Below are 54993 nucleotides of genomic sequence, written 5' to 3' on the forward strand. Positions count from 1 at the left end.
ATCGGCAATCGGCGGCTCGGGCGCGGATGCAGCAGCCAATGCCTGGAGCAAGCTGGGCGGCGGCTGGCGCTAAAGCCCTCGTTTTTCGATGTAAAGAGGCGGCGCCCGGTCCGTTATTCGTCGACCTGGCTCCGCCTCGCCGCAAAACCATAAAAATTCAAACCGTTTCAAGGGATCGCCCTTTGCGTCGCGTTCCCCTTCCTTCCGGAGAAGCATCATGACCAAGACCACATTGCAACTCGCATGCGCCGTACTGTTTTGCATCGGACATGCCGCGCACGCGGATACTACTGCCAACTCGTCGTCGGGATCGACGTCCGGCTCTTCGTCGGTCGGTATCGGCCAGGGCGGCGGATCGAGCCTGAACAACATCGGGACCTCGGCCAACTCGTCGGCGAGCACGAATTCGGCTTCGTCTTCGGTGGGCGGCATCGGTAGCGCCAACGCACAGGGCGGATCGTCGAACGTGAACGTCTCCGTGACGATGCCCGCGATGACCGCTTCGAACGGCACCTCGGGTTCGGGCACGGGTACCACGGGTTCGACGGGAAGCACGCCCGACGCCACTACGAAGGCCACCACGCCGGGATCGAGCCCCTACGATACGCGCGCCACCGTCGACTACAACCAGAGCTCGTACTCGGTGCGCACGACGCCGTCGATCGCGGCGCCCTCGCTCACGACGACGCTGTCCGACACCTGCATGGGCTCGGCGAGCTTCGGCATTTCGGTGACGGGTTTCGGCGCGACCGGCGGCACGACGATGGTCGATCAGGCTTGCGTACGCCGCCTCGATGCACGCGAATTCCGCGCGATGGGCCTGACCGACGTAGCGCTCGCCCTCCTGTGCCAGAGCGATTCGAATCGACGCGCCGTGGAGGCGACCGGCCACCTGTGCCCGGGAACGACGGCACCGCTCGCGAAGACGGGCGATGGCGCAACGCTCTCGGATGACGAAAAATATCGTGATCCGATCGTGCGCGCGCGCCTCGGCCTGCCGGTGACGGCGGCGAACGATCCGGCGGTGCAGATGAAGTCGCAGCGCGCGCCTGAAGTGAAGAAGGACCAGGCTCCGGCACGCCCGCTGCAAAGCGAAGTGGCCGAAGTGAAGACGATCCCGGTCGAAGACCGCAAGATCGAAGTCTCGCTCGTCAAGTAAGACGTGAGACGCTTGTCAGGCGCAATGACAACATGCGTCGCGGAGATGAGGCGCCGTATTAGAGCTTCTCTCCAATTTTAGGGTTGGTCGTTGTTGCTGGACCGGAAAGCCAACCCTCGTTTTCAAATCGAGGCATCCGTATGAAGAGTCGTCCGATGCTCATGCTGCTTGCGCTGATGGCTGCGGCGGGCGTGAATGCACAGACCGCGCCGACAGGTCCGGTCTTGTGGGCGGCGAGCCCCGCAGGCCAGCAGCCGATGCCGGGTGCGCCGCCGCTCACGCTGCTGCCGTCTTCGAGCGGAGCAGTCCCGCTCAGAACCGGCGATGGCGGCAAGTGCCTGCTCGTCTCGCGGCGTGGCACGCAGATCGTCGCGGTGGAATTGTCGCCGGTCGTGAACGGGCCGAAGCTCGTCGGCTGGGCGCCGAAGCAGATCGACATGAACACGCTGACTTCGAAGTGGGGCTATCAGCCGCCGCAGGCTAGTAGCGCTGTCAGCGCGTTTGGTAATCCGGTAACGAAGTCCATTGCGGAGACGTCGAGTTCGAGCGCGGAATCGTCGGCGACGGTGACCGTCAACGGCAAGACGTATCGACGTTTCACGCAGTTCAAGGACACAGCCGCGGATGAGTTTTTCTGCGAGTAAGGCCTAGCCGACCGATCGTTGACGCATGTCGCCACCGATCGTCGCGGCCTGTGCAGGAGAAGCCGGCGGCGCGGCCGTCCTTTGTTCGTTGCCGTAACGCGCCACCGAAAAAGCGAACGTGTTGACGCCCTGCGCGCTGCTCGCCGACACCGTTCCGCGATGCATTTCCGCGACCGCCTTCACGATCGCGAGCCCGAGCCCGTGATTCTCGCGGCTGTTGGTGCGCGAACTTTCCGCGCGATAGAAACGGTCGAACAGATGATCGAGCATCGCGGGCTGGATCGGTTCGCCGGGATTGGCCACCGCGATGCTGATGCGCCCGCGTTCGCGCCCGATCGATACCGATATCGTCGCGCCGCGCGCGCAATGCTGGATTGCGTTCATCACGAGATTGATGAGCGCGCGTCCGAAGAGCGACGTGTTCACGAATGCGCGCGCATCGCCGGTCGATACCGCGTGCACCTGCGCCTCTTCCAGCGGTATCTCCAGGAACTCCAGCGTGCGCGTCACTTCCGCCGCCAGCGACACTTCGACGAGACCCGTCGCGCGCTCGCCCTGATCGGCGCGCGCGAGGAACAGCATGTCGTTGATGATCGCACGCACGCGCTCGAACTCTTCGAGATTCGATTGCAGCGTGTGGCGCAATTCGTCGATCGAGCGGTCGCGGGTCAAGGCCACTTCCGTCTGTCCGATGAGGATGGTCACCGGCGTGCGCAACTCGTGCGCGACATCAGCGTTGAACGATTCGAGCCGCGCGTAGGCACTATCGAGCCGTTCGAGCGCGCCATTGAACGACTTTGCAAGGTCCTCCAGCTCATACGGCAACGAGCGCGTGCTCAGGCGCTGCGAGCGGTTGTTGGGACTGACGTTCGATGCATCCTTCGTCAGCCGTGTAAGCGGCGCGAGTCCGATCTTCGCGACCGAATAGCTCAGCAGCAGCACGGTGATCGTGCCGAGCGCGGTCAAAGCCGCGAGCGCGAAGCCGAAGACGCGCATCGTGCGCACGTTCGGCGAGCAGTCGATCGCGACCTGAAGCTGCAACGGCGGACGCTCGCCGTTCGCGGGGATAGTGACCGCGGTCATCAGCATGTCGTACGCGCGGCCGTTCGGGCGCAACCGCACGTAGCCGCCCGGCACGCGTTTCTCGATGCTGCCCGCGAGCAGCGTGCCGTAGGTGAAGCGCGCATCGTCGCTCGATGCGGCGAAGAGGGTCGAGCCGTCGCGTGGCGTGATGTCCGCGAGCTTCTCCTTCGCCATCTTCCACTTGTCCGGTGTGGACGCGTGCAGCACGATCAGCCGCGCAATCTCGGCGCGCGTATCGAGCGATTCCCGCAAATGATTCTCCAGTTGCGCGCGCAGTACGAGAAAGAGCCCCGTGCCCACCATCGTGAACACGAACAGCGCCACGACTGCGAACATCGCGGCGAGGCGCCGTGAGATGGAATGCTTCACCATGCCCTCGGCTCTTCACGCATCTCGCGCGTTTCGCGCACTTCGAGCACGTAGCCCATGCCGCGCACGGTGTGCAGCAGCTTGGTGCGAAACGGGCCGTCGAGCTTGGCGCGCAGCCGCTTGATCGCGGTCTCGACGACGTTCGTATGGCTTTCGAAATCGACTTCCCAGACGAGTTCGGTGATCGCGGTCTTCGAGAGGATGTCGCCGTGGCGGCGCGCGAGCACGCTCAGCAACTGGAATTCCTTCGCGGTCAGGTCGAGCCGCGATCCGTCGCGCGTGGCGCGCCGGCCGATCAGGTCGACATAGAGATCGCCGACGGAGATCAGCGTCGATTCCTGAGCGCGCGTACGGCGTGCCAAAGCATGCAGGCGCTCGACGAGTTCAAGGAAGGAGAAAGGCTTCGTGAGATAGTCGTCGGCGCCTTCGCGCAGGCCGCGCACGCGATCGTTGATGTGGTCGCGTGCGGTAAGCATGATGACAGGTGTCGATTTTTGCGCGCGCAGCGCCTTGAGCACGGCGAAGCCGTCGCGCTTGGGCAGCATGACGTCGAGCACGATCACGTCGTAGTCGTACTCGGTAGCGAGATGCGTGCCTTCTTCGCCATCAAGCGCGATATCGACGACCCAGCCCTGCTCGGTTAAACCCGAGCGCAGGTAATCGACCACCTTGTGTTCGTCTTCGACGATCAGGACTTTCATGCGGGCGCCTCGTTGCGTGCTGTCCGTAATAACTATACGAGCGTTGCGGCTCGCGTGCTCGCAAGGGACGCGTCTAAAGGATCGCGCTTGAAAGGGAACGGTCGTTCGAGATTGTGCGTGACCCGTGACGCGGGCAAACCAGACTGCATGGTAGAGGGTCGGCACCAACGGCTTGATGGCGCGAAAATGGCGGGACGGTCAGTTTTCAGGTGCGGCCTTGGAGGCCGCCCTGAAGCTCCATTGCCTTACTGCGATACACCCTGAGCAGCCGGCCCCGCACCCGATGTACCTTCCACCGACGGCCCATAACTCATCGCGCCCGGCTTCACCGTTTCGCCAGCCTGGACCTTCGCTTCGGCCGCCTGCAGGTTGTTTGGATAGTACGGGTCACGTTCCGACGGGTCGTACCCGGCTTGTTCGAGCTTGACCAGTTCCCCGCGGACCTGCGCGCGCGTCACGGGTTCGTTGGACTGCGCGAACGAAAGCATCGGTGAGACGGCTAAAGCGATGACTGCAACGCGGATCAATGTCTTCATGATGGACTCCTCGACGGATGGGGAAACGTGCGCGTCGCGCGATGTTTGGAAGTGAGCGCGACTGCGTGGCTTCAGTGTATTTCCTCGACCGTGACGAGATGCTGGCGATGAGATGGCATCGCGGTCATATGAAGTAACTGCATTCAACTTCCTTTCGATTCGGCGAGCCACGCACGCCAGCCGCCGAAGCGCGTGATGTTCGTAGCGCCATCGAGGCCGATGCCTTCGCAAACGAAGCCCGTCTGCCAGCTTCCATCGGCGAGTTGCACTTTGCCGAGCGCGAGCGGCGCGGGGATGCCGGCAAGGAACGATCCAAGCTCGATACTCGGCAGCTCCCACACTTCGACGTCGATCGCAGCGCCATCCTGAGCGACGCGCTCCATGCCCGGGCGAAGGGTCTCGCCCGCATTCGCAGCGAGTGCATGCAAGCGATAATGCGGCGCGCTCGTCGTCTTTTCGACAAGGCTCGCACCGCGCGAGCGCAACTGTCCGTTGAGCGGCAAGCCATCGAGATGCGCGCCGCACACGACGAGCCGCACGCGATCATTGCGTGCGTTTCTGGTCGACGCCTCGGCGACCAGCGTCGCGCCACCGACGAGCGGCAACGCGAACGATCGCTGCAACGTATCGGCGACGCTCAGCAGATATTGATCCGTGAACGCGCGACCGAACACAGTGACGCCCCACGGCAGCCCGTTCTTCATGAACGCGGTTGGCGTCGCAACAGCGGCGTAGTCGAGCAGGTTCATGAAGTTCGTGTAATAGCCGAGCAGCGAATTGGGTCCGATCGGATCGCGTGCGAGTTCATCGAGCGTGACCGGGCGCGGATAGCTCGGTGTCAGGACGAAGTCGAGTCGATCGAGCGTTGCATCGCAGATTTTCTTCAACGCCTGCAAGCGGTACTGCGCGCGAAACGCATCGACGGCGGTGGTCCCCGGTGCCTTTGCCAGCACGTCGCGGATCACGGGCAACACGGCATCCGGGTTCGCCTCCATCAATTCGCCCGCGACGCTGTAGCGCTCGGCGACCCACGGTCCTTCGTAAAGTAGCTTCGCCGCTTCGACGAACGGCGCGAAGTCGATCTCGACGGCGGTCCCGCCCGCCGCTTCGAGTGCCGCGCGCGCTTCTGCAAAAAGCGTGGGACTCTCGCTGCAACCCGCGAATTCGAGCGTCGAAGGCACGCCGAAGCGGAACGGGCTTAGCGTGCCGAACGCGCCTGCATCGTTGAATAGCGGATTTGCGCGGCTATAAGGGTCGCGCGGATCTTCCTTTGCGGTAAGTGCGAACAGCTCGCCCGCTTCGCTCGCGGTCGCGGTGAAGAAGGTGACGCAATCGAGCGTGCGGCATGCGGGCACGACGCCCGCTGTCGAGAGCAGGCCCTTCGTCGCCTTCAGGCCGACGAGGTTGTTCAAACCGGCAGGCACGCGACCGGAGCCGGCGGTATCGGTCCCAAGCGCGAAGCTCGCGACGCCGAGCGCCACGCTCAATGCACTCCCCGCGCTCGATCCGCCCGACGGGTAATCCGGATGCACGCTGTTGCGGCACTTGCCATAGGGCGAGCGCGTGCCGTTCAGGCCCGTCGCGAACTGATCGAGATTGGTTTTGCCGATTGGCACGGCGCCGAGCGCGATCAACTGCGCCACGAGCGTGGCCGATTCGTCGGGCGTATAGGCGAACGCGGGACATGCGGCCGTCGTCGGCACACCGGCGAGATCGATGTTGTCCTTGATGGCGAAGGGCACGCCGTAGAGCGGCAGCGAATCGATGTCGCGTCCTTCGAGCGCGTCGAGGTAGGGTGCAATCTCTGCGTCGTCGAGCAGATGGATGAAGAGATTGAACTCGGGGTTCAGCGCGGCCGCCTTCGCACGCAACTCGCCGATGAGCTTCGCGGGCGTGGTGTCCTTCGCGCGATAGGCGGCGCGCAACGTGGAGAGACGCAGATCGAATGAGGGCATGTATTTTCCTTAGATGCTATCGATGACGGCAACACGCTGTCCCGCCTTGACGGGCGCGCCAGGTACGACATGCACGTCGCTCACGGTGCCCGCGCACGGCGCGCAAACGGATATTTCCATCTTCATCGATTCGATGATGACGAGCACGTCGCCAGCCGCTACGCGTTCGCCCGGCTTCACGCGTACTTGCCACAGATTGCCGGCGATTTCGCTATCGACGGCAGTTTGGCCGTCTTCGAGCGGTGCAAAATCGGTCTCGGCGGCGACGGGCTCCTCGATCTCCACTTGCGCTTGTCCCGCTTCACGCCAGCGTTCGCGCTCCGCCTGAAACGCGGCTTGCTGGCGCGTACGGAACTTATCGATGCCAGCAGCTTCGCGTTCCAGAAACGCTTCGTAATCGGCGAGAGACAGCTCTGTCTCCTCGATCTTCAGCGGATAGCGACCCAGCGGAAAATCCGCGCGGATACGCAGCAATTCATCGGCCGGGACTTCGTAGAAGCGTATCTGGTCAAAGAAGCGCAGGAGGTAGGGACGGCCCGCGAAATCGGCGGTCGCGCGATACCGGTTCCACATCTGCAGCGTGCGACCGACGAACTGGTATCCGCCCGGGCCTTCCATGCCGTACACGCACAGATAAGCCCCGCCGATGCCGACCGAGTTCTCCGCCGTCCACGTGCGTGCCGGGTTGTACTTTGTCGTGACCAGCCGATGGCGCGGATCGAGGGGCGTCGCGACCGGCGCGCCGAGATAAACGTCGCCGAGACCCATCACGAGATAGCTTGCATCGAAGACGATACGCTTCACGGCATCGATCGAATCGAGGTCGTTGATGCGGCGGATGAACTCGAGATTGCTTGGGCACCACGGCGCATCCTTGCGCACGGTCGTCATGTACTTGTCGATCGCGAGACGGCACGCCGGATCGTCCCACGATAGCGGCAGATGCACGATCCGCGACGGCGCGCGCAAGTCCTTTTGCAGCAGCACGCTTTGCCACGCGCGTTCGACGGTATCGAGCAATTGCGAGAGCGGCAGGCGCTCCGGTTGATAGTGCAGTTGCAGCGAACGAATGCCGGGCGTGAGGTCGATCAGGCCAGGCAGTGCAAGCGCTTCGAGCGACTGCATCAGCGCATGGCCGCGAAAGCGCAGCACGAGATCGAGTTCGGCGGGGCCCAGTTCGAGCAGCAGATGCGTATCGCCAGAGAGTCGCGCAACCAGACGATCATGATCCGCGCCGATGTCGAGCACGATCGGCGACGCGAGCGTGCCGCGCTTCGCATGAGTCAACGCGGGCTGCGCTTCGAGCGTATCGATTTCGCGAAGTCGCGCGGCTGCCGCACTGCGTGCTTCATCGATGCGCACCGGAACGAAGCGCACCTTGTCGCCCGCCTTCAGTTGCCCGATTTGCCACAGGTCAGCTTCGATGATCGTCACCGGGCACACGAAGCCACCGAGGCTCGGGCCGTCGGGTCCGAGAATCACCGGCATGTCGCCGGTGAAATCGATCGCGCCGACCGCATACGGGTTGTCGTGAATGTTCGACGGATGCAAGCCCGCTTCGCCGCCGTCCTCGCGTGTCCATTCGGGCTTCGGACCGATCAGGCGCACACCGGTGCGGCTCGAATTGAAGTGAATCTCCCACTCTGTATCCAGGAACCGCTCGATATAGCGCTCGCTGAAATACTCGGGCGCGCCATGCGGGCCGTAGATCACGCGCAGCGTGCGAACGTGTTCGAGCGTGGGCGAGAAGGGCAGCGTCTCGCCTGCTTGCCTATTGTCGAGCGGCGCGAGATGCAGCACGTCGCCTGCGCGCAACGCGCGTCCGCCATGCCCGCCGAACTGGCCGAGCGTGAATGTGCTGCGGCTGCCGAGATACAGTGCGACATCCAACCCGCCTCGCACGCACAGATAGGCGCGTGCGCCCGCGCCGCGAATCGTGCCGAGCGCGAGCGTCGAACCGGCGGCGATGAAAACGGTCGTGTTCATCGGCCGCTCGTTGCCGTCGATCGTAATTGTGAGCGTCGCGCCCGTGATCGCGATCACGGCGTCCGTGTTGAAGCGCAGCGTCGGGCCGCTCATCGTGATTTCGAGCGCGGCGGCGTCGGTGGCGTTGTTCAGCAGGCGATTGCCGAGACGCAACGCGCGGTCGTCCATCGGACCCGAGGGCGGGATACCGACGGCCCAATAGCCGAGCCGGCCCGGATAATCCTGCACCGTGGTTTGCGTGCCGCCGCTCACGATCTCCACCGTATCCGCACGATAGCGCAGGCCTTCGAGGCAACGCGTCCACGGTTCGCCGGAAGCGAACGGCGTGTCGTCGATGATCTGGCGCAGGTATTCGCGATTCGTCTCGACGCCGTAGATGCGCGTCGCCTGCAACGCGCGGTTTAGCGCGTGCCGGGCCTCGTCGCGCGTCGGCGACCACGCAATCACTTTCGCGAGCATCGGGTCGAAGTAGGGCGGCACTTCGCAACCGGCTTCGATCCACGTATCGATGCGCAGCGCGCGACCATCGGCTGCGGGGAACGACACGTCGGTCAGCAAGCCGGGGCTCGGCTTGAAGTCACGGCCCGGGTCTTCGGCGTAGAGGCGCGCCTGTATCGCATGGCCGCGCGGCTTCAGCGTCGCGGCGAGTTCATCGAGCGGCGCGAGCGTGCCGGCCGCAAGCTCGATCATCCAGCGCACGAGATCGACGCCCCAGACCTGCTCGGTCACGCCATGCTCCACCTGAAGCCGCGTGTTCACCTCCAGAAAATAGAACCGCTCCGCGCCGCTGTCATAGACGAATTCAACCGTTCCCGCCGACCGGTAATCGACCGCTCTCGCAAGCCGCAGCGCCGCTTCGCAGAGCGCGTCCGGCATACCGTCGGGCAGCGAGGGTGCAGGCGTCTCTTCGAGCACTTTCTGGTTGCGCCGCTGCACCGAACAGTCGCGCACGCCGAGCGCGATTGCGTTGCCCCGGCCGTCACCGAACACCTGCACTTCGAGATGCCGCGCACGCTCGATGTACTTTTCGATGAAGACACCCGCGTCGCTGAAGTTGTTCTGTCCGAGGCGCTTCACCACGTCGAATTGCGCGGCGAGTTCGTCCGCGTTCCAGCACACGCGCATGCCGATACCGCCGCCGCCCGCTGTGCTTTTGAGCATGACGGGGTAGCCGATCCGCACGGCCGATTGCAACGCGGCATCGACGTCATTGAGCAAGCCGGTGCCTTCGAGCATCGGCACGCCTTGCTCCGCGGCGATCGCGCGGGCCGTGTGCTTCAGGCCGAAGGCGCGCAGTTGCGCGGGGGTCGGCCCGATGAACGCGATGCCGGCCGCTTCGCACGCCTCGCCGAAGTCCGCGTTCTCCGAGAGGAAGCCGTAGCCCGGATGAATCGCCTGCACGTTGTCGCGCCGCGCGATCGCGAGGATCTTCGCGACATCGAGATACGTCGCGGACGCAGGCCCTTCGCCAAGCGAATGCGCAACGGGCGCCTCGCTCACGTGGCGGCTCGCGAGGTCGGCTTCGCTGTACACCGCGATACCCGTGACGTCGAGTTCGCGCAGGGTGCGAAGGATGCGGCACGCAATGGCACCGCGATTGGCAATCAGGACTTTCTCGAACATGAGAGGTGACTGGATGCGTGGGCGGGCCGTCCCGCCACGTGAGGGATGCATGCCGGGGTCGTCCCCGGCAAAATGGCTTCAGTGCTTCTTCAACTCATCGCGCGTGCGTATGAAAAGGCGGCCCGATCGAACGAGCAGCACCTGATAAAGCCATGCGCGCGCCCGTGTCAGTCCCATATCAGCAGTTCGGCGGGCGTCGGGTTGTACGCGTTACACGGATTGTTCAACTGCGGGCAGTTCGAAATCAGGACGATCACGTCCATCTCCGCGCGCAACTCGACATACTTGCCGGGCGCCGAGATGCCGTCTTCGAACGTAAGTCCGCCTTCGGCCGTGACGGGCACGTTCATGAAGAAGTTGATGTTCGGGCTGAGGTCGCGTTTGGCGAGGCGGCCGTCGTGCGCGCACGCTCGCAGGAAGTTGTCGCGGCAGCTATGCATGTAGCGTTTTTCAAGCGCATAGCGCACCGTGTTGCTCTCCTGCGCGCACGCGCCGCCGAGCGTGTCGTGGCGCCCGCACGTATCCGCGACGATCGTCAGCATCGGATTGCCGAGGTTCGAATACAGCACGGTGCCGGTCGTCAGATAGAGGCTCTTCTGGCGACGCAGCGTGCGTTGCGGGTCGAATCGCTCGCGCGGGTTGTCGAGGCTGTAGAAGAGCGTATCGACGGCCTGATTGCCTTCGACATCGCGAATGCGCAGCGTCTGTCCCGCTTTCACTTCCTTGAGCCACGGTTCGCCAGCGGCGAGCGTCTCACGATGAATGGCGTCTTCGGGTTTCCGGTCGCTGGCGGTGAGGAATGTCGTCATGTTCGGGTCTCCGCTCAAAGAAAGAAGCGATCGGTGTTGATGAAGCCGCGCACGTTTTCATCGCATGACGTGCGGCAGATTTCGGCCACGCTGCTGTCGGCTGCATTGACCGCGAGCTTCACGGGCTTCGGCGCGTACTCGGGATTCGGGTCGAGCGGATGCTGGATCGCGGTGAGCACGACGAGCGTATTCATCGGCGCATAGAGCTCGACGTAGTCGCCCGCCTTCGAATTGCCGCTGACGAAAGCGAGTGCGCCTGCATCGGTCACGTCGACGCGGCTGAAGAAATTGAGCGTCATCAGAAGATCGGAAAGGCCGAGATTCCATTTGCCGAGTTCGACGAGCAGGTTGTCCGTGCCATTGCGATGAAACGCGTTGCGCAGTTCCTGATAGCGGCCCGCGCCGTACTTCTCGCTGACCTCATCCGCATTCGAGACCCCGCCGATGCTGTCGTGCCAGCCGCACGTATCCGCGACGATCGCGGCGAGCACGCGCCCCATGTCGGAATAGAGGCAGTGGCCGGCGGTGAGCTTCGCCGTGTGCTGGCACTTGAGCGAGTCGGGCAGGTTCAGGCGTTCGCTTTTTTCCGTCGCGTTGAACAGCATGACGCTGACGTTCGCGCCGCCGTGCACGTCGGTCACGCGCAGCGACTGGCCGCGCTTCACGATCAGCGATGCATGTCCGCCGCCGGGAGCGTTCTCTTCGAATAGCAGTTCCATGTCTTGTCCTCTTTTAAGCCGCGATCACGTCGGCGCGCACGGCACCTTCCACGGCGGCACGCGCCACGTGGATCGACGACGCCGCATCGCGGCTGTGATCGAGCGGAATGTTGTAAGTGATGCGCGCGCCATAGGCGCCGGGCGCCTGCGGGTCGACACGCACTTTGTCGAACACGAGCACGCGGCTGCCGAGCGTGAAGCCTTCTTTCAGATCGTGCGTGACCATGAAGATCGTCAGGCCCGATTCGCGCCAGAGCTTCAGCAGCAGTTCGTGCATGTCCTTCCGGATACCCGGATCGAGTGCGCCGAACGGTTCGTCGAGCAACAGAATGCGCGGCTTCATCATCAGCGCCTGCGCGATCGCGAGACGCTGCTGCATGCCGCCCGACAACTGATGCGGATACTTGTCGAGCGCGGCGGCGAGCCCCACGCGCTCCAGCATCGACACCGCTTCATCCTGCGCGGCGCGACGACGCGAACCGAACAGCCGCCCGGTGAGCTTCGCCTGTGGCAGTTCGAGCCCGAGCATCACGTTGCGCATCACGCTCAAATGCTCGAACACCGAATAACGCTGAAAGACCACACCGCGATGCGCATCCGGTTCGCCCGGCAGCGGCTTGCCGTCGAGCAGGATTTCGCCGCGCGTCACGCGTTCCTGTCCGAGCAACAGCCGCAGAAACGTGGACTTGCCACAACCCGACGCACCGACCATCGAGCAGAATTCGCCTTCGTCTATTGTCAGATTGAGCCGTTCCAGCACGACCTGATCGCTGTATTCCTTCCACACATTGCGAACTTCGATCATCGCGCGCCTCCGCCGTACCAGGGAAAGGCCCACTGCGTGAGGCGGCGCAGGCTTTCGTCGATGAGCCAGGCGAGCAGTGTGATCCACGCGACGTAAGGCAGGATCACGTCCATCGCGAGGTAGCGGCGCACGAGGAAGATGCGATAGCCGAGGCCATCGACCGATGCGATCGCTTCCGCCGCGATGAGAAAGAGCCACGCCGAACAGAGCGCGAGACGCAAGGCGACGAGCAGGCGCGGCATCAACTGCGGCACGATCACGCGCAGCATCAGCGTCCAGCTCGTGGCGCCGAGCGTTTGCGCCTTCACCCACAGTTCGTTCGGGATCTCGCGCGCGCGTTGCTGCAAGTCGCGGATCATCATCGGCGTGATGCCGATCACGATCAGCACGACCTTCGAGAGTTCATCCAGACCGAACACGATGAAGAGAATCGGCAGCACCGCGAGCGGCGGGATCATCGAGACGACCGTGATGAACGGCGAGAACGTCGCGGTGACGAGCGGAATGCTGCCCGTCACGATGCCCGCGACGAGCGCAATGACCGCGCTCACCACGAGTCCGATGCCGAGGCGCTTCAGACTCGCGGCGGTATCGGCCCATAGCAGGTACTGGCCGGTGCGCTTGTCCTCCGTGAAGGCGAACTGGTGGATCGCGTCGCTCATTTGCGTGGCGCTCGGCAGCACCTTGTCGTCGGGGTTGTCCTTCAGACGCAGCGAAGAACTGGTGAAGTACACCGCCACCAGAACGATGAACGGCATCAAAAGCAGCATCAGTGCGCCGCTCTTGCTCGGGTGTCGGTTGATGAGTCGCATCGTGCGGCCTCTCCTCGTGGATCGTGGATCTTGGAGTCAGAGCTTGCCGTCGGCGGCCATGCGCACATAGGTCGGATCGAAGCGCAGCTTGACGTTGCTCTTGCTGCCGATCACGACGCCGTTATCGAAGGCCATGCCGACCGCGTCCGCGCTCGGCGCGCCTTGCCCAAGCAGGCCGTGGTCGAACGAGAACCTGGCGACGCGCGTCATCGTGCGCGGCAGGTTCGGGCTCGTCGCGAAGTCGAGCGCAGCCTTCGGCGTGTTAAAGAGCGCCGTGGTCGAGAGCTGGCCCTTGAAGCCCGCGAGATCGGTGCCCGAGGCCTTCGCCATCGCATTCATCGCGGCCGTGCTGTTCGCGCTCGACGCGTTCATCAGCGCGACCATCTCGAACCATGCGCCGGTCAGTGCCTTGCCGAGTGCGGGGTTATCCTGCAGAGTCTTCGTGTTGACGACCATCATGTCCATGATTTCGCCGGGGATTTTGCTCGAATCGAAGACTTCGGTGACGTTCGGCTGCGCCTTCAGGTCGGCGAGCATCGGGTTCCAGGTGACGGCCTGCTTGACCGTGGGCGTCGCGAACGCGGCGGCGATGTCGGCGTCCGACGTGTTGACCACCTTGAGATCGCGCTCGCTCATGCCTGCCGATTCCAGTGCGCGTGCAAGCAGGTAATGCGACACGGAGAACTGCACGAGGTTGATCTGCTGGCCCTTGAGATCGGCGACTTTCTTGGCTTTACCTTTGATGAGCACGCCGTCGTTGCCGTTGGAGTAGTCGCTGACGATGAGCGCGGTCGAATCGACGCCGCCTGCGGCCGGAATCGTCAGCGCATCCATGTTGGTCATCGCGCAGCCGTCGAACTTGCCGGCGGTGTACTGATTGATCGATTCGATGTAGTCGTTGAGCTGCACGACATCCACGTTGATGCCGTACTTCTTTGCCCACTTGCTGACGATACCCTGTGTTTTCGCTTCGCCCCACGGCATCCAGCCCGCGTAGATGGTCCAGCAGACCTTGAAGTCCTGACGGCCGGCGGCCAAAGCGGAAGAGGAGGATGACGCGAACGCAGCGAGGGAGAGTGCGGCGATGCCGAGAAGGCGGGAGAGCTTGCGCATGAGGTTGACCTCGAAGGGGCGGTTATCGACGGCAGGAGCGGCGCGACACATCGATCGCGTTCTCTCCCGGGCTTTTATCCCGCCGTGTAACCTCGAGCACCTTTGAGGTCGACAACTCTCGGACCAGCATCCGTCGCATTCGACATGCGGCGAACCGGAACCCTAGTCGTCCATTTCCAGATTGTCTTTGCAAACCGGGTGATGCGCCGGCTCCTTGCCCAGCTTCTATAGCGATAAGCGTGCCATGCGCTGCGGCCTTGTATTAGCGGGCTTTAACCGCAGGTTGTGCACGAACTTGATGCATGACGCGCAGCACGCGGCACGATCACGCCCTCTCAGGGTGCAGATTTTTGTGCGTTCCGCGCGGTCAGTTGCTCATAGACATCGTGTGAGACATCGAGCAGAACCTTGCGGTCGATCGCGCCCGATACGGCGTAGCCGAAGTCGCCATCGACCCAATAGAACACATTAACCGAGCCGTCCTGAAAGAGCTTGAACGCCGTGACGTCGCGGCTCACCTTGCGATGCGACACGTTGAGCGTGATGCGCTCGCCGTTTGCATCGTGATACATGAACTGCGCGATGGGGCCATCCTCGCCAGGCAGGAGGCGCCCGCCCATGAGGCTGAAGCCGACGCGTGTGAGGATCGGCGCGTGGACGTCGGTGCCGAGGCGGCTGGAGAGCCACTTCACGAGTTCCTGTTCATGGTCGGCGCCGACTTCCACGGGACGCGTGACCATCGGCGCATACGTGACGTATGCAATCGCCGACTGTCGCGCGAATGATTCTTCCTTGCTAGCGCTCACATGCCGGGCGGGCATATCGCCGGCGCTCGTGAGCAGCATGTCGCGCGCGGGCTGGCTCGTCATCCCGCCCACGCCGATACCGATCCCCACGACGAGCGCCGCCGCGAGCCCCGCGAATTGCGGCCAGTTCGCCGCCGACAGCCAGCTTTTCTTCGCGACCGGCGCGGGCGCAGGTGCAGGCTCCGGCGGCATCAGCCGCTGCGGCACGGGTTCGAGCAGCACGCGGTCGTAGCGGTCGTGCAGCATGTTGTTGAGCGCGAAGTAGTCGCTGATGCGGCTTGCGAGCGCGTTGTCAGTTTCGAGCAGGCGGTCCAGCTCTGCGCGCCGGTGTTCGGCGAGCGCCCCGTCCACGTAGGCGTGGATTTCTTCTTCGCTGATGGGAGTGTGTTGTTCGTTCATCGCACCACCTTCAATTTCGCACCGGGCTGCGTGCCGGCCATCAGCGTGCGCAAGCGTTCGCGTCCGCGCGACAGACGCGACATCACGGTCCCGAGCGGTATGTCGAGCGCGAGCGCCACCTCCGCGTAACTCATTTCTTCCAGACCGACGAGCAGCACGACCTGCCGCTGCTCGACCGGCAGGCGCTGCAACGCATAGTCGAGGTCGCGCACTTCGAGCGACTGCGACTGCGTGCCCGCGACGGCGAATTCGCTCTCCGGCAAGGCGTCGTCGTCGACGGAGACGTGGACGGCCCGCGCCCCTGCGCGGCTCACCTGGTTCGCGAAGACGTTGTGCATGATCGTGAAAAGCCATGCGCGCAGGTCGGTTCCTGACTGGAACTTGTCGGTGTTGCGCAGCGCGCGTTCGAGCGTGTCCTGCACGAGGTCGTCGGCAAGATCGCGGTTGTGGATCAGCGCACGCGCATAACGGCGCAGGCGCGGCGCGTGATCCATGAGCTGGTCCCGGACACTCATCGGCGTTCCTTGCATCGAACACGTTCGGCGGGCAGAGGTGGTCTCCTCGCGGTGTTCATCGATGTGATTGTCTTTCGGTCAGCAGGTCGGCTGCGCGCATCAGGCCGTGCGTCCCCGCATGGCCGCCGACGATCATGCGAACGCCCCCCGCGGACGTCCATTCGAAGAGCCGCGCGCCGCCGATTCTACTCGCGCTCCATTGCGTGCGCACGGCAGCGGCATGACCGCGCATCGACAGCAGCACCAGCCGCTCCTGCCGTGCGTTGCGGTAGGTGATCGCGTCGGCCGTCGAGAAGGCGCCGAGCGTTACCGTGTGCACGCCGACCGCGCGGAAACCCGCTGCGGAAAGATCGGGCGTATCGGCAGGGGCGGGCGTGAACGGCGTGTCGATCATCAGCGCTTCCATCGTCGCGCGTTCCAGCGCTTCGTCGGGCACGCGCACGGTCGCGAAAAGGGTCGCGAGAATCAGCGCGAGGCACGCAATGATCGCGACGGCGAGCGGCACGCGATCGCGCATCGGCGGACGGCGCAGGGTGAACTCGATGCCCGAGGCGTCCGCCGTGTCGAAGATAGACTGCATCTGCACGTTGAGCCGCCCGTAGAACGCGAGGCGCCGCGCCTCGTCGGGCCGCCGCGCCAGATAAGAGCGCACGCGCGCGGCGCGCTCGGGCGCGAGCAGGCCGTCGGCGTAGGCCTGCATGTCCGCTTCGGAAACCTGCGAGGTGGAGTTCACGGTCGTTGATCGAAAAAGGGGCTCAATAGCACTAACAGTGTTACGCCGTCATTTATTCCGCGTGCCTCGACATTTTTTTGAGGCCGGCGGTCACTGTCCGAAGAAAGTCGCGCGCGGGCCGGTTTTATCGGCATCGGCGCGAGTGCCGGACGCCGAGGAACCCGGCGCGGCGGCGCCGTAAGCGCTTTGCCCCGCGTTCGGAGCAGCGGCGATCCGCGCTTCGGCGGCCTGTAATTGCTCGGGATAGTGCGCGTCCTCGCCGCCGACCGAATAACCGGCTTTTTCGAGTTGAGCCAGTTCGGCTTTCACCTGGGCGCGCGTGAGCGGCGCGTCGGTTGGCGTCGCCGCGAATGCCGGCGCGGCGAGGAGGGACACGACTGCTGCTGCGGCTGACAAAAAGGTTTTCATGGCAAGTCTCCGGTCGATGGATGGATGTGACGCGTGGCCGGGTTCAGGAACCCGAGTAGATATTGCAGAAACTCACGGGGCCGACGCATTGCCCCGTCATGCTCCTTTGGGCGCTCATGCTCGAACCCGCGGATGCACCGCCGTATGCGTTGTTGTCGGCGGTCGTGCGGTGCGTTACCTGGTTCTGATAGATCGGGCTGACATCGGGGTACGACGCATCGGTGACGAGACGCGATCCGTTCTGTTCAGCCTTGATCAGTTGCGCACGCACTTCGGCGCGGGTGAGACCTTGCGACGAGCTTTGAGCGAACGCGCCCGACGACACGATCAGCGCGGCGGACAGTGCAACGATTTGAATGGATTTCATCTTCGACTCCTTCGAAATTTAACGGGTTGGTACCTGGGATAACCTGGGACGTGACCGATCTATTCCCGCTGCCGGGAAGATTTTTCGAATGAGTAAATCGATGTGAAATCGATGGAATAAAAGCGCTGCGCGCGATGTTTGCATATTCGGCGATGAGCCCCGGGGCATGGCGTTTGCTGCTGTGATGGCACGCAAACAACCAAGGAGGCACATGCCATGAAGCTTTACTACTCGCCGGGTGCCTGCAGTCTCGCGGACCATATTGCACTGCACGAAGCCGACATTTCTTTCGACCGTGTCCGCGTCGATCTGAAGACGAAGCTCACCGAGGCCGGGCAAAAGTTCGATGAAATCAATCCAAAGAGCTACGTGCCCGTACTGGAACTCGATGACGGTCAGCGTCTGACGGAGAACATCGCGATCCTGTCATGGGTCGCACAGCAGAAGCCCGCGCTCGCGCCATCGGGCGAGCAAGGGTCATTGCATTTGCTGGAAATGCTCGCGTTCATTTCGACCGAGATTCACAAGCAGTTCGGCCGTGTATTCAAGCCGAGCGCCGACGCCGAAGCTACCGCCGCGCGCGAAAAAATTGGTCAGCGCTTCAATCTGATTGCAACGATGATGAAAGGCGATTATCTGTTCGGCGCCGAGGCGAGCGTCGCGGACGCATACCTGTTCACGATGCTGTTGTGGGCGCAAAAGGTCGGCATCGAAATGCCGCAGCGCCTCGCGGACTTCGCGCAGCGCATGCGTGCGCGGCCCGCGGTGCAACTCGCGCTGAAGCACGAAGGGATCGACTGATCGCTCAGTCGCGATCCGGCGCGCCGAGCGGAAAGAACGATCGATACGGCCGTGCGTCGTCCACCACGCGCACGACCGATGGCCGCGCGAGCAGTCGCTGCCGGTAACTGCGCACGTTGCCGTATTCCTCGGCGATGGGATGCGTCCAGTCGGCGTAAAAGAGCGAAGGCGCGGCGGCGCAATCGGCCATGCTGAATGCGTCGCCTGCCGCCCACTCGCGATCGTGCATCGTTTGATCGAGCCAGCGGTACGCTACTTCCAGCATCGACCGCGCATTGGCGACGCCCGTGTCATCGCGATCTTCAGGCGCGCGCATGCGATCGAAGACGATGGTCTGCATCGGCGTCATGATGTAGTTGTCGAAGAAGCGGTCCATCAGGCGCACATCGAGCGCGTCGCGCGAGTCGTCGGGAATCAGCCGCACCGGCCCAGGATGATTCAGCGCCAGATACTCGATGATGATGCTCGATTCCGGCACTGTGCGCCCATCATCGACGAGCAGCGGGAAGCGCTTGAGCGGCCACAGGGCGGCGTGCTCTTCGCGGGTTGCGTCATCCTCGAGGATGCGGTATTCGAACGGCGTATCGTTTTCTCTGAGCGCGATCAGCACTTTCTGGCAGTAGGACGAAAACGGGTGGGCGTAAAGCTTCATGGCTGCTCCTTCGATGTTGGATCGGTGCGCGGCGAGGCACTTCAACATTCGACGTTCGAACGCCTCCGAAATCGACACGAACCTCGAAGAAAATCAGCCCCGCGCGTTTCTCGCCGAAACCTCCTGCAGATCCAGATCGCCTTCCAGCATGCGCAGCACTTCATCGTGAATCAGCCCCGCGCGATGCATGCGCAGCAACTCCGTGCGCCCCGCCTTGATCGCGGCGAGAACGACGTCGTAATGCGCACCCCGCAAGTCCATCGGGTACGAGGTCGCGTTTTCGAATTGCTGCGTGAGCCGCGCGCGATACGTGTATTGCTCAAGCAGCCGTGGATGGATCACGCTGCCGTCGGGGCCGTGCACGAGCGGCTGGATCGCGGCGAGTTGCGCCGCTTCGAGCCGCGCCCACGCCTGCGGCTCGGTGAGTTGCGGCGGGTAGTCGTCGCCGCCGTCGGGCGGATTCACCAGGCGGATCAGCGGCCCGATCGTCGTGCCCTGCAGCAGCACGGTGACGAGGATCACCGCGAACGCCGCGAACAAAATCAGATCGCGTCCGGGCATTTCCTCGGGCAAAGATAGCGCCACCGCCAGCGTCACGACGCCGCGCATGCCCGCCCAGCTCACGATCGTCGCGGAGCGCCAGTCGGCTCTCTTCGCTCCGCGACCGGTCAGGCGCGCATACGTCGCGCGGATGCCTTCCGCGCAGAACGCCCACACGAAGCGCGATAACACGACCGTCACCACCACCGCGATCACGGCAGGCGCGAGCACCGCGAACGCATTCTCGCCGCCGCCCAGCCGCTCGACGATACTGCGCATCGACAAGCCGATCAGCACGAACACGAGCGCCTCCAGCACGAACACGACGACATGCCAGAACGCCTCGCCGCGCGTTCTGACGGCGGCGGAGAACACCTCGTGCTGATGCCAGCCGAGCATCATGCCGCAAGTCACCGTCGCGATCACGCCCGATACGTGGACCATTTCACCGGCTATATACGCGATCCACGCCGACATCACGGAGAGCGTGATGACGAGATAGTCGTCGTCGAGCGCGCGCAACAGGCGCACGACCACGTAGCCCACCACGAGCCCTACCGCGATCCCGCCGAGCGCGAGCCCTACGAAGCTGAGCGCGGCCTGTGGCGCGCTGAACACGCCCGTCAGCGCGGCCGCGACGGCGAAGCGGAACAGTACGAGGCCGGCGGCGTCGTTGAGCAGGCTTTCGCCTTCGAGCACGACCATCAGGCGGCGCGGCAGCGCGACGCGCTCCAGCACGGCCTTCGCGGCGACGGCATCGGGCGGCGAGACCACGGCACCGAGCGCGAAGCACGCGGCCCACGGCAGGCCGGGCGCGACCAGATGCACGACCACGCCGACGACGAACGTCGTGAACGCAACGGCGCCGATCGCGAGCAGCAGGATGCCGCGCAGATGCCGCTTGAAGTCGCCCCAGACGAAGAAGTACGCGCCGTCCATCAGCAACGGCGGCAGGAAGAGGATGAGCACGAGATCGGGATCGAGATCGACGGGCGGCAGGCCGGGCGCGAACGCCATCGCGGCGCCGCCGACCAGAAGCGCGGCGGCTGGCGGGAGCCGCAGGCGCTTCGCCACGAGCTCGAGCGCGATGATGGCGAGGAGCGAGACGAGGACGAGCTTGAATGCCGAAACGGCGGACATGAATACTGCCTCCAGATGGACGGAAACCGAAGTATCCATCATGGAGGCGATGCGGTCATCGACCGCGGACGGGTTTTTGCGCCGGCGTCAGGCCTTGTTCGTGCTCATTGCTTCGCTGAAGCCGACGCCGGCCGTGCGCCCATGCCCGGCAGCCGCTTGATGACGCCCGTCGCGAGCGCGGTGCCGACGAGGATGATCACGCAAGCCTTGACCATCCCGAGCGACACGTGTTCCGACAGGAACATCGCGCCCCAAAGGATGCCGAAGACGGGAATCACGAACGTCACCGTGATCGTGCGCGCCGGACCGATCACCGAGATCAGGTGATAGAACATCATGTACGCGACGCCCGTGCATGCGACACCCAGCGCGATCACCGAGCCCCAGGCATCGAGCGAAACCGGCGCCGCCGGCCAGTAGTAGATCGCGAACGGCAGCAGAAGAACGGTCGCGCAGAGCATCGTGCCGGCGGCGACCGTCAGCGAATCGACGCCCATCAGATGCCGCTTCGTGTAGCTCGCCGCGATCCCGTAGCAGAGCGTCGCGCCGAGTCCGGCCGCGGCGGCGAGCGCCGTCGTCGCGGGCGTCGCGCTTGCGCCGTGCGGTGTCGCGACCTGGTCCCAGACGAGCGCGAGCACGCCTGCGAAGCCGATCGCGAGGCCGGCGACGCGCAGGCCGCTCAGCCGGTCCTTCAGCCACAGGAACGCAACGACCGCGCCCCAGAGCGGCGTGGTCGCGTTGATGACCGAGGTCACGCCCGCCGAGAGCGTCAGTTCAGCATACGCGAAGAGACAAAAGGGCGCCGCCGAGTTCAGCACGCCGACCACGAGCAGCGGCCACACGCGCGCGCGGATCGTGCGCAACGCCTCGCCCGAGGATCGGCGCAGGACGAGCATCGCGAAGAGAAAGAGCGCCCCGATGCCGACGCGCAGCGCCATCAGTGGCGCGACGCCGAAGTCGGTCACACCGATGCGGATGAAGAGAAACGAGCCGCCCCACAGGGCTGCGAGAACGAGCAACTGGACGATGCTGAGCGGATTCATGATGGGCTTCGTGTGCAAGAGAGTCGGGAGACGAAGCCATCGTATCGCCGTCCAGGCGTCAAATGGTTCATGCCGGAATGAAATGACAAGATTCGGGAGCTTCGCTCGACGTTGGGAGCCATCGTAGGCGCGTCGCGTGGCTTCGCCAAGCGAGCGATTTTCACCGGTATGTGAGAAAGATTGCGATCAACGCTGTCGTTCAGAACGACGCGCACGCATGCGACCGGACGCGCAGCACCGCCTCCTGGCTGAAGCGCGCCTTGTAATCGGCGATGAGGGCGCGGACGGCGGCGTCGTTGGGGTGGTCGTCCGGGTGGACGAGCGTCAACACGTACGAATTCTCGCGGATGATCGCCCCATCGGCGGTGCGCCATTGGCCGGACGCCGGCCACACGGTGAGTCCTGCGGGAAAGCGTGGCGTCACCGACGACTGCAGGAACGCCGCCCACTGTGCCGGCGTGACCGCGCCGTTCGCGCTCGACGTGCCGAAGTACAACTGGTCGCTGACCGCGCTCTGTTCACCTCGCGCGCAAGGCGGCGCTTGCACCGAGGCACAACCCGCCGTCACGAGAGCGAGCACGCAGGCCGCCGCATTGCGCTGCAACAGACGCATAGGGAGGCTATTTCACCGTCTGAATGACTTCGAAGCCCTCGAACTCGGGATGCCCGAGATAGAGCGACCGGCTTTCATTGCCTGCGTTTCGATGCGCGGCGCGAAAAGCGTCGGACTTGGTCCAGCCTTCGAATGCGGCGTAGTTCGCCCAGATCGTGTGGCTCGAATAGAGGACGTGGTCGTCGCGTTGCGGACCCTTGAGCAGATGAAATTCGACGAAACCGGGCACTTCCTTCAGATGCGTGTCGCGCGACGTCCAGAGTTCCTCGAACGCGGACTCGGACCCGAGGGCGACCTTGAAGCGATTCATGGCGATATACATGCGGTTGGCTCCTGCGTGCGTGGTGGTGTCTCGATGATAAGCGCAAACACAATGCGAGGAAGGCAGTCTCACCGTACAAACCCCGAGCGACTCGATCCGATGACAGCGCTACCATCCGCGACGATGATAGCGTTACCAACCGGAGACGGACGTGACCTCAGCACGCAAAACCCCTGAACAGTTGCGCAGCTACCGCTGGTACGGCGTGAACGACCTGCGTTCGTTCGGGCATCGCTCGCGCACCGCGCAGATGGGCTATCACTCGTCGGATTACATGGGCAAGCCCGTGATCGCGGTCGTCAATACGTGGAGCGAAATCAACTCGTGCCACACGCACTTCAAGCAGCGCGTGGAGGAAGTGAAACGCGGCATCTGGCAGGCGGGCGGTTTTCCCGTCGAGATGCCGGTAATGACGCTCGCCGAGCCGTTCCAGAAGCCCACCACGATGCTCTATCGCAACTTCCTCGCGATGGAAACCGAGGAACTGCTGCGCTCGTATCCGTTCGACGGCTGTGTGCTGATGGGCGGCTGCGACAAGACCACGCCCGGCCTTCTGATGGGCGCGATCAGCATGGACGTTCCGGCCATTTTCCTGCCCGCCGGTCCGATGCTGCGCGGCGACTGGAACGGCCGCACGCTCGGCAGCGGCTCGGACACCTGGAAATACTGGGCCGAACTGCGCGCGGGCAAGATCACCGAGGAAGAATGGAAGGGCGTCGAAAGCGGCATCGCGCGCTCGCCCGGACATTGCATGACGATGGGCACCGCATCGACGATGACCAGCGCCGCCGAATCGCTGGGCCTCACGCTGCCCGGTTTCTCGTCGATCCCCGCGGTCGATTCGCGCCACGCGCAGTTCGCGTCGCTCACAGGTCAGCGCATCGTCGAGATGGTGTGGACCGACGTGAAGCCGTCGGACATCCTCACCGCGAAGTCGTTCGACAACGCGATCACCACCGTGCTGGCGATGTCCGGCTCGACCAACGCGATCGTGCATCTGGTCGCGGTCGCGCGCCGCGCGGGCGTGCCGCTCACGACGGCCCGTTTCGACGAACTCGCGCGCATCACGCCGGTGATCGCGAACGTGCGCCCCGCCGGCAAGTACCTGATGGAGGACTTCTTCTACGCAGGCGGGTTGCGCGCGCTGCTCGCGGAACTGGGCGAACTGATCGATGGCACGCAGAAAACGGTGAACGGCACGACGCTCGGCGAGAACATCGCGGGCGCGGAGATCTTCAACGACGACGTGATCCGCCGCCGCGACAATCCGCTCGTCCCGAGCGACGGCCTCGCGGTGCTGACCGGCAACCTCGCGCCCGATGGCGCCGTCATCAAGCCGGCGGCGATGGAGTCGCATCTGCTTAAGCATCGCGGGCCTGCCGTCGTGTTCAAGGATTACGCGGACATGGCCGCGCGCATCGACGACGAAGCCCTCGACGTCACCGCGGATTCCGTGATCGTGCTGCAGCACGCGGGTCCGGTCGGCGCCCCGGGAATGCCGGAGTGGGGCCAGTTGCCGATCCCGCAGAAGCTCTTGAAGCAGGGCGTGCGCGACATGGTGCGCATCTCCGATGCGCGCATGAGCGGCACGAGCTATGGCGCGTGCGTGTTGCACGTCGCGCCGGAATCGTTCGTGGGCGGGCCGCTCGCGCTGGTGAAGGATGGCGACTTCATCGAGCTGGATGTCCACGCGCGGCGCCTGCATCTCGACATGAGCGACGCGGAGCTCGCCACGCGCAGGGAGACGTGGACGCCGCCCAAGCGTCCCTTCGAACGCGGCTTCGGCGTGATGCATCAACTGCACGTGACGCAGGCGAACAAGGGCTGCGATTTCGATTTCCTCGAAGAACCGGCCGCTGCGGCAACGCACGGCGACGAGCCCGAGATCCACTGATCTTCTTTATGGAACCGACTCCATGACTTCCACTGAACTTATCGTCAGCGATGCGACGATCGAACAGCTTCGCCACGTCAGCACCGCAACGCTCACGACGCAGCTCTTCAAGCGCGGCTTGCGCAATGTTTTCCTGCAAGGCGTCGCGCCTCTCGTCAAGCCCGCGTTGGGTGCGCCGAATCTCGTCGGCCCGGCGTTCACGCTGCGCAATATCCCGGCGCGCGAGGATATCGATCACGTCGGCGTGTTCCAGGACCCCGATCATCCGCAGCGCAAGGCAGTAGAAAGCGCGCCACCCGGCAGCGTGCTCGTGCAGGACTGTCGCGGCGACCGCACCGTTGCATCGACCGGATCGATCCTCACGATGCGCCTGAAAGTGCGGGGCGTCGCGGGCATGGTGTCGGACGGCTGCGTGCGTGACAGCGGCACGATCGGCGACATCGGCTTGCCGCTCTTCTGCGCGGGCGCGAGCGCGCCGCTCAACCTCGCGAAGCATCACGCGGTGGACATGAACGTGCCGGTCGCGTGCGGCGGCGTGGCGGTATATCCGGGCGATATCGTCGTGGGCGACGTGGATGGCGTCGTGATCGTGCCGCGTCATCTCGCGGAGGAAGTCGCGCGCGATGCCGCCGAACAGGAACTGATGGAGGAATTCATCATCGGCCGTGTGGAGGCGGGCAGCATTCTGCGCGGCACGTATCCGCCGAACGAGGAAACGCTTGCGGCGTTCAAGGATTGGAAAGCGAAACGGAGCTGATTTCCAGAGCCTGGCAATAACGCGGCGCGGAGGAGACACATGAACACGACAACGCAAACGATCGACGAGCCGCGTCTGATGAACAAGCTCGCGTTGCGGCTGATGCCGCTCTTGGGGCTTCTCTATCTCGTCGCTTACATCGACCGTTCGAACGTCGGCTTCGCGAAGCTTCAGATGCTCGAAAGCCTCGGCTTGAGCGAAGTCGCGTATGGGCTCGGCGCGTCGCTCTTCTTCATCGGCTATCTGATCTTCGAGATTCCGAGCAACGTGATGCTGCACAAGTACGGCGCGCCGCGCTGGATCGCACGCATCATGCTGACGTGGGGCGTCGTCACGATCCTGCTCGCGTTCACGAAGAGCGCCACGATGTTCTACGTGCTGCGCTTTTTGCTCGGGGCATCGGAAGCGGGGCTGTATCCGGGCGTCATCTATTACATGACGCTGTGGTTTCCCGCGCGTCAACGCGTGCGCATGCTCGGCTACTTCACGCTTGGCAGCAGCCTTGGCAACATGGTCGGCGCGCCGATCTGCGGCTATCTGCTCGACAAGGGCGGCCTCTTCGACCTGCAAGGCTGGCAACTCGTGTTCATCGTGACGGGCTTGCCTTCCGTGCTGCTGACCGTGGTCGTGCTGCTGTATCTGCCCGCATCGCCGTTGAAGGCGAAGTTCCTCTCCGACCCCGAAAGGAAATGGCTCGCCGACACGCTCGACACCGAGCGCGCGCTCGCACGGCGCAAGGAGGGCGGCGGCTCGCATCTGCTGAGCGTGCTGACCGAGCCGCGCGTGATCGGCATGGCGCTTTACTACATGATGCTGTCGATCTCGGTGTATGGCGTGAGCTACTGGCTGCCCACGCTCGTGAAGGGATTCGGCGTGAGCAACACGACCAACGGCATGCTCAACATTGTGCCGTGGCTTGCTGCGACGATCGTGCTCGCGTGGTTGCCCGCGAAGCTGCGCGCCGGCAACCGAACGATGGGCGCGATGCTCGCGGCAGCATTGCTGGGCGTGATGTTCTTTCTCGGCAGCGTGCTCCTGCCGACGAATACGTTGCGCTTCGCCGCGCTGTGTCTCGGCGCGCCTTGCATGTACCTGCTGCTGCCGTGCTTCTGGACGATGCCGCCCAGGTTCCTGACCGGCGCGCGCGCTGCGGCCGGTATCGCGGCGATCAATTCGATCGGCAACGTCGGTGGATTCATCGCGCAGAATCTCGTGCCGTGGGTGCGGCAAACGAGCGGCAGCGTCAAGGCGCCAATGCTGATTCCCGCGACCTGCCTTATGATCTTCGCGATCGTCACGCTGATTTTGATGCGGCGTAGCAAGGCGGCGCTGGCGATCGCGGCGTCTTCATCGGCGCGGTGACGTCGATGTCCGAATCGGTCAGGCGCTCGCGCAGTGCGCCAAAAGGCATCCGCATCACCGATGTCGCCGCGTCGGCGGGCGTCTCGCCGATCACCGTGTCGCGCGTGTTCAACGCACCCCAGACAGTCGCGCCAGAAACGCTTCTGCGCGTGCGCCAGGCCGTGCAGGAACTCGGCTACGTGCCGAACCGGCTGGCGGGCGGCTTGTCGTCGGCGAAATCGCGGCTGATCGCCGCCATCGTGCCAACGGTCGCGCATTCGCTCTTCTCCGAGAGCGTGCAGGTGTTCAGCGACACGATGTCGCGCGCGGGCTATCAGGTGTTGCTCGGCCTTTCGGGCTACAGCGACGAGGACGAGGACACGCTTCTCGATGCCGTGCTGAGCCGCCGTCCCGAAGGCGTGCTGCTAACGGGCGTCGCGCATACGGCGACGCTGCGCGCGCGCCTGCTCAGGATCGGTATTCCGATCGTCGAAACGTGGGACATGACCGAGCATCCGATCGATATGCTCGTCGGGTTTTCACACTACGCGATCGGCGTGGCGGTGGCGCAGCATTTCATCGCGCGTGACATGAAGCGTCCTGCGCTAGTGTCGGCCAGCGACAATCGCGCGCTCGCGCGGCGGCGCGGTTTCGTCGATACGCTCGATATGGATGTGGTCGAAGTGATCGTCTCGCCGCCGAGTTCGGTTGCGCTCGGCCGCGAGGGATTGCAGCGCATTCTCACGCAGGCACCGGCCGTCGATGCGATCTTTTGCAGCTCGGATCTGCTTGCGCTCGGGGTGGTTTCGCAAGCGCGCAAGCTCGGCATTGCGATACCGGATCGCCTCGCCGTGTGCGGCTTCGGCGACCTCGAATTCGCCGCCGACACGACGCCCGCGCTTACCACTGTGCGCGTCGACGGCAAACGCATCGGCGCAACGGCCGCACGCTGTCTGATCGAGCGGCTTGGCGGCGCGCCGGGGAAGAACCTGATCGACGTCAGCTTCGAACTGGTCGTGCGCGAGACGACCTGATCACACGGCCGCCGTCTGCGCAACCGGCCGCATGCGTTCCAGCGCGCTGCCGTCCTCGCGGAACAGGTGCACGTGACGAATGCTGAAGCCCGCGTTGATGCGCTGCCCGTCGACCGCCGTCGATTCTCCCGAGCCCTTCACCTGAATCACGAGATCGTTCGGCAAACGCACGTGCAAGAGCGTTTCACCGCCGAGATGCTCGATCACCATGACCTCGCCGGCAAGTCCGCTATCGATATCGCCTCCGCCCGACTCGACGAAATGCTCGGGCCGGATGCCGAGCGTGAGCGCCTCGCCTGCCTTGACCGCCTGGCCGGTGAACGGCAGTGTGAGAGGCGTACCGCCGGGCAATTCGATCGTCACGGCGGCGTTGTCGGCGCGCAGCACGCGCACGTCCATGAAATTCATTTTCGGCGAGCCGATGAAGCCCGCGACGAAGCGGTTATGCGGCGTGCGATAAAGCTCGAGCGGCGTGCCGACCTGCTCGACCTTGCCGTGATTCAACACGACGATGCGATCGGCCATCGTCATCGCTTCGGTCTGGTCGTGCGTGACGTAGATCATCGTCGCGTTGAGTTGCTTGTGCAGCTTGATGAGTTCGAGCCGCATCTGCACACGCAGCGCGGCATCGAGGTTCGATAATGGTTCGTCGAAGAGAAAGACTTTCGGCTCGCGCACGATCGAACGGCCGATCGCCACGCGTTGCCGTTGCCCCCCCGAAAGCGCGCGCGGCTTGCGTTCGAGCAATTGCCCAATCTGGAGAATCTGTGCGGCGCGCTGCACGCGGTCCTTGATCTCGGCTTCAGGCAGCTTCAGCATGCGCAGCCCGAACGCGATGTTCTCGTAGACCGACATGTGCGGATAAAGCGCATACGACTGGAACACCATCGCGACGCCGCGATGCGACGGTTCGAGGTCGGTCACGTCTTCGCCGCCTATCAGGACTTGCCCTGAATCGCTCTCTTCCAGACCCGCGATGGTGCGCAGCAGCGTGGACTTTCCGCAACCCGACGGTCCGACGAAAACCATGAACTCCCGGTCGACAATCTCGATGTCGATACCCTTCAGCACTTCCGTACCCGCAAAAGTCTTGCGGATCTGCTGCAAATGGACTGCGCTCATGCATCGTCTCCTGCAAAGGTCCTGCGCTCTGGCGAGCGAGAGGGTCCGTTGGCTGTCGCGCTGGCTGCTTCACACCGCAGCGCAGCATCGAATGCTTTTCGATTTTGTTCTTGACAACGTCTTCGCGTCAAAATATACAATTGTAAAACCGGAATTACAAGTGAAACGCAAAAGGTCGCCACGACGTCCGGTCAGGTCGCCGGCCCCCGGAAAAATGCAGCGCGCGAACGCATCCACCGCTCGAGAAAAACCAAGGAGACAGGAATGAATCAGCGCTTTACGCCCCGCCTCACGATGTTCAAGCAAACCACCGCCGTGATGTTCATGACGGCCACGGCATCACTCCTCGCTGCATCGAACGCTCATGCGTGGACGCTCAAGGAAGCGGCCGAACCGTATTCGGGCACGACCATCAAGGCGATCTTCCTCGACCGTCCGGGCTACAAGGCGGCGCAGAAACTGATCCCGCAGTTCGAGAAGGAGACGGGCATCAAGGTGCGCTGGGAAGTGATTCCCTACGAGAACACGCGCGAGAAGGAAGTGCTGAACTTCGTCGGTGGCGGCGATCAGGACATCGTGCTCGTGGACGTGGTGTGGATCGGCGAATTCGCGAGCAACAAGTGGCTCGTGCCGATCAAGACCTTCACCGACAACCCGAAGCTCGCCGATCCGAAGCTCAATCTGCCGGGCTTCTTCCCGATTCTGCTCGATTCGTTCGGCTCCTGGAACAAGACGACGTATGGCCTGCCGTTCGATAACTACTCGGGCCTGATGTTCTACAACAAGTGCATGCTGAAAGAGGCGGGCTTCAGCGAGCCGCCGAAGACGTGGGACGAATTGCTCAACACGTATGCGCCGAAACTCACGAAGCCGGACAAGAACCAGTTCGCGTTCGCGCTGCAATCGCGGCGCGGCGAGACGCAATCGGCGGATAGCTTCATGCGCGTCCTGTGGCCCAACGGCGGGTCGCTGCTCGATGCGAAATTCAAGTCGAACCTGATGTCGCCGCAATCGCAGGCCGGGCTCGAATACCGGCAGAAGCTGATGAAGTACATGCCGCCGGGCATCGTCGATTTCGACCACGCCGAAGCCGTGAACGCGCTCGCGCAGGGGCAGGTTGCGATGATCACCGAGTGGTCGGCGTTCTATCCGACGCTCACCGATCCGAGCAAGTCGAAAATTGGCGACTGCCTCGCGATCACGACCGAACCCAAGGGCGCGGCCGGCCTCAAGCCCGCGCTCGGCGGCTTCTCGCTCGCGGTGAACGCGAAGTCGAATGCGAAGAAGCAGGCGGCGTCGTGGCTCTTCATCCAGTGGATCACGTCCGAGGAAATGGCGAAGCCTTATCTCGAAGCGGGCGGCGTGAGCGCGCGCACTGCGGTCTATCAGGACAAGGCCGTGCAGGACAAGTATCCGTTCGTTAAGCCGATGGTCGAATCGTGGCAGGGCGGTGTGCCGGACTATCGTCCGCGCTTCCCGGAATGGCCGGCGGTGTCGGAAGTGATCGGTGAGTGGGGCAGCAAGATCATGCTCGGACAGGTGACGGTCAAGGAAGGCGCGCAGACCATCGGCACGAAGACCGAGGACATCCTGAAGAAAGCAGGCTATTACGACGGCAAGAAGCCGCTGCTCAAGTAAGTCAGGCAAGCGTCAGCGATATCAACCAGGAGGCGATAGATGGCGAACGGTACAGCTCCATCGGCGGCGGGCGCGAAGGCTGCGCTCCCGCGTCCGCACCGCTCGCGCATGAGGCGGCGTTCGCCCGCCTTCTGGTTCCTGATCCCGGCGATCCTCGCGCTCGCCGTGATCGGCATCTATCCGCTTCTGCTCGCGCTCTACAACTCGTTTCATCAGTACAAGCTGGCTGACCTTGCTTCGGGCACGCCGTTTATCGGGCTCGACAACTACATTGCGACGCTCACCGATCCGTCGTTCTGGGGCGCGCTCGGACGCACTGCACTCTTCCTCTGCCTCACGCTGCCGATCGAAGTCGCGCTCGGTCTCTTCGCCGCGCTGATGCTGCATCGCACGGCGCTCCCGTGGATGCGCGCGGCGGCGCGCGTGAGTCTCGTGATCCCGATGGCGACGACGTATGCAGTCGTGGGCTTGATCGGTCGTTTGATCTTCAACCGCCAGTTCGGCGTGGCGAACTACCTGACGGGCCTCCTCGGCATTCCGCCGCAGGACTGGCTCGCCGATCCGACACTCGCGTTCGTCTCCGTGATGATCATGGACATCTGGCAATGGACGCCGTTTTGCGCGCTGATCATGCTCGCCGGCCTCGCGATGGTGCCGAAGGAAGCGGAGGAAGCGGCGCGCCTCGAAACGCCGAAGTGGAGCAAGATCCTGTGGCATCTGCAGCGGCCTTACCTGCTGCCCGGCCTCACCGCGATCCTGATCCTGCGTTCCGCCGACATGCTCAAGATGTTCGACGCCGTCTTCACGATGACGCGCGGGGGCCCCGGCACCGCGACCGAATTCATCAGCATCTATATCCAGCGCGTGGGCTTTCGTCTCTTCGATCAGGGCATGGCGTCCGCGCAGGCGGTGCTGCTACTGATCCTGACGATCGTCCTGTCGCGTCTTTATATTCGCTTCGTTTATCGGGAGGCCGCGTGAGCACCGCACCGCTGCAGGCATCGAACGGCAACGTCGGCAAGCGCGCGAAGCGCGCGCGCGCGGCACGCCGGCGCGCGACCGGCTGGCACTTCGTGGGCCTTCTGGTCGTCTTCCTCTCGTCGGTGTTTCCGTTCTACTGGATGGTCACGACGAGCCTCAAGAGCCAGTCCGATGCACTCGCGTATCCGCCGGTATGGCTCTTCACGCCCACGCTGCAGCACTACTCGGAAGCACTCTTCACACATGAAGTCGGCCACAGTCTCATCAATTCGCTGATCATCGCGAGCAGCACGACGGTGCTCGCGATCCTGCTCGGCACGCCCGCCGCGTACGCACTCGCGCGCTTCGAGTTTCGCGGCAAGGAAGATTTGTGGTTCTGGTTCATCTCGAACCGCATGGTTAGCCCGGTCGTGCTCGCGGTGCCATTCTTCCTGATCGCGACAAAGCTCGATCTCGTCGATACGCATATCGTGCTGATCCTTTTGTATCTGACGTTCTCGCTGCCGATCGTCGTCTGGATCTGCACCGACCAGTTCCGCAACATTCCGGTCGAACTCGACGAAGCCGCTCGGCTCGATGGCGCTTCGCCGTGGCGCGTGTTCTGGCGCATCAACCTCCCGCTCGCGATGCCGGGCATCGTCGTATCGGCGATCTTCGCGTTCATCTTCTCGTGGAATGACCTGCTGTACGCGCTCGTCCTCACGCGCACGGAGGCGATCACGTCCCCCGTCGCCGCGACGAGCTACATGAGCGGCTACGAGTTGCCATGGGGTGAGATCATGGCGACCGGCACGCTGATCGTCCTGCCGATGGTGGTGTTCGCGCTGGCCGTCTCCGGGCGTCTCGTGCAGGGCCTGACGATGGGCGCGGTGAAGTAGACTCAGCGGCTTTTTCCATACCAACATACCCCATGAGCAAGACAGCACCGCCCGTCGTCGTCGCGGAACCCGACGAATCGATCGCCGCCGAGAAAGAGTTACAGGCGCGGGTCGCGTGGCACTACTACGTCGGCAACCTGACGCAGCAGGAGATCGCGCAGCGCATCGGCAGCAATCGCGTGCGCGTGAATCGCCTGCTTGCGGCAAGCCGCGACTCGGGCCTCGTGCAGATCACGATCAACAGCAAGATCGCACCATGCGTCGCGCTGGAAGAGGCGATCGTCAGGCGCTTCGGGCTGGAAGATGCCGTCGTTGTGCCGAGCGGCGCGAACGTCGAGGCGAACATGGCGGCGATCGGCATCGGTGCTGCGAACTGGTTCTCGAAGCAGATAGTTGCAGGGCAAATCATCGGCCTCGGATGGGGCCGCACGATCCGCGCGGTGCTGCGCGCGATGCCGCAGCGCAACTACGGGCAGGTGTCGGCGGTATCGCTGCAAGGCGGGCTCGCGCATTGTCCGAGCATCAACACGTTCGACATCGTTTCGGACTTCGTGAACATCTGCCGCGCGAACGGCTTCATCTTCGCAGCGCCGATCTACGTGAGCAGCCAGAAGGTGCGCGACGTGATCCTGCAGGAAGATACCGTGCGCGAGACCTACGAGCTCGCGCGCCGCGCCGACATGGCGTTGCTGACATGCGGCGATCTCACGGAATCGCTCGTGGTGACCTATGGGATCGATAGTCCCGAGCAGTTGAAGACGTTGCAGAAGGCGGGCGCAGTCGGCGACATGCTCGGCCACTTCATGGATGCCGATGGCGAACTGATCGATCATCCGCTCAACCGGCGCACGATCGCGATCACGCTCGACGACCTGCGCAAGATTCAGCGCGTCGTGCTCGTGAGCGGCGGCGCGAAGAAGTTTCATGTGACGCGCGCGGCTTTGCGCGGACGCTATCCGTCGGTGCTCGTCACCGATGAAGACACCGCGCAGCGCCTGTGCGACGAACCTTGAGAACTCAACGATGACGAGTGACAGAAGCACGGAATTCGCCGGCAAGACGGTGCTCGTGACGGGCGCGGGGAAGGGCATCGGTCATGCGACCGCGTTGCTGATGGCGGAGCGCGGCGCGCGTGTGATTGCGCTGAGCCGATCGACGGCGGACCTTGCCGGACTGAAAGATGCGATCGGCTGCGAGACGATCTGCGCCGATCTCGCCGACGCCAACGCCGCCCGCGAAGCGGCCCGCTCGGCGCGACCGGTGGACTTGCTCGTGAACTGCGCGGGCATCGCCGAATTGCAACCGTTCCTCGATACCACCGCCGACAAGTTCGACCTCACGATGGCCGTCAACGTGCGCGCCGCGCTGATCGTCGCGCAGGAGTGCGCGCGCAGCATGATCGAGCGCGGCGTGAAGGGGGCGATCGTCAACGTGTCGAGCCTCTCCGCGACGGTTGGTTTGCCGATGCACGCGGCATATTGCGCATCGAAGGGCGCGCTCGACGCGATGACGCGCGTGATGGCCGTCGAACTCGGCGTACACGGCATCCGCGTGAATACGGTGAACCCGGTGGTCACCCTCACGCCGATGGCCGAGAAAGCGTGGGGCGACCCCGCCAAATCGCAGCCGATGCTCGCGCGCATTCCCCTTCAGCGCTTCGTGCAGCCGCTAGAGGTAGCGCGCACGATCGCCTACCTGCTCGGCGACGATTCGAGCATGGTCAACGGCGTGAGCCTTGCCGTCGATGGCGGATTCCAGGCGGGCTGAAACCGTCCCTGACTTCATCACCACAACGAGATCACCATGAGCGCAACGAACGACACATCGACGCAGATGACGGCCATCGTCTGCCGTGCCCCGAAGGACTATCGCGTCGAACGCGTCGAGCGTCCCCGTCCGGGGCGCAACGAACTCGTGATCCGCATTGCGGCGTGCGGCATTTGCGCGAGCGATTGCAAGTGCTGGTCGGGCGCGAAGATGTTCTGGGGCGGGCCGAACCCGTGGGTCAAGGCGCCGGTGATTCCAGGGCATGAATTCTTCGGCTATGTCGAGGAACTGGGCGAGGGTGCGGCCGAACATTTTGGCGTGGACATAGGCGAGCGCGTGATCGCCGAGCAGATCGTGCCGTGCGGCAAATGCCGCTATTGCAAATCGGGGCAATATTGGATGTGTGAAGTCCACAACATCTTCGGGTTCCAGCGCGAAGTCGCGGACGGCGGCATGGCCGAGTACATGCGCTTTCCGCCGACCGCCATCGTCCACAAGATTCCCGACGGCATCTCGATCGAGGATGCCGCGATCATCGAACCGCTCGCCTGTTCGATCCACACGGTCAATCGCGGCGACATCCAGCTCGACGACGTCGTCGTGATCGCGGGCGCGGGGCCACTCGGTCTCATGATGACGCAGGTCGCGCATCTGAAGACGCCGAAGAAACTGGTCGTGATCGATCTCGTCGATGAACGGCTCGAACTCGCGCGCGAATACGGCGCGGACATCACGATCAACCCCAAGAAGGATGACGCGCTCGCGATCATCAAGTCGATCACCGATCAATACGGCTGCGACGTGTATATCGAGACGACCGGTGTGCCCGCGGGCGTATCGCAAGGGCTGGACCTCATTCGCAAGCTCGGGCGCTTCGTCGAGTTCTCCGTGTTCGGCGCGGATACGACGGTTGACTGGTCGATCATCGGCGATCGCAAGGAACTTGATGTGCGTGGCGCGCATCTCGGGCCGTATTGCTATCCGATCGCGATTGATCTGCTCGCGCGCGGGCTCGTGACGTCGAAGGGGATCGTGACGCACGGCTTTACGCTTGAAGAGTGGGACGAAGCGATCAAGGTCGCCGATTCGCTCGATTCGATCAAGGTGCTGCTCAAGCCGCGATAAACCTCCGACGCACGTAATGGGTTCGCGTGGAGCGTGCTTCTATAATGCACGGGACTCAATTCACGGAACCCACGCAGTGAAACAGACACTCCCCGTCATGCTCGCCTTGCTCGCACTCGCCGGTTGCGGGACTTCGCAAACTGCGGCCGAACGCGAGAACCAGTTTTCGCGCAACGAAACCTCGCTCGAAGCGGCGCAGCGCCACGCAACGCTCCAGTGCCAGGACGCGCAGCAATGCGACGCGGTGTGGAAGCTTGCGCAAACCTACGTGCAGCAGCATTCCGATACGCCGATCATCCACGCGGATGCCGTCGCCATCGATACCGACTTGCCGACGCGCGACGGCCGCGTGAGCTTCTCGGCAACCCGCGTGAACAAGGGCAACGGCGCCACGATCGCGCTCTTCGCGCAGTGCCGCGACATGTACGGCACGGAGAAAGCGCGCGGGTCTTCCTACGACGAGTGCTACGAAAAAATTACCTCGGCGCAGGACAAGTTCCTCGACTTCGTCCGCCAGGGGTTGCAGCGGAACTGAATCCCACTGCACATCCCATCACGCTTTTCTCGCGGCAAATGCAAGCCGCGATTCAGGTTTTTCCGCAAGCCGACGTTAACACATGAATTGCTGTGGCTTCGTGTGCGTTTTCGCCGGGCCGTTCAGGTAACACTTGCTGGAGAACGAGCGTGACAACGAAGACCCGATCACGCATGAGCAGTTCGCGTGTCCACCCCGCGAAAGGCGCTGCCGCCGCGCCGGGCGGGGCGTCGGCGCGCAATCAGCTCTTCCTGTCCTATTTTCTCGACCGGTATTCGCGCGGCGTTCAGATGCCGTTCGTCCTGCTCGCGATCACCGCGGCCGCCAGCTTCGGCGCCGCGGCGTTAGCGTTTGTCCTCGCTCTCTTCGCGTTCGAAGCAGGGCCGATCCAGTGTTACGCGATCGCCGCCGTGACAGGCGCTGCCGCCTTCGCCTTGGCGCAAGGGATTTTGCGCGCCGCACACGGCCGACGCACGGCGGCGCTCGCGCTCAGCGCCGGTTTGCTCGACGCGAACCGCGAATGCCTGAAACTGCTCGATATCGACGGCAAGATGCTGCGTATTTCGGAGTTCGGCGCCGAACTGATGAACGCCGCGTCGCCTGACCAGCTTGCCGGCGCGAACTGGCTCGGCTTCTGGGCCGGCGCCGACCGCACCGCTTCAGAAGCGGCGTGGGCCGGCGCGCTCGCGGGCAAACGCACGTCCTTCACCGGCCAGTGCGCGACGACGACCGGCCGCCCGAAATGGTGGGACTCGCGCCTCATCCCGCTTTCGGGCGCGGACGGGCGCGTCACGGCCATGCTTTGCGCATCGGTCGATGTCACGCAACAGAATGAACTGCTCGCCACGCTGCGCACCAAGGACGAACTGATGTCCGAAATGGAAGCGCACGTGCGGCTCGTGTTCTATTCGTACAGCGCCGATTTCCGGTACTTCCATTACGTCAGCGCCGGGGTCGAGCGGGTCTTTGGCATCGCGCCGCTGGTGTTGCAGGAGAACTCGTCGGCGTGGCTCGAACTCGTCCTGCCCGACGATCTCGATGCGCTACGCGCCGAGATGGGCCGCATCGTCGCGGAATCGGCGGACGGGCGGATCAAGTACCGCATCCGCCGCACCGACGGCGCCATCCGATGGATACAGAGCACGGCGTACCCGGTGCGCAACGAGGCCGGCACGGTGGTGCGGATCGTCGGCATCAGCGAGGACGTTACGGCGGAAGAGGAGCGCATCGCGGCGCTCGATCAGCTCGCGTACTCGGATTCGCTGACGGGCCTCGCGAACCGTGGCGCGCTCGTGCGACAGATGGAGGCGCATTGCGAAGTCGGTGCCGCGTTCGGGCTGATGTTCATCGACCTCGACCGCTTCAAGGTCCTGAACGACACGCTCGGACACACGGCCGCCGATCGCTTGCTGAAGGATATCGGCCGCGTCATCACGGAAACGCTTCCCGCCGACGCCTACGTCGCGCGGCTGGGCGGCGACGAGTTCGCCGTATTGATTAGCAGCACCGCCGACAAGGCGCGGCTCGGATGCCTCGCGCAGACGCTGCTCGACGTGCTGTCGAGCAGCGCGCGCAACGATCACGCGGGCGCGTTCGTGACGGCGTCGATCGGGATCTCGCTCTATCCGGAACACGGCCTCGACCACGAAGCGCTGCTGACGAGCGCCGACATCGCGATGTACGCGGCGAAGAAGGCGGGTCGTAACGGCTTTCGCTTCGCCGACAAGGACGCGACCGGCACCATCGAGGATTTCGAACTGGAGCGCGACTTGCCGCAGGCGCTCGCGTCCGGCGAGTTCCTGCTGCATTACCAGGGCATTCACGAGCCGGGCTCCGTATCGATGAAGAGTGTCGAGGCACTGATCCGCTGGATGCATCCCGCACGCGGCCTGGTCGCGCCTGGCGTTTTCATTCCGATCCTCGAAGAAAGCGGATTCATCGTCGACGTTGGCGCGTGGGTGTTGGACCGCGCGCTCGCGCAGCTCGCCGAATGGCGCAGCCGGGGCGCGGACGGACTGTGCATGTCGGTGAACGTCTCGGCTCGGCAGTTGCGGTGCGACGCGATCGTGAAGGTCGTCGATCGCGCGCTGCGCAAGCACGGCCTGCCCGCGCGCTGCCTCGAAATCGAGTTGACCGAAAGCGCACTGATGGAAAATCCGACGCTCGCGCAGGAAACGCTGGCGGGGCTCAAGCGCCTGGGCGTGCGCGTCGCCATCGACGACTTCGGCACCGGTTATTCGAGCCTGCGGTATCTCGCGGATTTCGCGCCGGATACCGTTAAGATCGACCGGTCATTCACGGCGAAGCTCGCGCGCGATGCCGCAACGCGCACGATCGTTCGCGGCATTATCGAGATGTCGCACGAGTTGGGGATTCGGGTGACGGCGGAGGGCGTCGAGGAAGAAGAGCAACTCGACATCCTGCGCGACGCGAAATGCGATTACGTGCAGGGCTACCATCTGAGCCGGCCGGTCGCGCCGCCGTTGCTCGACTTCAGTGGCGTCGCGCGGGCGACGGCGGCGTGAGTTTTAAGGCTAGTAGTCTTCGATTGGAACAGTTGCGCTGGCTCACTCCTCTCTCTGCATAGGAATCGCCTCAGAACATTCATTAATTTTTACAATGGAAAGATATCTTGACGCGAGGTCGCTTTGAGTTCAATATCTTTCCATCGTAAAGATATTGGCGCAGCGAAAAGTTAAGACGAATCGCCGAGCTATTCACAGGAGAAAGTCATGTCGGTTCAAGCAATTTTGAGCGGTACGCCGGTTTGGGTCTGGGCACTTCTGGCATTTCTGATCTCGCGCGGTTTCAAGGCGCTCAAGGGCGGCACGGCGCCGCTGTCGAAGCTCGCGATCGTGCCTGCCGTATTCGCCGCGTGGGGCATCGTGCATATGCTGCGCGAACCGGCCGCCGGATGGCATACCGGGCTCGCGTGGATCGGTGGCGCGGTAATCGGCATCGCGGCCGGCGCGGCGATCGCGCAGGCGAGCGGAATGACCGTCGATCGCGTGCGCCGGACGGTAACGCTGCCGGGATCGATCGTTCCGCTGGTGCTGATGATCGTGACGTTCGCTTCGAAATTCTGGCTCGGCTTTGAATTGGCCACGACGCACGCCGGAGTGGATTCGATCTACGTCGTACTCGATGGCCTGGTGTCGGGTGTTGTCGCCGGGATCTTCGCTGGGCGATTCCTGATCTACTGGCTGGGATTTCGTCCGGTCGCGTCCGGGACGGTATTGATCGAACGTATTTGAAGTGGCGAACGGCCGTCGGGCGAACGACGGCTGTTTCCATCGTTTGAATTGCAACTAACGGTCGAGTCCGCCCACGTCTATAGCAAAATGCGCGTTCTTATAAATCATTAGAAAGTTGGCAAGAAAGCGATCGCTTTAATCCCTGATTTTCTCGGCGCGAAAAGCGTCTATTCTTGAAATCTTGTGGATGCCCTATCGTTGTAATGACAAGGTAAATCCCTAACTCCACGCGCATTGATTCATTGTGCGGTGTCGCACTCTCAAATCGACGCAGCCATTAGGCAAGAATTCCAAACCCTACTGCCCTGCAGCATTTTTTCCGCGTAGCATGATCCCGCCGAATCATGCTCGTGAGCATGCCGATGCCCGTAATGGGCATGCTCCCTGACCCGCAGTTGGAACGGAGGAATCTGTGCTGAACGAACCGCTCTCCCATCCCGCTATAAAAAGGTTTCTGCTGGTAGTCGTTTATTTCCTCGTGGCGTCCGCGGCCTTCAACGGCTTTTTCACCAAGTGGCAGTTTCGCGACAACTGGCCGCGCTTCTCGCTCCCCGCGATGCTCGAAGGAACAGCCGAGCGTCCATTTGTTTACCGCCAACTGTTTCCCGCGATCGTCAATGGCGCGGAGCGCGTGCTGCCTGAGCGCGTGAAAAACCACGTGAATACGCTGTTGTCCGACGACAACAAATATCACCATCCGATCTCATGGATCTATCCGAACGCGACGGACGCCAAGGATCCGAAATACGCGCTGCGTTACTACATGATGTACGCGCTCGCATTCGGCACGCTGTTCTGTGCGCTCTTCGCGATGCGCGCGGTGTGTCTTGAGTTCAACCAGAACCGGGTGGGGGCCACGCTCGCGCCGCTTGTGTTCGCTGTCATATTTCCGCTCATTCTGACGGAGGGCGGCTATTTCTACGATATTGCCGAGCTGCTCTTCATGTCCTTGGCGGTGATCCTCGCGATGCGGGGACGCGTCGTGTTGCTGATCGTACTCACCGCGTTCGCGACCTGGAACAAGGAGTCGTTCCTGTTCTTCGTGATGGTGCTGTATCCGTTCCTGCGCACGCATCTTTCGGTTAAGAAGACGCTGTTGCTTCAAGTGGTGCTAGTAGCGATCGCGGCGGCAATCAACATCGTCATCAAGATGCAGTACACGCAGAATGGCGGGGATGTTGTGCTGTTTCATCTCGTCAACAACTTGCGTCAGCTCGCGCGTCCGGCCACCTATCTGCGCTTCGAATACAACTACGGGATCATGACGCCGAAGGCGCTCAACATCGTCAATCTCTTGCTGTTCGCGGTGATCGCGCGTGCGGGCTGGGGCAAGCTGCCGCCGCTCGTCAAGCAATACATGAAGATCGCGCTTGTCATCAACGTGCCGTTATACGTGGCGCTCGGGTTCTACGATGAAATACGCGGCTTGAGCATGCTTTACATGGGGCTCTTGATGATGCTTTGCGTCGATATCATCACGTATCTCGAAGCGGGCTTCCGCGTGCCGCAGTCAAGTGCCGAAGCGCTCGCGTCGAGGCCATCGGAGCGGCGGGACATTCCGGCGCCCGTGCAAGCAATGACGCGTCACTCCGACTAACGCTCAAGCAAAGCGGCCCGAATGAACGGGCCGCTTTGGCTTTAACGATGTCATTGCTGAAGATTCGCGTGGAAGAGACGTCCCCAGTTGTAGTCGATCGCCTCGGGCCTTAGCCGATACACACCCGCACCCGGTGTGAAGGTCAACTCGCCGAAGAAAATTTCATCATCGGGCGCATAGAGATCGACGCGCACGTATTCGAAATTGCGCGCGAGCTTGCCCGCGATTTCCAGCATCGTATCCAGGTGCGCCGGCGTCGGCGCGGGTGTCTTGCTGCGCGGATAGTGGCCGATCGATATGTCGAGATGGTTCCACTGCGCGTCGTAGAAATCGCCACGCGGATGCGGCGTAAAGCGATCCGAAATCACGAGCGTATAGAACGTGGTCTTGCCGGAAGGATCGTTGAAGCAATGCACTTTCATGTCGGGCGGAATGTTGCCACTCGAATCGAGCAGTACTTCTTCGAAGAACACCTTGGGCTCGATGTTCCGGTAATGCCGCTCGCGCGCGATACGATAGAAATCGGTCTTGAGCCATTTCGTCGCGAGCGCAAGCAATTCTTCGAACGAAGTCTCCGATTTGTCCCTGATGATCTTGACGAAACCGCTTCCGTGATTCGCCTTCATCACGAATGAATTGGGCAACGCGTCGAAAAACTCCTTGGTGAATGAATCGATGATGGCGATCAGCGGGATCAAGTGCTCCTTGCCGACCGCGCGCTCGACGTACTCTCGCACCGCGAGCTTGTCGGCGAGATCGACATAGCGCGGGTCCGGATGCAGGCAGCGATAAAGAATCTTTTCATTGAACGTGGAGGGACGCCTGAGATTCGGAAAGCGGCCGATCTTTTGCCGATGCGAGAAGCTCAGAAAAAGACTGTCGGGCAACAAATTCTTTGCGTTATCGATCAGCCCTTTTAGAAACGACATCGTTGTCCTCCTTATGCGCCGGCTGATGCGCCTCTCGCGCCGCCCGGTCGAAGTTATGCTTGCATGCCATGCGCTGCAGTTATCGTCGGGGAAATGCCCGGCGCTTTGTACCTGCGCAATCGGCAATTCGTTCGACTATTCCCGCCTTTTGCAGCGGGAACGACCGCATAGTCGCATATCGACGCGATGAGCCATAGACAGGAACTCGCATTTCTTCGCCACGGACTGTCGTAGTTCGTACCAAAGAAAAAGCGCGGTTTAAGACGCTTGTGCGAATCGGAAAAAAGCGCCTTTATGTCTTCTATTCGTCGTCGATTACCGATTGGAATAACGTAATTAAATTCCAATAAGCGGTTTTATCAGCCGAATGAAAGCATGAGTTGCGCCGCGCATTCCCGCGGGCGAAGTTTGCGAGGTAACTTGCGTACAATTGAACGCGAGCGCGGGACAAGTAACGGCATCTCCAGCGGCGCAAGCTCGAATGCGGGCCTCACATCGCATGCGGTCCATTCCAGCTCGCCCGAGACGAGGCGCTTCGCGAGCATGTTATAGACATCGGCATCGAACGGGCGCGCCTCGTTGGACGCAGCGACGAGCGGCGCAATGTCCGAAACCTCCGCACACGAGCCGATATAGCACCATCGATCGACGACGTGCCACGCCATTCGCTGAGTCTCGCCATCGCGCTCGGCGATCGCGATCGCACCCGCATGTGGCCAGCGCACGACGCGCGATGTATCGAGCGCTTCACGCACACGCGTCGAGTGTTCGGCGAGCGTTTCGGCGCCCACGCAAGCGCCCTTGCAGCGATGCACCTGAAAACCGAAGCAGCCTCGCAAACTGCCCGGCGGAATCCTTTCGAGCCCAAGCGTCGCGTAACAAAGACCGTGTTCTTCGGCGAGACGCCGCAAATGCGCCTGCGCTTTCGCACGCGACTGATAGATGCCGAAAAGCCCGTCCTCGCGCGAGAAATCGCGCTTCTTCGCGTGAATCAGCACTGGCGCGTGCGCGCCCGGCGGCCATTGCCACGTGCATGCGCCCGTGGCACGCCGCAACAGCCGGTTGTGTACCGGCTGCAGTTCCTTGACGAGTCTGGCTTCGAGTAGCAACGCTCCGAGTTCGCCGATGGTTTCACGCGCTTCGATACGTCTGATCGTCTGCGAGATAGCAAGGTCTTTCGCGAGCCGATGATCGCCCGAGAAATGCGACATCACGCGTTGCTTTAAATTGATGCTCTTGCCGACGTAAAGCGGCAACTCATCGTCGCCGTAGAAGATATAGACGCCGGGTGTGGACGGCAGCGCATCGAGCGCGCTTTCCGGCAGCGCGGCGGGCAGCGCGGCGCGGCGGATCAACGCGCGAACCGCCGCATCGACGAGTTCCTGCGAGTACTGTTCGTGGATCTTTTGCCAGAACTGCCAGAGCAGATCGGCGTCGGCGAGGGCGCGGTGGCGTCCCTCGGGCGCGAGGCCGAAGCGCGCGATCAGCGAATCGAGGCCATGGCGCTGCACGGAGGGAAAGAGCGCGCGCGAAAGCCGCACGGTGCAGAGTACGTCGGCGCGAAACGTGAGGCCCGCGCGCCGGAATTCGTTCTTCAGAAAGCCGTAGTCGAACCGCGCGTTGTGCGCGACGAAGAGCTTGCCGCTCAGGCGTTCGACGAGCGCATCGGCTAGCGTGGCGAAAGTGGGCTGTCCGCGCAGCATGGTGTCGTCGATGCCGGTCAGCCTTTCGATGAACGGCGGCACCGGCGTTTCCGGATCGACCAGCACGCTCCAGCGTTCCACGCCCGCGCGGCTCACTTCCACGACGCCGATCTCGGTGATGCGATCAGTCGTCGCGTTACCGCCGGTCGTCTCGAGATCGACGAACACGATGGGTCGCGCGAGCTGTTCGAGCAGGGCGTCGGCGAGAGAATCGGAAGAGAGGGCGGGGGGCATAGTAAAGCGGATTGTAACGCTCCCCTTTGAGCCACATCGCGCGCTTTATCTGCTTAACGAATATGTGGTTCGCTTTTCGTTGGTTGCCGCATTGTTAAGTCGCTTGTAGATTGGCCGTTTCATTGCCGCTTTCTCTGCCGTGACGACACTCGCCGATTCACCCGATCAAATCATCGAGATTCATCCTTTCGACGCGCCGCTGGGCGCCGAAGTGATCGGTCTCGACCTTTCAAAGCCGCTTTCCCCCGACGATTTCATACGCATTCATCGCGCGCATCTGGATCATCATGTGCTCGTGTTTCGCGACCAGCGGATCACGCCCGGGCAGCACATCGCTTTCAGCAAGCGCTTCGGTCCGCTGCAGATTCACGTGCTGCACCAGTTTGCGCTGAGCGGCCATCCTGAGGTGTTGATTGTGTCGAATATCGTCGAGAACGGCCAGCCGATTGGCCTCGGCGATGCGGGCCATTACTGGCATTCCGACCTATCGTACAAGGAAAAGCCGAGCCTCGGATCGTTGCTGCACGCGCAGGAATTGCCGGCTGTCGGCGGCGATACGCTATTCGCCAACATGCATCTCGCGTGGGACGCGCTGCCTCAGCATCTGCGCGATGCGGTGGAAGGCCGGCGCGCCGAGCACACCTATCTCGCGAAATATGCCGAACTTCAAAGGCGCAGCCCGTGGCGGCCCAATCTGTCGTCGGAGCAGATCGCGCAGGTGAAGCCTGTCGTGCATCCGATCGTGCGCACGCATCCGGAAACGGGACGCAAGGCCCTCTTCGTGAGCGAGCACTTCACGACGCGCATCGTCGATATGCCCGAGGACGAAAGCAACGCGCTCCTCGAGGAACTCTTCGCGCATAGTGTGCAGCCCGAGTTCATCTATCGCCATCGATGGGCCGAGCACGATCTGGTGTTCTGGGACAACCGCTCGCTGATGCACCTTGCGGCCGGCACGCCCGACGAAGAACGCCGCAGACTCTATCGCACGACCATCGAAGGCGATGTGCCTTTCTGAAGACGCTTTCAAGAACATATACAACGGGGTTTCAATGCAGTTCCTGCTACGACGTTTTTCACGCCGCGCGGTCGCGGCGTGCGTATCGCTGACGATCGGTGCCGCTTCACTTACGGCCGCTTCGGCGGCACATGCGGAAGGCACGATCCGTGTCGCGGAGCAATTCGGTGTCGTGTATCTGCTGCTCAACGTGGCGCGCGACCAGCAGTTCATCGAGAAAGAAGGCAAGAAGCAAGGTCTCGATATCAAGGTCGACTGGACCAAGCTCTCCGGCGGCGCGACGATCAACGATGCGCTGCTGTCGGGTTCGATCGATATCGCGGGCGCAGGCGTCGGTCCGTTGCTCACGATCTGGGATCGCACGCATGGACGGCAGAACGTGAAGGGCGTCGCGTCGCTCGGCAACGTGCCGTACTACCTCGTCTCGAACAATCCGAACGTGAAGACGATCGCCGACTTTACCGAGAAGGATCGCATCGCGTTACCGGCGGTCGGTGTGTCGGTGCAATCGCGCGTGCTGCAATACGCGGCCGCGAAACAGTGGGGCGACAAGCAGTTCGACCGCCTCGACAAGCTCACGCAAGCGATGCCGCATCCCGACGCAGCCGCGGCCGTCATCGCGGGCGGCACGGAAATCAACGCGCATTTCGGCACGCCACCGTTTCAGCAGCAGGAACTCGCGGGCAATCCGAGGGCGCACATCGTACTGAATTCATACGACGTGCTCGGCGGCCCGAGTTCGGCGACGGTGCTCTACGCCACCGAGAAATTCCGCAACGAAAACCCGAAGACGTACCGCGCATTCGTCGATGCGCTCTCGGATGCTGCTACTTACGTCACGCAGAATCCCGATGCTGCGGCCGACATCTACATCCGCGTGAACAACGCGAAAATCGACCGCACTCTGCTGCTGAAGATCATCAAGGACCCGTTGGTGCAGTTCAAGGTCGCGCCGCAGAACACATTCGCACTCGCGCAGTTCATGCATCGCGTCGGGGCGATCAAGAACGAGCCGAAGTCGTGGCAGGACTACTTCTTCACCGACCCAGCGACGCGCACCGGCAGCTAGCCTTACGGATCGCTGGCGCATGAGCGGATGAACCGCCGCTTATGCGCCATGCTGTTTTCGATATGCGCAATGATTGGTTCGCTTGACCGCCACGCGACGCTATCGTTGGGTTTTGCCGATGAGTCCAACGAGCATGGCCGCCATTCCTACCGCGCTCTATCCCGTCCCCGCCCAGGCCAAAGAACCCGAAACGCCGCCTGAGCGCGTGCCCGCCGCAAGCGAAAAGCTGCTCGCCGCGAAAAACGTCACGCTGGAATATCGCACGCGCGAACGCATCGTGCGCGCCACACACGACGTCAGCTTCGATGTCTACGACGGCGACCGCTTCGTGCTGCTCGGTCCTTCCGGCTGTGGCAAGTCCACGCTCCTCAAAGCAGTGGCCGGCTTCATCGAACCGGTTGCGGGCAGCATCGAACTCGATGGCGAAGTCGTGCGCGGACCGGGCGCTGACCGCATCGTGGTGTTCCAGGAATTCGATCAACTGCCGCCGTGGAAAACGGTGCTGCAGAACGTGGCGTTTCCGTTGCGCGTCGCGCGCAAGATGGGGCGCGCGGAAGCACGCGAACGGGCGCTGCATTATCTCGACAAGGTTGGTCTCGCGCGTTTCGCCGATGCCTATCCGCACACGCTTTCGGGCGGCATGAAGCAGCGCGTGGCGATCGCCCGCGCGCTCGCGATGCAGCCGCGTGTGCTCCTGATGGACGAACCGTTCGCAGCACTCGATGCGCTCACGCGGCGCCGCATGCAGGAAGAACTACTGCGTCTCTGGGACGAAGCGAAGCTCACGCTGCTCTTCGTCACGCATTCGATCGAAGAAGCGCTGATCGTCGGTAACCGCATTCTGCTGCTGACGCCGCATCCGGGCCGCGTGCGTGCCGAACTCAACAGTCATCAATACACGCAGGACAGCACCGGGCGCTACGAATTCCAGCAGAGCGTCGCGCGCATTCATAGGCTGCTGTTCGAAGAGGAGATCGCTCGATGAGCACGCCACACTGGACCGCGCCGCCCGTGCGCGCTGAATACGAAGTCGAGCCGACGGCGCTGCCCGACGTAGCGCACGAAGCGCCTTTGCCGTTCGCGCGGCGTCTCGCTGATCAGACATGGCTGCGCAAGACCGCTATCGCCATTGTCTTGATCGCGATCTGGGAAGTGGCGGCGCGCACGCTCGGGAACGACTTGCTGCTGCCCACATTCAGCGCGACGTTCGTCGCTTTCGTGCAGGGCGTGGCATCGGGCGAGCTGATACAGAAGACGGCGATCTCGATGTCGGTGCTCTTGCGCGGCTATCTGCTCGGCGTCGTGCTTGCGTTCGCGCTGACGTCGCTCGCGGTATCGACGCGCCTCGGCCGCGACCTGCTTTCGATGCTCACGGCGATGTTCAATCCGTTGCCGTCGATCGCGCTGTTGCCGCTCGCGTTGCTGTGGTTCGGGCTTGGCACAGGAAGCCTCTTGTTCGTGCTCGTGCATTCGGTGTTGTGGCCGCTCGCGCTCAACACGTATTCAGGCTTTCAGGCCGTGCCCGCGACGCTGCGCATGACCGGACGCAACTACGGTCTCACGGGCCTGAAGCATGTGCTGCTGATTCTCGTGCCTGCCGCGCTGCCTTCGATTCTCGCGGGCCTGCGGGTGGGCTGGGCCTTCGCGTGGCGCACGCTGATCGCAGCCGAGCTCGTGTTCGGCGCGAGTTCGGGCAAGGGTGGGCTCGGCTGGTACATCTTTCAGAACCGTAACGAGCTGTATACGGATCGCGTTTTCGCGGGGCTCGCGGCGGTCATCGTGATCGGGCTTGCGGTCGAGCATCTCGTCTTCGATACGTTCGAACGCGTCACCGTGCGGCGCTGGGGCGTGCAGCATTGAGTTGAGGCTCGACGCCAGCTATCGATATGCCTATTGATTGGTTGGGATGGCCACTGCATTGCCTTAAGGTCGAAGGCCGCCGCATATCGGAGAAGCACATCGCATGATCAAGGGCTCGTTGCGTTTTGCATGGCTCGTCGTTTTCGCGCTGCTTGCAGTGCGGGCGCACGCCGAAGGCACGGTAAAAATCGTCGATCAATACGGCATCGGTTCGCTGCTGCTCAAGGTCGTGAAGGACCAGAAGCTGATCGAGAAGCACGGCGCCAAAGAGGGCCTGCCCATCGAAGTGCAGTGGACCACGCTCTCGGGCGGCGCGGCCGTCAACGACACGCTGCTCTCCGGCGCCGCCGATGTCGCGACGATCGGCATCGGCCCGTTGCTGACGATCTGGGACCGCACGCGCGACCGCCAGGACTTCCGTGCAATCGCCGCGCTCGGCGCCGTGCCGGTCTATCTCGTGTCGAACAATCCGCGTATCAAGAGCATCAAGGATATCGGCGAGCAGGATCGCATCGCGGTGGTGTCGGTGGCGGTATCGCAACAGGGACGGCTTTTGCAGATGGCTTCTGCAAAAGCGTACGGCGACGCCGAATACGCGCGCCTCGATCGGCTGGAAGTGAGCATGCCGCACGCCGATGCAACCACCGCGATGCTCGCGGGCAGCTCGCTCATCGACCTGCATTTCTCCAATGCGCCCTATCAGTATCAGGAGCTGGAGAACCCGAAGATTCACAGGGTGATGAGCTCCATCGATATTCTCGGCGGACCGTCGACGGGCAGCGTTGCGGCTGCATCGGCGAAATGGCGCAGCGACAATCCGAAGACTTACGCGGCGGTGCGCGCGGCGCTCGCTGACGCAGCCAGACTCGTCGAGACCGACAAGCCGCAAGCCGCCGCCATCTATATCCGGCAGGACGGTTCGAAACTGTCACCCGCTTTCGTCGAGAAGATTTTGAGCGACAGCGAAGTCAGCTTTGGCACCATCCCGCAAAACACCTTGCAGCTAGGCACTTTTCTGCACAAGGTTGGCGTGATCCGTCACGAGCCGAAATCATGGCGTGATTATTTTTTCAACGATGACCCGGCGCTGAAGGGAAGCTGATCGTCCCGCACGCGTCAAGGTTCAAGGAGACTCGCAGTGAACGCAGCCGTTTTGTCGAACGATGAAGTGATTCAGGTCAGCCCCTTGTCCGCGCATATCGGCGCGGAAATCGGCGGAGTCGATCTCACGCGGCCGTTGAGCGCGGAGCAAGTCGCGGCGATCCGCGCGGCGTTGCTCAAATGGCGCGTCGTGTTTTTTCGCGAGCAGTTCCTGAGTCACGAGCAACACGTCGCGTTCTCGGCGCAGTTCGGGGAATTGACCGTCGGGCATCCGGTCTTCGGACACGTCGAGGGTCATCCGGAGATCTATTCGATCTCCAAGTTCAGGAAAGCGACGCGCTTCGAAGGGCAGGCTCTCCTGCGGCCCTGGACTGGCTGGCACACCGACGTGACCGCTGCCGTAAATCCGCCGTTTGCATCGATACTGCGCGGCGTCACGATCCCGCCGTACGGTGGCGACACACAGTGGACCAACCTCGTCATCGCGTATGAAAAGCTGTCGGCGCCGCTGCGGCAATTCGTCGATGGCTTGCGCGGCGTGCATCGCTTCGCGCCGCCGCCCGGCGCGCGCGGTACGGGTGCGTTCGCGCAGGCGGTCGAAGAGCGCGCGCTCGTCGCCGAGCATCCGCTCGTGCGCGTGCATCCCGAGACGGGCGAGCTCGCGCTGTACGTGAGCCCCGGCTTCCTGAAGCACATCGCGGACGTGACGCCGCGCGAAAGTCAGGTGTTGCTCGAATTGCTGTGGGAGCACGTGACACGGCCGGAATTCACGGTCCGGTTCAAATGGGAGGCGGGCAGCGTCGCGTTCTGGGACAACCGTTCCACCGCCCATCTTGCACCAACCGATATCTTCGATCTCGACTTCGATCGCCAGCTCTATCGCACGACGCTCGTGGGCGACGTGCCCGTCGGGCCGGATGGTCGCGCTTCGGTTGCGATCGAAGGATCGCCGGTTGGCGCGGCTGCGGCGATCGCGCTGAACTAGTCAGCGCTTTTCGACCTCAAGCGCCTTCGCGTAGCCGGTGAGTTCGAGATAGCCGTGTCCACGCCTGTCGATGGTGTCACCGACGCCTGCAAGCGTGACCGCGCCTTCCCAGTAGAGCGCCCCGGTGGAGTCGCGCGAATCGAGTTCCTGATCGTCGATGAGCGGTGTGAGACGCCAGCGCAACGCGCCGACGCGCAGGTCCATTGCGACCGGATATGTCGTGTCCGTGCGCGGCGAGCGCCACTGGCGCTCGGGCGTGAAGTCGACTTCGCCGGGGCCGTATTGCGTCGTGCGTCCGTCACGATCTCGCAGCGCGGCGTGCGCCCACACTGCGCGGCCATCGCGGGCGCGAACCTTGAAGGCCATCAGCGCGGAGCCGTCGTCGAGATTCGCGCCGAGCCAGTCCCAGCCGGCGGCATCGGCGGAGAGCAGCGTGCTCGACCACTCGTGATCGAGCCACGCGCTCCCTGTGACCGCGACGCGTTCGCCCGAAGGCCGCGTCACGCTGCCGCTTACTTTCAGTTGCGGCTCGCTGTAGTAGTAGCTCGCCTGCTGCGGCAGCGGTCCTTTGCGTGAGTAGCCGCGCTCGCCTTGCAGCATCGGCGTTTGCGTTGGCATGAAGGTCAGATGCAGCGCGAAGCCGGCGGCATCGGCGGTCACTTCGTAGCGGCCGTCCGCGTTGCGCACCATGCGCCACGCGTCGAGCTTGACGTCGGTGTTGCCGGCCTTCGCGTAAGCGAGCCCGAAACCTTGCCGCGCGATGCGCTGATCGTGAACGAGCCGTCCATGCGCGGGATCGCTCAACGCCGCATGCGCGATGATCAGCTGCGCGGGCTTGAACTCGCTGGGGTTCGCGCCGCCCTTGCCCGGATTCGATCGGAAGAAGGTGATCTGAAAACCGAGTGGCTTCTTGTCGGGCGTCTCCAGCCAGCCGGTTGCGTACCACCACTCGGTGCGAAAGTCCGGATGCGCGCCGGTGTCTTGCGGCAGGACTACCGCGCGATTCGGCACGACCTCGGCAAAATCGGCCGCAAGCGTTGTCATCGAAAAAAACGCGATCGATATCAGCAAAAAAAACCGCATCACCAGTCCTCCCTCACGGCGCGCACGGCATCGACCGATACGGCGCGGCGCCCCGCCATCACCGCCGTCGCGCACGATGAAGCCAGCATCACGCAGCCGATCACCGCAATCAGCCTCCACGGCACATGCAGCGACATGCTCCAGTGAAATGACTGCGGATTGACGACGAACACGAGGATCAGGCTGATCGCGAAGCCGAGCAAGCAGCCCATTGCGATGCCGAGCACCGTCAGCAAGCCGCCCTCGGCGGCCAGCAGCGCCAGGACCTGCCGCCGCGTCACGCCGACATGCCTCAGCATCCCGAATTCGCGTGAACGCGCGAGCGTCTGCACGGAAAACGTCGCGGCGACGCCGAACAGGCCGATCACGATTGCCACCGCTTCCAGCAGGTACGTCACGGCGAAACTTCGATCGAAGATGGTCAGCGTGCGCGCGCGGATGTCGCCGGGTTGCGCGAATTCGAGGGCATCGCCGAAGGGGAGCTTCTTCATCGCATCGACGACCTGCGATGCGGACGCGCCCGCGTCGAGCGTCACGCCTGCATCGGTTGCACTCGTGTCGTGCGTCAAGCGCCGGTAGTCGGCGAGGCGTATTTGCAATGCGCCCGTCTGCCGCACGTAATCGCGCCAGATGCCCGCGACGACGAAGCGCTCGCCCGCGCCGCCGATCGGCAACGAAAGCCGTTGTCCGATGCGATACCCGTACAGATCGACCATCGCCTCCGATGCCCACACCGGCGTCTCGCCCGCCTGCCACGCCGACGGCGGCAACGCCGCGCCGGTGAGTTGCAGATGCGCACCGGGGTCGGCGGCATCGATCTCGCGCGCGAGCAGCGCGACGGGCGGCTTCGATGCATCGAGCGTCAGTTGCGACGTGCGCGCGAACGCCGCGTGCGCAACGCCGCTCGTGGATGCAAGCAGCGTCTGCTGGTCGGGGCGCAGGCCGCCGGTGTCGCCGCTCGATGCCATGCGCACGTACAGGTCGGCGGAGAGCAGATGCGCTAGCCAGTCCTCGACCGAGACGCGAAAGCTCGCCACCATGATCGCCATCGCGACGATCAGCGTGAAGCTCGAAAGCACGCCGCCCATCGCGATCGATGCCTGTCCCGGCGCGTTCGCGAGCCGTGCGAGCGCGAGCGTGACGACCGCGCTTGTACGCCGCCTCGCATACCACAAGCTCAACGTTCGAAACACGATCGCGGTCAGGCGCGGCATCAGCGCGATCCCGCCGACGAGCAGCAGCGCAACGGCCAGATAACCCCCGATAGGCGCATCGAAGACCGGCGGCGCCTGCGTCAGCGCCGCGCCGAGCGCGAGACACGCCAAAGCGGGCCACGGCGCCGAGAGCGGCGCGAGCGCGGCTTCCTCGCTGCCTGCTTTCAGCGCGGGCGCGGGCCGGGCGCGCGCCGCTTCGAGCGCGGGAACGAGCGTGCCGAGCAACGCCACGCCGATGCCGAGCGCAAGAAACACCGCGCTCGCCACCGGTTCGAATCCCACGCGCGGCTGCACGCCAGGGAAATAGCCGCCGCCGAGATCGCTGCCGAAATAGCGCAGCGCGAGCGCCGCGACCGCATAGCCGAGTGCGATGCCGAGCACGGCACCCGCGACGCCGAGCAGCGCGCCTTCGAACATGATCTGCCGCACGAGCAGCGCGCGCGTCATGCCGAGTACGCGCAGCATCGCGAACTGCGCGCGGCGCCGCACGACGCCCGACGCCTGCGTCGAAAACACGAGGAACGCGCCGGTGAAGAGCGCGACGAGCGCGAGCACGTTCATGTTGATCCGGTAAGCGCGTGAGAGGCGATCCGTGCGGCTTTCGACATCGCGCGTCTCGGTCACGACGAAGCGCCCGCCGAGTTCCTGCTGCAACGCGCGCCGGAACGCTTCGCGATCGACGCCGCGTGCAAGTTGCAAATCGACGCGCGAAAGCTTGCCCGCCATGCCGAAGCGCCATTGCACGGCGGCGATGTCCATCACCGCGATGCGCTGCCCCGGCAATGCGCGCACGATGCCGCCCGCCACGCGCAGCCGCACGGGCGACGTGCCGCTCAGCAGCGTAATGTTCCCGCCGATGCCTGCGCCGAGCCATTGCTGCGCGGCGGGCGAGAGGAAGAGGGCGTCGTCGGCGAGGGCATCGAAGGGCGCTTGCGGCGACGGCACGCCGGTCAGGTCGGGCGCGATTTGCTTCGCGCGGAACACGTCGATGCCGAGCACTTTCAGCGGTGCATTGTGCTTCGGCACGGAGGCATCGACTTCGAGCACGGGGCTCGCGAGCGCGACGCCCGCGCGCGTCGCGAGGAGGGGATAAACGCGCTCGTCGATGAAGGGCTGCGCGCCGCGCACCTGCAAGTCCGCTTGGCCCGAGAGGCTCCGCGCCGCCGCGGAAAACTCGTTGAACGCAGCGCTGTTGATCAGTTGCACCGCGTAGCCGAGCCCGACGCCGAGCGCGATCGTCGCGATGGCGACGAGCGCGCGTCCCCGATGACTGCGCCATTGCGCGCGCAACAGCCAGCGGGTGAGCGTGCGATGCGCTGCGGCGAGCGGCGTCATCGGTCGCGCGACGCGTTGAACGACGCAAGCGATGCCGCCGCGTGCAGCGCGCCGTCGCTCAGGATCAGCACGCGGTCGGCGAATGCCGCCGCCGCTTCGGAATGCGTGACCATCATCGTTGCGGCGCCTGTTGCCTTCGTTTCTTCTCTCAGGAGCGCGAGGACTTCGTGGGCGGTCTGCGGGTCGAGGTTGCCGGTGGGTTCATCGGCCAGCAAAAGGCGCGGGCGGTGCACGAGCGCGCGCGCGATCGCCACGCGTTGCAACTCGCCGCCGGAAAGCTGGCGCGGCAGATCGTCGCCGCGTCCGTCGAGGCCGACTGCGGCGAGCATCGCGAGCGCGGGCGCGGGCGGCATGCCGTTGAGCAGCAGCGGCACCGAGACGTTCTGTGCGAGCGTCAGATGCGGCAGGACGTGGAACGCCTGGAACACAAAGCCGAGTTTTTGACGGCGCAGGCGGGTGGCGGCGTCGTCGTTCAGGCGCGAGATCGGTGCGCCGTCGATCAGCACTTCGCCGCTGTCGGCGCTTTCGAGGCCGGCGATCAGGTTCAGCAGCGTCGATTTACCGACGCCCGAGTCGCCCATGATCGCGACGAATTCACCCGCGCCGAGTGCGAAGTCGAGGCCGTCGAGCACGACGCGGCCGCTGCCGTAGGCCTTGCTGAGGCGGCGGCATTCGAGGGCGGGGGAGATTTCGCTATCGGCGGGATGCATGGGTTTTTGTGCCTGGACAGTGTTAAGAAATCGCACGGCGTGCCCAAGTGGTCCGGCATTTAAGCGGTGGTTGCGCATAGGTTTCTGTGAACCGTAGACGAAATGCTCAAAGTATGCTGAAACGAGACTATATAGCCAGTTCGTCTCCGTAAAGTCGTCCGAGGTGTCGCTACGCGGGTACGCCGGCCGACCCCATCTATCGGAAATAGCGGAATTTTTCAAAATTCGGAGTTATCGCGTTGAGAAGAATTCCATCAGATAGCTATTCTCCCGGCTACATAAGAAATAAGTAACGGGAGAAATTCGTTCGTGAGTTCGACTATCGAGCCATCCAGCGTGGCGCGCCGTGCCCCGCATCAGTCCGTTGTTCTTTCACTTCACGAAGCCTACTTTCTCGACGTGCCACGCGCGGCCAGTGCCAAGGACATGAGCGTCGTGTGCTTCACTGGCGTCGAAGCGATCGGTGAAGCAAGGCGCTTTGCAATCACGCTTACCCATTCTCTTGCGAATCTGCCGCGTGGCGATTATCTGAATCGCCCGGCTACCTTCATGATTCAGCCGTCGCGTCTGGCCGGCGTGTCTGTATCGACGGTTGCGTGCCGCAAGATTCAGGGCGTCATCACTGCGTTCAGCCAGCTAGCCAGCAACCGCGACCAGACGACCTATGAAATCGTGCTGGAATCGCGCCTCGCGCTGCTGCGCAATACGCCCAAATGCCGGTTTTTCCTGAACCTGAGCTTTCCGAGGATCATCGAGCAGATTCTGCGTGAACACGGTTTCGATGCGATTCGCGCGCGTTTCGACTTAAGGCTGTATCGGCAATACGAGCCGCGCGAATTCGTCATGCAGTGGCATGAAAGCGATCTCGCTTTCATTACGCGCCTGTGCCGGCGTGCGGGCATTTGGTTCGTCCAGGAGGAAGGCGAGCATTGCGAGGTGGTGCGCTTCGGTGACGACCTCACGCACTATCGACGCAAGGTCGGTCTGACGGTGCCGATTCGCGCGCAGGCCGGATTGGCCAACACGGGCGCGGAGTCGATCGAGTCCATCGAGACGCATGCCAGGACGATTCCCGAGCGGCAACGGGTGCGCGCCTACCACTACCGCACCGCGCCGCTTCCGATCGACGCCGAGAACATCATCCGGGGCGACGACACCACTTACGGCGAGACGTAC

Annotated in this window: 50 protein-coding genes and 1 riboswitch; of the genes, 24 read left to right on the top strand and 26 right to left on the bottom strand. The window is 63.3% G+C overall.

What is annotated here, in order from left to right; translation table 11 throughout:
* The first annotated feature begins 217 nt into the window (after positions 1–217).
* Both AWB65_RS25990 and AWB65_RS25995 read left to right on the top strand, forming a co-directional pair.
* Entirely contained in the window at positions 218–1159 is a 942-nt protein-coding gene (locus tag AWB65_RS25990; RefSeq protein ID WP_087669896.1) for a hypothetical protein, read from the top strand.
* Between the two features lie 140 nt (positions 1160–1299).
* Positions 1300–1803, top strand: coding sequence for a hypothetical protein (locus AWB65_RS25995; RefSeq protein WP_087669897.1), 504 nt, complete (start codon positions 1300–1302; stop codon positions 1801–1803).
* Positions 1804–1806: 3 nt separating this feature from the next.
* Here AWB65_RS25995 and AWB65_RS26000 read toward each other — a convergent pair whose 3' ends face one another.
* The 15 genes from AWB65_RS26000 to AWB65_RS26070 all read right to left on the bottom strand — a co-directional run bounded on the left by AWB65_RS26000 (position 1807) and on the right by AWB65_RS26070 (position 17542).
* Positions 1807–3255, bottom strand: coding sequence for a heavy metal sensor histidine kinase (locus AWB65_RS26000; protein WP_087669934.1), 1449 nt, complete (start codon positions 3253–3255; stop codon positions 1807–1809).
* On the bottom strand, positions 3252–3956 hold the full coding sequence (locus AWB65_RS26005; protein WP_087669898.1) for a heavy metal response regulator transcription factor: 705 nt from the start codon (positions 3954–3956) through the stop codon (positions 3252–3254). Before AWB65_RS26005 ends, AWB65_RS26000 begins: the two co-directional genes overlap by 4 nt.
* 245 nt (positions 3957–4201) lie before the next feature.
* Positions 4202–4492 (bottom strand): DUF4148 domain-containing protein, encoded by a 291-nt coding sequence (locus AWB65_RS26010; protein WP_087669899.1) that lies wholly within the window; start codon positions 4490–4492, stop codon positions 4202–4204.
* A 143-nt stretch (positions 4493–4635) separates the two neighbouring features.
* Positions 4636–6447, bottom strand: coding sequence for an allophanate hydrolase (atzF, locus tag AWB65_RS26015; protein ID WP_087669900.1), 1812 nt, complete (start codon positions 6445–6447; stop codon positions 4636–4638).
* A gap of 9 nt (positions 6448–6456) precedes the next feature.
* Entirely contained in the window at positions 6457–10056 is a 3600-nt protein-coding gene (gene uca, locus AWB65_RS26020) for an urea carboxylase (protein WP_087669901.1), read from the bottom strand.
* Positions 10057–10223: 167 nt separating this feature from the next.
* Entirely contained in the window at positions 10224–10865 is a 642-nt protein-coding gene (locus AWB65_RS26025; protein WP_087669902.1) for an urea amidolyase associated protein UAAP2, read from the bottom strand.
* A 14-nt stretch (positions 10866–10879) separates the two neighbouring features.
* Positions 10880–11584 (bottom strand): urea amidolyase associated protein UAAP1, encoded by a 705-nt coding sequence (locus AWB65_RS26030; RefSeq protein WP_087669903.1) that lies wholly within the window; start codon positions 11582–11584, stop codon positions 10880–10882.
* A 13-nt stretch (positions 11585–11597) separates the two neighbouring features.
* Positions 11598–12389 (bottom strand): ABC transporter ATP-binding protein, encoded by a 792-nt coding sequence (locus tag AWB65_RS26035; RefSeq protein ID WP_087669904.1) that lies wholly within the window; start codon positions 12387–12389, stop codon positions 11598–11600.
* Positions 12386–13201, bottom strand: a complete 816-nt coding sequence (locus tag AWB65_RS26040; RefSeq protein WP_087654924.1) for an ABC transporter permease — start codon at positions 13199–13201, stop codon at positions 12386–12388. Before AWB65_RS26040 ends, AWB65_RS26035 begins: the two co-directional genes overlap by 4 nt.
* A gap of 36 nt (positions 13202–13237) precedes the next feature.
* Positions 13238–14314, bottom strand: coding sequence for a putative urea ABC transporter substrate-binding protein (locus tag AWB65_RS26045; RefSeq protein ID WP_087669935.1), 1077 nt, complete (start codon positions 14312–14314; stop codon positions 13238–13240).
* A gap of 61 nt (positions 14315–14375) precedes the next feature.
* A riboswitch (guanidine-I (ykkC/yxkD leader) is annotated at positions 14376–14491 on the bottom strand.
* 158 nt (positions 14492–14649) lie between these two features.
* On the bottom strand, positions 14650–15519 hold the full coding sequence (locus AWB65_RS26050) for an anti-sigma factor family protein (protein ID WP_087669905.1): 870 nt from the start codon (positions 15517–15519) through the stop codon (positions 14650–14652).
* Positions 15516–16034 (bottom strand): RNA polymerase sigma factor, encoded by a 519-nt coding sequence (locus AWB65_RS26055; protein WP_087669906.1) that lies wholly within the window; start codon positions 16032–16034, stop codon positions 15516–15518. Before AWB65_RS26055 ends, AWB65_RS26050 begins: the two co-directional genes overlap by 4 nt.
* 55 nt (positions 16035–16089) lie before the next feature.
* Positions 16090–16767 (bottom strand): anti-sigma factor family protein, encoded by a 678-nt coding sequence (locus AWB65_RS26060; RefSeq protein ID WP_125474199.1) that lies wholly within the window; start codon positions 16765–16767, stop codon positions 16090–16092.
* A gap of 90 nt (positions 16768–16857) precedes the next feature.
* Positions 16858–17175: a DUF4148 domain-containing protein gene (locus AWB65_RS26065; RefSeq protein ID WP_087669908.1), complete on the bottom strand. Its 318-nt coding sequence runs from the start codon at positions 17173–17175 to the stop codon at positions 16858–16860.
* A gap of 43 nt (positions 17176–17218) precedes the next feature.
* A complete protein-coding gene (locus tag AWB65_RS26070) occupies positions 17219–17542 on the bottom strand; it encodes a DUF4148 domain-containing protein (protein WP_087669909.1) in 324 nt (107 codons plus the stop codon).
* A gap of 216 nt (positions 17543–17758) precedes the next feature.
* On the opposite strand from AWB65_RS26070, the gene AWB65_RS26075 reads away from it, so the two are divergent.
* Positions 17759–18343 carry a glutathione binding-like protein gene (locus tag AWB65_RS26075; protein WP_087669910.1) on the top strand — a complete coding sequence of 195 codons (585 nt, stop codon included), beginning with the start codon at positions 17759–17761 and terminating at the stop codon, positions 18341–18343.
* Positions 18344–18347: 4 nt separating this feature from the next.
* On the opposite strand, the gene AWB65_RS26080 is transcribed toward AWB65_RS26075, so the two are convergent.
* The 5 genes from AWB65_RS26080 to hmuQ form a co-directional block, all read right to left on the bottom strand.
* On the bottom strand, positions 18348–18995 hold the full coding sequence (locus tag AWB65_RS26080; RefSeq protein WP_087669911.1) for a glutathione S-transferase family protein: 648 nt from the start codon (positions 18993–18995) through the stop codon (positions 18348–18350).
* A 93-nt stretch (positions 18996–19088) separates the two neighbouring features.
* A complete protein-coding gene (locus AWB65_RS26085) occupies positions 19089–20675 on the bottom strand; it encodes a Na+/H+ antiporter (protein WP_087669912.1) in 1587 nt (528 codons plus the stop codon).
* Between the two features lie 104 nt (positions 20676–20779).
* Positions 20780–21718, bottom strand: a complete 939-nt coding sequence (locus AWB65_RS26090; protein WP_087669913.1) for a DMT family transporter — start codon at positions 21716–21718, stop codon at positions 20780–20782.
* 199 nt (positions 21719–21917) lie between these two features.
* Positions 21918–22331 carry a DUF3574 domain-containing protein gene (locus AWB65_RS26095; protein WP_087669914.1) on the bottom strand — a complete coding sequence of 138 codons (414 nt, stop codon included), beginning with the start codon at positions 22329–22331 and terminating at the stop codon, positions 21918–21920.
* Between the two features lie 7 nt (positions 22332–22338).
* Positions 22339–22653: a heme-degrading protein HmuQ gene (hmuQ, locus tag AWB65_RS26100; protein ID WP_087654914.1), complete on the bottom strand. Its 315-nt coding sequence runs from the start codon at positions 22651–22653 to the stop codon at positions 22339–22341.
* Positions 22654–22804: 151 nt separating this feature from the next.
* On the opposite strand from hmuQ, the gene araD reads away from it, so the two are divergent.
* From araD to AWB65_RS26120, 4 genes are read left to right on the top strand one after another with little or no spacing between them, the layout of a single operon-like run.
* Entirely contained in the window at positions 22805–24547 is a 1743-nt protein-coding gene (gene araD / locus AWB65_RS26105; RefSeq protein WP_087669915.1) for an L-arabinonate dehydratase, read from the top strand.
* A 22-nt stretch (positions 24548–24569) separates the two neighbouring features.
* Positions 24570–25304, top strand: a complete 735-nt coding sequence (locus AWB65_RS26110; RefSeq protein ID WP_087669916.1) for a ribonuclease activity regulator RraA — start codon at positions 24570–24572, stop codon at positions 25302–25304.
* 39 nt (positions 25305–25343) lie between these two features.
* Complete coding sequence (locus AWB65_RS26115) at positions 25344–26666, top strand: MFS transporter (RefSeq protein WP_087669917.1); 1323 nt, start codon at positions 25344–25346, stop codon at positions 26664–26666.
* 5 nt (positions 26667–26671) lie between these two features.
* Positions 26672–27679 carry a LacI family DNA-binding transcriptional regulator gene (locus tag AWB65_RS26120; RefSeq protein WP_087669936.1) on the top strand — a complete coding sequence of 336 codons (1008 nt, stop codon included), beginning with the start codon at positions 26672–26674 and terminating at the stop codon, positions 27677–27679.
* Here AWB65_RS26120 and AWB65_RS26125 read toward each other — a convergent pair whose 3' ends face one another.
* Positions 27680–28801 (bottom strand): ABC transporter ATP-binding protein, encoded by a 1122-nt coding sequence (locus tag AWB65_RS26125; RefSeq protein WP_087669918.1) that lies wholly within the window; start codon positions 28799–28801, stop codon positions 27680–27682.
* A 264-nt stretch (positions 28802–29065) separates the two neighbouring features.
* On the opposite strand from AWB65_RS26125, the gene AWB65_RS26130 reads away from it, so the two are divergent.
* The 10 genes from AWB65_RS26130 (at position 29066) to AWB65_RS26175 (ending at position 40576) form a co-directional block, all read left to right on the top strand.
* Positions 29066–30439 (top strand): ABC transporter substrate-binding protein, encoded by a 1374-nt coding sequence (locus tag AWB65_RS26130; protein WP_235007767.1) that lies wholly within the window; start codon positions 29066–29068, stop codon positions 30437–30439.
* Between the two features lie 39 nt (positions 30440–30478).
* A complete protein-coding gene (locus AWB65_RS26135) occupies positions 30479–31420 on the top strand; it encodes a carbohydrate ABC transporter permease (protein ID WP_235007768.1) in 942 nt (313 codons plus the stop codon).
* Positions 31417–32298, top strand: coding sequence for a carbohydrate ABC transporter permease (locus tag AWB65_RS26140; protein WP_235007769.1), 882 nt, complete (start codon positions 31417–31419; stop codon positions 32296–32298). Before AWB65_RS26135 ends, AWB65_RS26140 begins: the two co-directional genes overlap by 4 nt.
* 32 nt (positions 32299–32330) lie before the next feature.
* Complete coding sequence (locus AWB65_RS26145) at positions 32331–33311, top strand: sugar-binding transcriptional regulator (RefSeq protein ID WP_087669919.1); 981 nt, start codon at positions 32331–32333, stop codon at positions 33309–33311.
* A gap of 10 nt (positions 33312–33321) precedes the next feature.
* On the top strand, positions 33322–34065 hold the full coding sequence (locus AWB65_RS26150; RefSeq protein WP_087669920.1) for an SDR family oxidoreductase: 744 nt from the start codon (positions 33322–33324) through the stop codon (positions 34063–34065).
* Between the two features lie 36 nt (positions 34066–34101).
* Complete coding sequence (locus tag AWB65_RS26155) at positions 34102–35190, top strand: alcohol dehydrogenase catalytic domain-containing protein (protein ID WP_087669921.1); 1089 nt, start codon at positions 34102–34104, stop codon at positions 35188–35190.
* 76 nt (positions 35191–35266) lie between these two features.
* On the top strand, positions 35267–35725 hold the full coding sequence (locus AWB65_RS26160; RefSeq protein WP_200821800.1) for a hypothetical protein: 459 nt from the start codon (positions 35267–35269) through the stop codon (positions 35723–35725).
* Between the two features lie 173 nt (positions 35726–35898).
* Positions 35899–38250 carry a putative bifunctional diguanylate cyclase/phosphodiesterase gene (locus AWB65_RS26165; RefSeq protein WP_087669923.1) on the top strand — a complete coding sequence of 784 codons (2352 nt, stop codon included), beginning with the start codon at positions 35899–35901 and terminating at the stop codon, positions 38248–38250.
* 207 nt (positions 38251–38457) lie between these two features.
* Positions 38458–38979: a DUF6622 family protein gene (locus tag AWB65_RS26170; RefSeq protein WP_087669924.1), complete on the top strand. Its 522-nt coding sequence runs from the start codon at positions 38458–38460 to the stop codon at positions 38977–38979.
* Between the two features lie 412 nt (positions 38980–39391).
* Positions 39392–40576, top strand: coding sequence for a hypothetical protein (locus AWB65_RS26175; protein WP_087669925.1), 1185 nt, complete (start codon positions 39392–39394; stop codon positions 40574–40576).
* Positions 40577–40626: 50 nt separating this feature from the next.
* On the opposite strand, the gene AWB65_RS26180 is transcribed toward AWB65_RS26175, so the two are convergent.
* A complete protein-coding gene (locus AWB65_RS26180) occupies positions 40627–41505 on the bottom strand; it encodes an ATP-grasp fold amidoligase family protein (protein WP_087669926.1) in 879 nt (292 codons plus the stop codon).
* 359 nt (positions 41506–41864) lie between these two features.
* The gene (locus AWB65_RS26185) at positions 41865–43442 is read right to left on the bottom strand and encodes a 3'-5' exonuclease family protein (protein WP_087669927.1); all 1578 of its coding nucleotides are present in this window, start codon (positions 43440–43442) and stop codon (positions 41865–41867) included.
* Between the two features lie 139 nt (positions 43443–43581).
* Here AWB65_RS26185 and AWB65_RS26190 point away from each other — a divergent pair, with 139 nt between their 5' ends.
* The 6 genes from AWB65_RS26190 (at position 43582) to AWB65_RS26215 (ending at position 49475) form a co-directional block, all read left to right on the top strand.
* On the top strand, positions 43582–44460 hold the full coding sequence (locus AWB65_RS26190) for a TauD/TfdA dioxygenase family protein (protein WP_125474200.1): 879 nt from the start codon (positions 43582–43584) through the stop codon (positions 44458–44460).
* A gap of 34 nt (positions 44461–44494) precedes the next feature.
* The gene (locus AWB65_RS26195) at positions 44495–45529 is read left to right on the top strand and encodes an ABC transporter substrate-binding protein (protein ID WP_087669941.1); all 1035 of its coding nucleotides are present in this window, start codon (positions 44495–44497) and stop codon (positions 45527–45529) included.
* A 133-nt stretch (positions 45530–45662) separates the two neighbouring features.
* On the top strand, positions 45663–46514 hold the full coding sequence (locus tag AWB65_RS26200) for an ABC transporter ATP-binding protein (RefSeq protein WP_112005938.1): 852 nt from the start codon (positions 45663–45665) through the stop codon (positions 46512–46514).
* Complete coding sequence (locus AWB65_RS26205; RefSeq protein ID WP_087669928.1) at positions 46511–47389, top strand: ABC transporter permease; 879 nt, start codon at positions 46511–46513, stop codon at positions 47387–47389. The genes AWB65_RS26200 and AWB65_RS26205 overlap by 4 nt, the downstream gene beginning before the upstream one ends.
* Before the next feature lie 103 nt (positions 47390–47492).
* On the top strand, positions 47493–48491 hold the full coding sequence (locus tag AWB65_RS26210; protein WP_087669929.1) for an ABC transporter substrate-binding protein: 999 nt from the start codon (positions 47493–47495) through the stop codon (positions 48489–48491).
* Between the two features lie 36 nt (positions 48492–48527).
* Entirely contained in the window at positions 48528–49475 is a 948-nt protein-coding gene (locus AWB65_RS26215; RefSeq protein ID WP_087669930.1) for a TauD/TfdA dioxygenase family protein, read from the top strand.
* Here the strand turns inward: AWB65_RS26215 and AWB65_RS26220 are convergent, their stop codons facing one another.
* The 3 genes from AWB65_RS26220 to AWB65_RS26230 are packed head-to-tail and all read right to left on the bottom strand — an operon-like array spanning position 49476 to position 53817.
* The gene (locus AWB65_RS26220) at positions 49476–50519 is read right to left on the bottom strand and encodes a lipocalin-like domain-containing protein (protein WP_235007770.1); all 1044 of its coding nucleotides are present in this window, start codon (positions 50517–50519) and stop codon (positions 49476–49478) included.
* A gap of 38 nt (positions 50520–50557) precedes the next feature.
* Positions 50558–53107, bottom strand: a complete 2550-nt coding sequence (locus tag AWB65_RS26225; protein ID WP_087669932.1) for an FtsX-like permease family protein — start codon at positions 53105–53107, stop codon at positions 50558–50560.
* The gene (locus tag AWB65_RS26230; protein WP_087669933.1) at positions 53104–53817 is read right to left on the bottom strand and encodes an ABC transporter ATP-binding protein; all 714 of its coding nucleotides are present in this window, start codon (positions 53815–53817) and stop codon (positions 53104–53106) included. The genes AWB65_RS26225 and AWB65_RS26230 overlap by 4 nt, the downstream gene beginning before the upstream one ends.
* 309 nt (positions 53818–54126) lie before the next feature.
* Between AWB65_RS26230 and AWB65_RS26235 the strand changes: the two genes are divergently transcribed.
* Positions 54127–54993 (top strand): type VI secretion system Vgr family protein (locus AWB65_RS26235; protein ID WP_200821801.1); only part of this gene is annotated, 867 nt, incomplete at its 3' end.

The sequence above is a fragment of the Caballeronia humi genome (genome assembly GCF_001544475.1).
In the GTDB taxonomy this organism is placed as follows: Bacteria; Pseudomonadota; Gammaproteobacteria; order Burkholderiales; family Burkholderiaceae; genus Caballeronia; species Caballeronia humi.

Excerpts from the sequence above, each read along its gene's own strand:
- AWB65_RS25990 (WP_087669896.1), top strand. The coding sequence starts at position 218 with ATGACCAAGACCACATTGCAACTCGCATGCGCCGTACTGTTTTGCATC.
- AWB65_RS25995 (WP_087669897.1), top strand. The coding sequence starts at position 1,300 with ATGAAGAGTCGTCCGATGCTCATGCTGCTTGCGCTGATGGCTGCGGCG.
- AWB65_RS26005 (WP_087669898.1), bottom strand. The coding sequence starts at position 3,956 with ATGAAAGTCCTGATCGTCGAAGACGAACACAAGGTGGTCGATTACCTG.
- AWB65_RS26010 (WP_087669899.1), bottom strand. The coding sequence starts at position 4,492 with ATGAAGACATTGATCCGCGTTGCAGTCATCGCTTTAGCCGTCTCACCG.
- atzF (WP_087669900.1), bottom strand. The coding sequence starts at position 6,447 with ATGCCCTCATTCGATCTGCGTCTCTCCACGTTGCGCGCCGCCTATCGC.
- uca (WP_087669901.1), bottom strand. The coding sequence starts at position 10,056 with ATGTTCGAGAAAGTCCTGATTGCCAATCGCGGTGCCATTGCGTGCCGC.
- AWB65_RS26025 (WP_087669902.1), bottom strand. The coding sequence starts at position 10,865 with ATGACGACATTCCTCACCGCCAGCGACCGGAAACCCGAAGACGCCATT.
- AWB65_RS26030 (WP_087669903.1), bottom strand. The coding sequence starts at position 11,584 with ATGGAACTGCTATTCGAAGAGAACGCTCCCGGCGGCGGACATGCATCG.
- AWB65_RS26035 (WP_087669904.1), bottom strand. The coding sequence starts at position 12,389 with ATGATCGAAGTTCGCAATGTGTGGAAGGAATACAGCGATCAGGTCGTG.
- AWB65_RS26040 (WP_087654924.1), bottom strand. The coding sequence starts at position 13,201 with ATGCGACTCATCAACCGACACCCGAGCAAGAGCGGCGCACTGATGCTG.
- AWB65_RS26045 (WP_087669935.1), bottom strand. The coding sequence starts at position 14,314 with ATGCGCAAGCTCTCCCGCCTTCTCGGCATCGCCGCACTCTCCCTCGCT.
- AWB65_RS26050 (WP_087669905.1), bottom strand. The coding sequence starts at position 15,519 with ATGAACGAACAACACACTCCCATCAGCGAAGAAGAAATCCACGCCTAC.
- AWB65_RS26055 (WP_087669906.1), bottom strand. The coding sequence starts at position 16,034 with ATGAGTGTCCGGGACCAGCTCATGGATCACGCGCCGCGCCTGCGCCGT.
- AWB65_RS26065 (WP_087669908.1), bottom strand. The coding sequence starts at position 17,175 with ATGAAAACCTTTTTGTCAGCCGCAGCAGCAGTCGTGTCCCTCCTCGCC.
- AWB65_RS26070 (WP_087669909.1), bottom strand. The coding sequence starts at position 17,542 with ATGAAATCCATTCAAATCGTTGCACTGTCCGCCGCGCTGATCGTGTCG.
- AWB65_RS26075 (WP_087669910.1), top strand. The coding sequence starts at position 17,759 with ATGAAGCTTTACTACTCGCCGGGTGCCTGCAGTCTCGCGGACCATATT.
- AWB65_RS26080 (WP_087669911.1), bottom strand. The coding sequence starts at position 18,995 with ATGAAGCTTTACGCCCACCCGTTTTCGTCCTACTGCCAGAAAGTGCTG.
- AWB65_RS26085 (WP_087669912.1), bottom strand. The coding sequence starts at position 20,675 with ATGTCCGCCGTTTCGGCATTCAAGCTCGTCCTCGTCTCGCTCCTCGCC.
- AWB65_RS26090 (WP_087669913.1), bottom strand. The coding sequence starts at position 21,718 with ATGAATCCGCTCAGCATCGTCCAGTTGCTCGTTCTCGCAGCCCTGTGG.
- AWB65_RS26095 (WP_087669914.1), bottom strand. The coding sequence starts at position 22,331 with ATGCGTCTGTTGCAGCGCAATGCGGCGGCCTGCGTGCTCGCTCTCGTG.
- hmuQ (WP_087654914.1), bottom strand. The coding sequence starts at position 22,653 with ATGTATATCGCCATGAATCGCTTCAAGGTCGCCCTCGGGTCCGAGTCC.
- AWB65_RS26110 (WP_087669916.1), top strand. The coding sequence starts at position 24,570 with ATGACTTCCACTGAACTTATCGTCAGCGATGCGACGATCGAACAGCTT.
- AWB65_RS26115 (WP_087669917.1), top strand. The coding sequence starts at position 25,344 with ATGAACACGACAACGCAAACGATCGACGAGCCGCGTCTGATGAACAAG.
- AWB65_RS26120 (WP_087669936.1), top strand. The coding sequence starts at position 26,672 with ATGTCCGAATCGGTCAGGCGCTCGCGCAGTGCGCCAAAAGGCATCCGC.
- AWB65_RS26125 (WP_087669918.1), bottom strand. The coding sequence starts at position 28,801 with ATGAGCGCAGTCCATTTGCAGCAGATCCGCAAGACTTTTGCGGGTACG.
- AWB65_RS26130 (WP_235007767.1), top strand. The coding sequence starts at position 29,066 with ATGAATCAGCGCTTTACGCCCCGCCTCACGATGTTCAAGCAAACCACC.
- AWB65_RS26135 (WP_235007768.1), top strand. The coding sequence starts at position 30,479 with ATGGCGAACGGTACAGCTCCATCGGCGGCGGGCGCGAAGGCTGCGCTC.
- AWB65_RS26145 (WP_087669919.1), top strand. The coding sequence starts at position 32,331 with ATGAGCAAGACAGCACCGCCCGTCGTCGTCGCGGAACCCGACGAATCG.
- AWB65_RS26150 (WP_087669920.1), top strand. The coding sequence starts at position 33,322 with ATGACGAGTGACAGAAGCACGGAATTCGCCGGCAAGACGGTGCTCGTG.
- AWB65_RS26155 (WP_087669921.1), top strand. The coding sequence starts at position 34,102 with ATGAGCGCAACGAACGACACATCGACGCAGATGACGGCCATCGTCTGC.
- AWB65_RS26165 (WP_087669923.1), top strand. The coding sequence starts at position 35,899 with ATGAGCAGTTCGCGTGTCCACCCCGCGAAAGGCGCTGCCGCCGCGCCG.
- AWB65_RS26170 (WP_087669924.1), top strand. The coding sequence starts at position 38,458 with ATGTCGGTTCAAGCAATTTTGAGCGGTACGCCGGTTTGGGTCTGGGCA.
- AWB65_RS26180 (WP_087669926.1), bottom strand. The coding sequence starts at position 41,505 with ATGTCGTTTCTAAAAGGGCTGATCGATAACGCAAAGAATTTGTTGCCC.
- AWB65_RS26185 (WP_087669927.1), bottom strand. The coding sequence starts at position 43,442 with ATGCCCCCCGCCCTCTCTTCCGATTCTCTCGCCGACGCCCTGCTCGAA.
- AWB65_RS26195 (WP_087669941.1), top strand. The coding sequence starts at position 44,495 with ATGCAGTTCCTGCTACGACGTTTTTCACGCCGCGCGGTCGCGGCGTGC.
- AWB65_RS26200 (WP_112005938.1), top strand. The coding sequence starts at position 45,663 with ATGGCCGCCATTCCTACCGCGCTCTATCCCGTCCCCGCCCAGGCCAAA.
- AWB65_RS26205 (WP_087669928.1), top strand. The coding sequence starts at position 46,511 with ATGAGCACGCCACACTGGACCGCGCCGCCCGTGCGCGCTGAATACGAA.
- AWB65_RS26210 (WP_087669929.1), top strand. The coding sequence starts at position 47,493 with ATGATCAAGGGCTCGTTGCGTTTTGCATGGCTCGTCGTTTTCGCGCTG.
- AWB65_RS26220 (WP_235007770.1), bottom strand. The coding sequence starts at position 50,519 with ATGACAACGCTTGCGGCCGATTTTGCCGAGGTCGTGCCGAATCGCGCG.
- AWB65_RS26225 (WP_087669932.1), bottom strand. The coding sequence starts at position 53,107 with ATGACGCCGCTCGCCGCAGCGCATCGCACGCTCACCCGCTGGCTGTTG.
- AWB65_RS26230 (WP_087669933.1), bottom strand. The coding sequence starts at position 53,817 with ATGCATCCCGCCGATAGCGAAATCTCCCCCGCCCTCGAATGCCGCCGC.